Annotated in this window: 57 protein-coding genes, 1 pseudogene and 1 riboswitch (1 of these 59 running past the window's edge); of the genes and pseudogenes, 28 read left to right on the plus strand and 30 right to left on the minus strand. The window is 73.5% G+C overall.

Annotated elements, in window-relative coordinates:
* Positions 1-291: 291 nt before the first annotated feature.
* Both ACFCY7_RS13440 and ACFCY7_RS13445 read left to right on the plus strand, forming a co-directional pair.
* Positions 292-630 carry a MerR family transcriptional regulator gene (locus ACFCY7_RS13440; protein WP_376484152.1) on the plus strand — a complete coding sequence of 113 codons (339 nt, stop codon included), beginning with the start codon at positions 292-294 and terminating at the stop codon, positions 628-630.
* A gap of 248 nt (positions 631-878) precedes the next feature.
* Positions 879-2,078, plus strand: coding sequence for a PP2C family protein-serine/threonine phosphatase (locus ACFCY7_RS13445; protein WP_376484155.1), 1,200 nt, complete (start codon positions 879-881; stop codon positions 2,076-2,078).
* Between the two features lie 66 nt (positions 2,079-2,144).
* Here ACFCY7_RS13445 and ACFCY7_RS13450 read toward each other — a convergent pair whose 3' ends face one another.
* Complete coding sequence (locus tag ACFCY7_RS13450; protein ID WP_376484157.1) at positions 2,145-2,639, minus strand: DUF5994 family protein; 495 nt, start codon at positions 2,637-2,639, stop codon at positions 2,145-2,147.
* Positions 2,640-2,922: 283 nt separating this feature from the next.
* On the opposite strand from ACFCY7_RS13450, the gene ACFCY7_RS13455 reads away from it, so the two are divergent.
* The 4 genes from ACFCY7_RS13455 to ACFCY7_RS13470 all read left to right on the plus strand — a co-directional run bounded on the left by ACFCY7_RS13455 (position 2,923) and on the right by ACFCY7_RS13470 (position 4,793).
* On the plus strand, positions 2,923-3,477 hold the full coding sequence (locus ACFCY7_RS13455) for a DUF5994 family protein (RefSeq protein WP_376484159.1): 555 nt from the start codon (positions 2,923-2,925) through the stop codon (positions 3,475-3,477).
* 4 nt (positions 3,478-3,481) lie between these two features.
* Positions 3,482-3,691 (plus strand): hypothetical protein, encoded by a 210-nt coding sequence (locus ACFCY7_RS13460; protein WP_376484162.1) that lies wholly within the window; start codon positions 3,482-3,484, stop codon positions 3,689-3,691.
* Positions 3,692-3,789: 98 nt separating this feature from the next.
* The gene (locus tag ACFCY7_RS13465; protein WP_376484164.1) at positions 3,790-4,062 is read left to right on the plus strand and encodes a hypothetical protein; all 273 of its coding nucleotides are present in this window, start codon (positions 3,790-3,792) and stop codon (positions 4,060-4,062) included.
* A 218-nt stretch (positions 4,063-4,280) separates the two neighbouring features.
* Positions 4,281-4,793 carry a hypothetical protein gene (locus ACFCY7_RS13470; protein WP_376484166.1) on the plus strand — a complete coding sequence of 171 codons (513 nt, stop codon included), beginning with the start codon at positions 4,281-4,283 and terminating at the stop codon, positions 4,791-4,793.
* A 9-nt stretch (positions 4,794-4,802) separates the two neighbouring features.
* Here the strand turns inward: ACFCY7_RS13470 and ACFCY7_RS13475 are convergent, their stop codons facing one another.
* The 10 genes from ACFCY7_RS13475 to ACFCY7_RS13520 form a co-directional block, all read right to left on the minus strand.
* Positions 4,803-6,173 (minus strand): FAD-binding oxidoreductase, encoded by a 1,371-nt coding sequence (locus tag ACFCY7_RS13475; RefSeq protein WP_376484169.1) that lies wholly within the window; start codon positions 6,171-6,173, stop codon positions 4,803-4,805.
* A gap of 158 nt (positions 6,174-6,331) precedes the next feature.
* Positions 6,332-7,156 (minus strand): DMT family transporter, encoded by an 825-nt coding sequence (locus tag ACFCY7_RS13480; RefSeq protein WP_376484308.1) that lies wholly within the window; start codon positions 7,154-7,156, stop codon positions 6,332-6,334.
* 194 nt (positions 7,157-7,350) lie between these two features.
* Complete coding sequence (locus tag ACFCY7_RS13485; RefSeq protein ID WP_376484171.1) at positions 7,351-8,295, minus strand: RimK family alpha-L-glutamate ligase; 945 nt, start codon at positions 8,293-8,295, stop codon at positions 7,351-7,353.
* 59 nt (positions 8,296-8,354) lie between these two features.
* On the minus strand, positions 8,355-9,101 hold the full coding sequence (locus ACFCY7_RS13490) for an SDR family oxidoreductase (RefSeq protein WP_376484174.1): 747 nt from the start codon (positions 9,099-9,101) through the stop codon (positions 8,355-8,357).
* Between the two features lie 64 nt (positions 9,102-9,165).
* Entirely contained in the window at positions 9,166-10,281 is a 1,116-nt protein-coding gene (locus ACFCY7_RS13495; protein WP_376484176.1) for a homoserine O-acetyltransferase, read from the minus strand.
* Positions 10,278-11,321, minus strand: coding sequence for a cysteine synthase A (gene cysK, locus ACFCY7_RS13500; RefSeq protein WP_376484179.1), 1,044 nt, complete (start codon positions 11,319-11,321; stop codon positions 10,278-10,280). The genes ACFCY7_RS13495 and cysK overlap by 4 nt, the downstream gene beginning before the upstream one ends.
* Positions 11,322-11,348: 27 nt before the next feature.
* The gene (locus ACFCY7_RS13505) at positions 11,349-12,221 is read right to left on the minus strand and encodes an arginase family protein (protein WP_376484181.1); all 873 of its coding nucleotides are present in this window, start codon (positions 12,219-12,221) and stop codon (positions 11,349-11,351) included.
* 40 nt (positions 12,222-12,261) lie between these two features.
* Positions 12,262-12,975 (minus strand): YqcI/YcgG family protein, encoded by a 714-nt coding sequence (locus ACFCY7_RS13510; protein ID WP_376484183.1) that lies wholly within the window; start codon positions 12,973-12,975, stop codon positions 12,262-12,264.
* Between the two features lie 241 nt (positions 12,976-13,216).
* Positions 13,217-14,203: a LuxR C-terminal-related transcriptional regulator gene (locus tag ACFCY7_RS13515; protein ID WP_376484186.1), complete on the minus strand. Its 987-nt coding sequence runs from the start codon at positions 14,201-14,203 to the stop codon at positions 13,217-13,219.
* A 132-nt stretch (positions 14,204-14,335) separates the two neighbouring features.
* Entirely contained in the window at positions 14,336-14,644 is a 309-nt protein-coding gene (locus ACFCY7_RS13520) for a hypothetical protein (RefSeq protein WP_376484188.1), read from the minus strand.
* 368 nt (positions 14,645-15,012) lie between these two features.
* Here ACFCY7_RS13520 and ACFCY7_RS13525 point away from each other — a divergent pair, with 368 nt between their 5' ends.
* Positions 15,013-15,195: a hypothetical protein gene (locus ACFCY7_RS13525; protein ID WP_376484190.1), complete on the plus strand. Its 183-nt coding sequence runs from the start codon at positions 15,013-15,015 to the stop codon at positions 15,193-15,195.
* A 70-nt stretch (positions 15,196-15,265) separates the two neighbouring features.
* On the opposite strand, the gene ACFCY7_RS13530 is transcribed toward ACFCY7_RS13525, so the two are convergent.
* Both ACFCY7_RS13530 and ACFCY7_RS13535 read right to left on the minus strand, forming a co-directional pair.
* Positions 15,266-15,625, minus strand: a complete 360-nt coding sequence (locus ACFCY7_RS13530; RefSeq protein WP_376484192.1) for a hypothetical protein — start codon at positions 15,623-15,625, stop codon at positions 15,266-15,268.
* Between the two features lie 85 nt (positions 15,626-15,710).
* The gene (locus ACFCY7_RS13535; protein WP_376484195.1) at positions 15,711-16,322 is read right to left on the minus strand and encodes an MBL fold metallo-hydrolase; all 612 of its coding nucleotides are present in this window, start codon (positions 16,320-16,322) and stop codon (positions 15,711-15,713) included.
* Between the two features lie 116 nt (positions 16,323-16,438).
* Here ACFCY7_RS13535 and ACFCY7_RS13540 point away from each other — a divergent pair, with 116 nt between their 5' ends.
* From ACFCY7_RS13540 to ACFCY7_RS13555, 4 genes are all read left to right on the plus strand, one after another.
* Complete coding sequence (locus ACFCY7_RS13540) at positions 16,439-17,395, plus strand: GlxA family transcriptional regulator (RefSeq protein ID WP_376484197.1); 957 nt, start codon at positions 16,439-16,441, stop codon at positions 17,393-17,395.
* A 171-nt stretch (positions 17,396-17,566) separates the two neighbouring features.
* Positions 17,567-19,027, plus strand: coding sequence for an APC family permease (locus tag ACFCY7_RS13545; RefSeq protein ID WP_376484200.1), 1,461 nt, complete (start codon positions 17,567-17,569; stop codon positions 19,025-19,027).
* A complete protein-coding gene (locus ACFCY7_RS13550) occupies positions 19,024-19,461 on the plus strand; it encodes a hypothetical protein (RefSeq protein WP_376484203.1) in 438 nt (145 codons plus the stop codon). The genes ACFCY7_RS13545 and ACFCY7_RS13550 overlap by 4 nt, the downstream gene beginning before the upstream one ends.
* 10 nt (positions 19,462-19,471) lie before the next feature.
* Positions 19,472-20,089, plus strand: coding sequence for a threonine/serine exporter family protein (locus ACFCY7_RS13555; RefSeq protein ID WP_376484206.1), 618 nt, complete (start codon positions 19,472-19,474; stop codon positions 20,087-20,089).
* 175 nt (positions 20,090-20,264) lie between these two features.
* Here the strand turns inward: ACFCY7_RS13555 and ACFCY7_RS13560 are convergent, their stop codons facing one another.
* The gene (locus ACFCY7_RS13560) at positions 20,265-21,617 is read right to left on the minus strand and encodes a hypothetical protein (protein ID WP_376484209.1); all 1,353 of its coding nucleotides are present in this window, start codon (positions 21,615-21,617) and stop codon (positions 20,265-20,267) included.
* A gap of 101 nt (positions 21,618-21,718) precedes the next feature.
* Here ACFCY7_RS13560 and ACFCY7_RS13565 point away from each other — a divergent pair, with 101 nt between their 5' ends.
* A complete protein-coding gene (locus tag ACFCY7_RS13565; protein ID WP_376484212.1) occupies positions 21,719-22,678 on the plus strand; it encodes a D-2-hydroxyacid dehydrogenase family protein in 960 nt (319 codons plus the stop codon).
* A 16-nt stretch (positions 22,679-22,694) separates the two neighbouring features.
* Here the strand turns inward: ACFCY7_RS13565 and ACFCY7_RS13570 are convergent, their stop codons facing one another.
* Entirely contained in the window at positions 22,695-23,051 is a 357-nt protein-coding gene (locus ACFCY7_RS13570) for a GntR family transcriptional regulator (protein WP_376484214.1), read from the minus strand.
* Positions 23,052-23,053: 2 nt separating this feature from the next.
* Entirely contained in the window at positions 23,054-24,007 is a 954-nt protein-coding gene (locus tag ACFCY7_RS13575; RefSeq protein WP_376484218.1) for a hypothetical protein, read from the minus strand.
* A 153-nt stretch (positions 24,008-24,160) separates the two neighbouring features.
* Between ACFCY7_RS13575 and ACFCY7_RS13580 the strand changes: the two genes are divergently transcribed.
* Positions 24,161-25,099: a PhzF family phenazine biosynthesis protein gene (locus ACFCY7_RS13580; protein ID WP_376484221.1), complete on the plus strand. Its 939-nt coding sequence runs from the start codon at positions 24,161-24,163 to the stop codon at positions 25,097-25,099.
* Positions 25,100-25,132: 33 nt separating this feature from the next.
* Here the strand turns inward: ACFCY7_RS13580 and ACFCY7_RS13585 are convergent, their stop codons facing one another.
* Positions 25,133-25,576 (minus strand): MarR family winged helix-turn-helix transcriptional regulator, encoded by a 444-nt coding sequence (locus tag ACFCY7_RS13585; protein WP_376484224.1) that lies wholly within the window; start codon positions 25,574-25,576, stop codon positions 25,133-25,135.
* A gap of 92 nt (positions 25,577-25,668) precedes the next feature.
* Here ACFCY7_RS13585 and ACFCY7_RS13590 point away from each other — a divergent pair, with 92 nt between their 5' ends.
* Together ACFCY7_RS13590 and ACFCY7_RS13595 are read left to right on the plus strand one after the other, a co-directional pair.
* Complete coding sequence (locus ACFCY7_RS13590) at positions 25,669-26,016, plus strand: DoxX family protein (RefSeq protein WP_376484227.1); 348 nt, start codon at positions 25,669-25,671, stop codon at positions 26,014-26,016.
* 109 nt (positions 26,017-26,125) lie between these two features.
* On the plus strand, positions 26,126-27,787 hold the full coding sequence (locus tag ACFCY7_RS13595; RefSeq protein ID WP_376484229.1) for an ABC-F family ATP-binding cassette domain-containing protein: 1,662 nt from the start codon (positions 26,126-26,128) through the stop codon (positions 27,785-27,787).
* On the opposite strand, the gene cobN is transcribed toward ACFCY7_RS13595, so the two are convergent.
* Complete coding sequence (gene cobN, locus ACFCY7_RS13600; protein WP_376484231.1) at positions 27,784-31,407, minus strand: cobaltochelatase subunit CobN; 3,624 nt, start codon at positions 31,405-31,407, stop codon at positions 27,784-27,786. The genes ACFCY7_RS13595 and cobN overlap by 4 nt on opposite strands.
* A 77-nt stretch (positions 31,408-31,484) precedes the next feature.
* A riboswitch (cobalamin riboswitch) is annotated at positions 31,485-31,618 on the minus strand.
* Between the two features lie 78 nt (positions 31,619-31,696).
* Here cobN and ACFCY7_RS13605 point away from each other — a divergent pair.
* From ACFCY7_RS13605 to ACFCY7_RS13615, 3 genes are read left to right on the plus strand one after another with little or no spacing between them, the layout of a single operon-like run.
* Positions 31,697-32,947 (plus strand): cobalamin biosynthesis protein CobG, encoded by a 1,251-nt coding sequence (locus ACFCY7_RS13605; RefSeq protein WP_376484311.1) that lies wholly within the window; start codon positions 31,697-31,699, stop codon positions 32,945-32,947.
* Positions 32,948-32,961: 14 nt separating this feature from the next.
* A complete protein-coding gene (locus tag ACFCY7_RS13610) occupies positions 32,962-33,603 on the plus strand; it encodes a precorrin-8X methylmutase (RefSeq protein ID WP_367823702.1) in 642 nt (213 codons plus the stop codon).
* Positions 33,600-35,108 (plus strand): precorrin-2 C(20)-methyltransferase, encoded by a 1,509-nt coding sequence (locus tag ACFCY7_RS13615; protein ID WP_376484235.1) that lies wholly within the window; start codon positions 33,600-33,602, stop codon positions 35,106-35,108. The genes ACFCY7_RS13610 and ACFCY7_RS13615 overlap by 4 nt, the downstream gene beginning before the upstream one ends.
* 11 nt (positions 35,109-35,119) lie before the next feature.
* Here ACFCY7_RS13615 and ACFCY7_RS13620 read toward each other — a convergent pair whose 3' ends face one another.
* The gene (locus ACFCY7_RS13620; RefSeq protein WP_376484314.1) at positions 35,120-36,634 is read right to left on the minus strand and encodes a serine hydrolase; all 1,515 of its coding nucleotides are present in this window, start codon (positions 36,632-36,634) and stop codon (positions 35,120-35,122) included.
* Between the two features lie 197 nt (positions 36,635-36,831).
* Here ACFCY7_RS13620 and ACFCY7_RS13625 point away from each other — a divergent pair, with 197 nt between their 5' ends.
* On the plus strand, positions 36,832-38,523 hold the full coding sequence (locus ACFCY7_RS13625) for a fibronectin type III domain-containing protein (RefSeq protein ID WP_376484238.1): 1,692 nt from the start codon (positions 36,832-36,834) through the stop codon (positions 38,521-38,523).
* Here ACFCY7_RS13625 and ACFCY7_RS13630 read toward each other — a convergent pair.
* Positions 38,513-39,244 (minus strand): cobalt-precorrin-6A reductase, encoded by a 732-nt coding sequence (locus ACFCY7_RS13630; protein ID WP_376484241.1) that lies wholly within the window; start codon positions 39,242-39,244, stop codon positions 38,513-38,515. The two genes, ACFCY7_RS13625 and ACFCY7_RS13630, sit on opposite strands and share 11 nt — an antisense overlap.
* A gap of 12 nt (positions 39,245-39,256) precedes the next feature.
* Between ACFCY7_RS13630 and ACFCY7_RS13635 the strand changes: the two genes are divergently transcribed.
* Together ACFCY7_RS13635 and ACFCY7_RS13640 are read left to right on the plus strand one after the other, a co-directional pair.
* Positions 39,257-40,375, plus strand: coding sequence for a cobalt-precorrin-5B (C(1))-methyltransferase (locus tag ACFCY7_RS13635; protein ID WP_376484244.1), 1,119 nt, complete (start codon positions 39,257-39,259; stop codon positions 40,373-40,375).
* Between the two features lie 41 nt (positions 40,376-40,416).
* Positions 40,417-40,974, plus strand: a complete 558-nt coding sequence (locus ACFCY7_RS13640; RefSeq protein WP_376484247.1) for a GNAT family N-acetyltransferase — start codon at positions 40,417-40,419, stop codon at positions 40,972-40,974.
* 25 nt (positions 40,975-40,999) lie between these two features.
* On the opposite strand, the gene ACFCY7_RS13645 is transcribed toward ACFCY7_RS13640, so the two are convergent.
* On the minus strand, positions 41,000-41,680 hold the full coding sequence (locus ACFCY7_RS13645) for a hypothetical protein (RefSeq protein ID WP_376484249.1): 681 nt from the start codon (positions 41,678-41,680) through the stop codon (positions 41,000-41,002).
* Between the two features lie 95 nt (positions 41,681-41,775).
* On the opposite strand from ACFCY7_RS13645, the gene ACFCY7_RS13650 reads away from it, so the two are divergent.
* Positions 41,776-41,850, plus strand: a complete 75-nt coding sequence (locus tag ACFCY7_RS13650) for a 50S ribosomal protein bL37 (RefSeq protein ID WP_099895366.1) — start codon at positions 41,776-41,778, stop codon at positions 41,848-41,850.
* 62 nt (positions 41,851-41,912) lie between these two features.
* On the opposite strand, the gene cobM is transcribed toward ACFCY7_RS13650, so the two are convergent.
* From cobM to ACFCY7_RS13665, 3 genes are read right to left on the minus strand one after another with little or no spacing between them, the layout of a single operon-like run.
* Positions 41,913-42,662 (minus strand): precorrin-4 C(11)-methyltransferase, encoded by a 750-nt coding sequence (cobM, locus tag ACFCY7_RS13655; protein WP_376484252.1) that lies wholly within the window; start codon positions 42,660-42,662, stop codon positions 41,913-41,915.
* Complete coding sequence (gene cbiE, locus ACFCY7_RS13660) at positions 42,659-43,936, minus strand: precorrin-6y C5,15-methyltransferase (decarboxylating) subunit CbiE (protein ID WP_376484255.1); 1,278 nt, start codon at positions 43,934-43,936, stop codon at positions 42,659-42,661. Before cbiE ends, cobM begins: the two co-directional genes overlap by 4 nt.
* Before the next feature lie 54 nt (positions 43,937-43,990).
* The gene (locus tag ACFCY7_RS13665) at positions 43,991-44,131 is read right to left on the minus strand and encodes a DUF6126 family protein (protein WP_367823530.1); all 141 of its coding nucleotides are present in this window, start codon (positions 44,129-44,131) and stop codon (positions 43,991-43,993) included.
* A 109-nt stretch (positions 44,132-44,240) separates the two neighbouring features.
* Here ACFCY7_RS13665 and ACFCY7_RS13670 point away from each other — a divergent pair, with 109 nt between their 5' ends.
* The 4 genes from ACFCY7_RS13670 to ACFCY7_RS13685 all read left to right on the plus strand — a co-directional run bounded on the left by ACFCY7_RS13670 (position 44,241) and on the right by ACFCY7_RS13685 (position 46,909).
* Positions 44,241-45,323: an LLM class flavin-dependent oxidoreductase gene (locus tag ACFCY7_RS13670; RefSeq protein WP_367823532.1), complete on the plus strand. Its 1,083-nt coding sequence runs from the start codon at positions 44,241-44,243 to the stop codon at positions 45,321-45,323.
* Between the two features lie 4 nt (positions 45,324-45,327).
* Positions 45,328-45,951 carry an FMN reductase gene (locus tag ACFCY7_RS13675; RefSeq protein WP_376484260.1) on the plus strand — a complete coding sequence of 208 codons (624 nt, stop codon included), beginning with the start codon at positions 45,328-45,330 and terminating at the stop codon, positions 45,949-45,951.
* A gap of 62 nt (positions 45,952-46,013) precedes the next feature.
* Positions 46,014-46,463 (plus strand): universal stress protein, encoded by a 450-nt coding sequence (locus ACFCY7_RS13680; RefSeq protein WP_376484263.1) that lies wholly within the window; start codon positions 46,014-46,016, stop codon positions 46,461-46,463.
* Positions 46,464-46,537: 74 nt separating this feature from the next.
* Positions 46,538-46,909: a VOC family protein gene (locus ACFCY7_RS13685; protein ID WP_376484266.1), complete on the plus strand. Its 372-nt coding sequence runs from the start codon at positions 46,538-46,540 to the stop codon at positions 46,907-46,909.
* Between the two features lie 33 nt (positions 46,910-46,942).
* Here the strand turns inward: ACFCY7_RS13685 and ACFCY7_RS13690 are convergent, their stop codons facing one another.
* The 5 genes and pseudogenes from ACFCY7_RS13690 to ACFCY7_RS13710 all read right to left on the minus strand — a co-directional run bounded on the left by ACFCY7_RS13690 (position 46,943) and on the right by ACFCY7_RS13710 (position 50,088).
* Entirely contained in the window at positions 46,943-47,809 is an 867-nt protein-coding gene (locus tag ACFCY7_RS13690) for an ABC transporter permease (RefSeq protein WP_376484269.1), read from the minus strand.
* Positions 47,806-48,774 (minus strand): ATP-binding cassette domain-containing protein, encoded by a 969-nt coding sequence (locus ACFCY7_RS13695; RefSeq protein ID WP_376484272.1) that lies wholly within the window; start codon positions 48,772-48,774, stop codon positions 47,806-47,808. Before ACFCY7_RS13695 ends, ACFCY7_RS13690 begins: the two co-directional genes overlap by 4 nt.
* A gap of 133 nt (positions 48,775-48,907) precedes the next feature.
* Entirely contained in the window at positions 48,908-49,312 is a 405-nt protein-coding gene (locus ACFCY7_RS13700) for a hypothetical protein (RefSeq protein ID WP_376484275.1), read from the minus strand.
* A gap of 80 nt (positions 49,313-49,392) precedes the next feature.
* Positions 49,393-49,515 (minus strand): annotated as a pseudogene (locus tag ACFCY7_RS13705) (RidA family protein); the annotation flags it as partial.
* A gap of 99 nt (positions 49,516-49,614) precedes the next feature.
* Positions 49,615-50,088: an RrF2 family transcriptional regulator gene (locus ACFCY7_RS13710; protein WP_376484317.1), complete on the minus strand. Its 474-nt coding sequence runs from the start codon at positions 50,086-50,088 to the stop codon at positions 49,615-49,617.
* A gap of 209 nt (positions 50,089-50,297) precedes the next feature.
* On the opposite strand from ACFCY7_RS13710, the gene ACFCY7_RS13715 reads away from it, so the two are divergent.
* A complete protein-coding gene (locus ACFCY7_RS13715; protein ID WP_376484277.1) occupies positions 50,298-51,425 on the plus strand; it encodes a hypothetical protein in 1,128 nt (375 codons plus the stop codon).
* 67 nt (positions 51,426-51,492) lie between these two features.
* On the opposite strand, the gene ACFCY7_RS13720 is transcribed toward ACFCY7_RS13715, so the two are convergent.
* A complete protein-coding gene (locus tag ACFCY7_RS13720) occupies positions 51,493-52,824 on the minus strand; it encodes a PLP-dependent aminotransferase family protein (RefSeq protein WP_376484279.1) in 1,332 nt (443 codons plus the stop codon).
* Between the two features lie 105 nt (positions 52,825-52,929).
* Here ACFCY7_RS13720 and ACFCY7_RS13725 point away from each other — a divergent pair, with 105 nt between their 5' ends.
* On the plus strand, positions 52,930-53,258 hold the 5' portion of the coding sequence (locus ACFCY7_RS13725) for an alpha/beta fold hydrolase (protein WP_376484282.1). It continues 469 nt past the right edge of the window; 329 of the gene's 798 nt are visible here — the first part of the coding sequence; it begins with the start codon at positions 52,930-52,932; its stop codon lies off the right edge, out of view.

Raw genomic sequence — 53,258 nt, forward strand, 5'->3', positions numbered from 1 at the left:
GGTGCGCACCGGTCGGGCCCTCGTCACGTCCCGTACGGATGCACGGCACGGCCGCGTGGTTCCGGCGGTGCGGATGGGAGCATTAACCTCGGTGAAGGCGTCGGATCCCCGGCGCACACCGGAAGGTGGGGCGGAGGGTGTCCGTGCCCGCGCGGACACGGCGCCGCGAGGAGCACGCCGGTGTGCGGCTCCGCGTGCGGACCGCCACCGGATCACGGCCCCTTCGGACCTCCGGCGTCCGAAGGCGCCGGAGCACAGGTCTCCTCGGCCCCTCCCCCCAGAGAGGCGAGAATGACAGCGGACGATGCGCTCGGCCGTCTCGACGATGACGACTACCCCGCCTACACCATGGGCCGGGCCGCCGAAATGATCGGCACGACCCCCGGGTTCCTCCGCGCCCTCGGGGAAGCCCGCCTGATCACGCCGCTGCGTTCCGAGGGCGGCCACCGGCGCTACTCCCGCTACCAGCTGCGCATCGCTGCCCGCGCCCGGGAACTCGTCGACCAGGGCACTCCCATCGAGGCCGCCTGCCGCATCATCATCCTCGAGGACCAGCTCGAAGAGGCCCAGCGCATCAACGCCGAGTACCGCCGCGCGGCGGCCGAGGGCCGGCCTCCCGCCGCGGACTGAGCGGGAACGGGGCCACGCGCGTCGGCCGGGACGCCGAGCATTCCCGTCATCCGCTCGTGAACGAAGGCCCAGGTCAGCGACCTGGGCCTGCTTCGTTGCCCCGACCTTTCGGGGCCTGCGTTGGCGCGTCCTGGCACCGAAGCGCATCCTGGTGGCGAGACCGCCGGTAACGGGCCCGGCCCCCGTGTCCGCAGGACAGCGGCGCAGGCGCCGCGCAGCCCGTCCGTCGCCCTGCCGAAGGGAGCGGGATGACCGTCGGATCGCCCGGGGATCCGGATCGCTCGGAGAGCTTCGGAGAGGGGCTGCTCGGCGGGCTCCTGGACCGGGCCCACGAGCTGCCGCCGCATCTGGTCGGGCCGGCCCTGGCCGATACGGTGGCGCGGCTGGGGGGCCGGGATCCGCAGATCCTGCTCCAGGACTACGGGCAGCAGAGACTGGTCCCCCTGCCGGGCGAAGGGCTGGCGGGTGGGGAACCGCAGTCCATCGACGGCTCCGAGGCCGGCCGGTGCTTCCTCACCTCGCGCCCGGTCGAACTCGTGCTGGCCGACGGCGTACGGGTCCTGCTGCCGCTGGTGGACGGGGGCGACCAGGCGGGCGTCCTGGCTGTCACTCTGGACACCGTCGATGACGACGACCGCCGCCTGCTGCGCAGGATCGCCGGTCTGATCGCCGACATGATGCAGACCAAGAACGGCCACACCGACCTCTTCTTCCGCACCCGCCGCCGCGAACCGATGAGCGTCGCCGCCGAGATCCAGTGGTCGCTGCTGCCGCCGGTGTCGATGGTGACGCCGCGCGTCACCGTCGCCGGAGTTCTGGAGCCCGCCTACGACGTGGCGGGCGACAGCTTCGACTACGCCCTGAACGGGGACACCTTCCACCTCGCCATGATCGACGCCATGGGCCACGGCCTGGACGCGGCCACGATGGCCACCGTGGCCATCGGCGCGTACCGGCACGCCCGCCGGATCAGCATCGAACTGTCCGAGATCTACCTGTTCATGGACCGGGCCATTGCCGAGCAGTTCGCCCCCGACCACTTCGTGACCGCGCAGATGATGCGGCTGGACACCCACACCGGCCGCCTCCAGTGGGTCAACGCCGGGCATCCCGCCCCCCTGCTGATCCGCGGGCACCGCGTCGTAGGCCGCCTGGACAGCCCCACGACCCTGCCTGTCGGCTTCGGAGGAGCACAGCCTCAGGTCAGCGCCGTGACGCTCGAACCGGGGGATCGCGTCCTCTGCTTCACCGACGGGCTGATCGAGGAACACGAGAGCGGACAGGAGGAGTTCGGCGAGGAGCAGCTGATCGACTGGGTGAACCGACTGGATCGCGCGGACCGTGAGGTCCGCGCGGTGGTACGGGACCTCTCCCACACCCTCAAGCGGGCACGCGGCGAGGCCACTTCGGACGACGCCACGCTGGTCCTGGTCGAGTGGCGCGGATGACGGAGGGCCGTGCCGTGAGGTGCCGTCGAGGCGGCGTGCAGGGCGGCAGGAGCTTCGCCGCACGGATCACGCCGACTCCGGGCGGTGTGGCGTCCGTTCGGGATGCGTGGCGACGAGGATCTCGGCGGCCCGGGTGACGTTGCCGGCGTCGACCGCACGGGCCATGGCGTCACGCGCCGCGTCGGACGTCGTGTCCGGGGGCACCACCAGGAGGGCGAAGTGGTCGGTGTCGCCACGGGTGATGAGGACGGTGCCGTCGCCGACGGGGAAGGAGTCGAGGCGCACGACCCGGTCGTCGACGACCACACGGGTCGGGACCTCCTCCCAGGCGTCGGTGTCCAGGCCGACGCGCGTGATGGGGCCGAGGTGCGTGGTGAGCGCCCGGATCAGGTCGGGCAGCTCGGTCGCGATGTCACGGGAGCGGGGCCACCAGGCGCCGTCGAGGATGCCTTCGCGGGAGTGGGTCGTCTGCAGCCGGAGCAGGGCCGTGCCGGGCTTCACCGCTCGGTGGATCTCGTCCGGAAGGAGCTTGGGAGGGGTGGGAGCATCGGATTCGGCCATGGTGGTCCGCCTGCCCTGCGCGGGGCCGCCGACACCTCTCGGCCGGCGAGATACCGCCGTGGTCTCACGGTACTCCGCGCGCCTGCGGCCATGCCCGCGACCATCGCCCGGACGGCGTGCCCGGTAGGAAACCACCTGGTCAGAACGGCTCGTCCGACCACTGGGCGGAGTACGCTGATAAGTACCGGGAGTAAGTCGAGCACCCGCTCCCACGCGGACGTCGTTTCCGGCGATCAAGACACTGGGCCGCCCTGCAGGGCGGCCCGGAGACGGGTCCGCGGCCATGACCACCACCCTGGCACCCCCGTTTTCGGCGCGCCTGTCGCTGACGCCGAAGACCACCCTCGCCGGCCTTCTGGACGGCGCCTGGTGGCCTCGCTCGCGTGACCTCACCGCCGAACTTCCGCCCCTGGTCGACGCACTTGAGGAGCACTTCGGACGCATCACCCGCGTCACGGTGAACCCCACCCGCTGGCCCGTCGTCCCGCACAAGGTCGCCACCAGCGGGCACACCGTGCACGTCGGCTGGTTCACCGAACAGGATCCCGACAAGATGATCCTGCTCTCGTACGCCGTCGGCCGCTGCGACCTCCTGGTGATCCCGCCGGAGACCGAACCCGCCGCAGCCGCCCGACTGATGACCGCCGCCGCCCTCCCCGGCAGCGTCCTGGCCGCCGGTGTCCTGATGTCCGACGAGGCCGCGAACGGCCGCCGCATGCGGGACGCCCGAAGCAGCGAGGACGCCTGGGAGACCGACGGCGGGTCCGACACGCCGCCACTCCGGCACCCGGTCGTCGGCGCGCGGATGATCCCCATGCCGGGAATCCCGCGGAGGTGACCCCATGGAAACCCTGATCACACTCGCCGCGATCGCCCTGCTGATCGCGCTCGGCACGCGCCTGATCCACCGGCTCAACGCCCAGCACGACGCACGCATCGCCGCCCACCACTTCGGCACCCCCTTCCCGGCCATTCGCCGGCCGCCCGGCCACGGCCACCCCACGGCGACGGAGCAAGCCGCCCACCGCAGGCGCACGGGCACCTGGCCGTGAGCACCCCGGACCACTCCTCCGACCGAAGGCCGCGGGTGGGGCACCCGACACCCGGGACAACCCACCCGCCGGCCTCTCGCGCATGAAAGGACCCGGTCATGGCGACACTCCGCGAGCGACAGGGCTACCGCGAACGGGTCCTGACCGCCCTCTACGAAGCCACCGAAGGCAACCGCCTCCTCGGAGTCCCGGGGCGGAAGCTGCGGAACGACCTGCGCATCCCGGAGGAGGACCTGGCCGCCGCCTGCACCTACCTCGCCGGCGAGGGCCTGATCAGCGTCGACTGGGAACCGGGCAACATCCCCGCGATGGTCTCCCTGACCCACCAGGGGATCCGCCGCATGGAGGCCGAAGAAGAGGAACGCGGGTGAACCGCGTCCGGGGACGATGCGGATCCAGCGCCCCACCAGGTGCTTCCCGGGCTTGTGGCGCGGGTTCGATTCCCGTCATCCGCTCGTGAACGAAGGCCCCAGGTCTCCGACCAGGGCCTTCGTTGTTGTCGAGCGGGTTTTCCGGCGGGCCTCCATGCTGGAGGGAGTTCTGTCGATGGCACCGCGGAGTCGGCGGTCGGAACCTGCTGGAGGACGGAATGCGCCGAACCGAGGACGTCGCGGCCCGGAGGAGGGAGCGTCGCGAGCACGCCGACTACACCGGCGCCGTCTACGGGTCCATGCTCGCGGCCTCCGTCGTCGTCGGTGCCGGCAGCCTGGGCCAGTTCCCGCGCCTGGAGCTCGTCGCACTCCTGCTGCTCACCGGCGCGGTGTTCTGGATCGCGCACGTGCACGCGACGCTGTTCGGTGAGCGGCTGGCGCAGCGGTCCCCGAGCCGCCGGATCGTGCTGCGCGCCTGCCGTGACGAGTGGCCGATCCTCAAGGCGGCGATCCCGCCCGCCGTGGCGGTCGCGGTCAGTCCGCTCCTGGGCCTGGACATGCCCGGCACCCTCTGGCTGGCGCTCGGAGTCGCGATCGCCGGTCAGATCGGCTGGTCCGCGGCAGCCGCCCGCCGGGTCGGAGCCTCATGGCGCGAGGTGTCCGTCACCGCCGCGGTCAACTTGCTGCTCGGCCTGCTGATCGTCGGCTTCAAGCTGCTGCTGAAGCACTGAGGGCGGGGGTCAGGGCTTGATGTTCTGGTTGAGGTGGAAGAGGTTGTCGGGGTCGTAGGTGCGCTTGACCGTGACGAGGCGGTCGTAGTTGGCCTTGTAGTTGGCTCGGATGCGGCTCTGGTCGTCGTCCGCCATGAAGTTGATGTAGCCGCCTTCCTCCGAGTGGGGGGCGGTGGCGGCGTAGTAGTCGCGGACCCAGGCGATGGAGGCGTCGTTGGCGGAGGGGTCGGGCCACATGCCGGCGATGACGGTCGCGAACGAGGCGTCGCGGTAGGCGAAGGCGGTGGCGTCGGGGGCGACGCGGTGGCAGGCGCCGTTGATCGGGTAGATGTGGACGGTCGAGTTCACGGCGGGGAGCCGGGGACCGTACTCCAGGTGGGCCGTGATCGCGTCGTCGCTGAGGTCGGTGACGAAGTTGGCCTTCCAGTAGTGCTGGAGGCCGGGCGGGACGAGGGCGTCGAAGGCGCTGTTGAGCGCCGGATACGGCATGGGGCCGACGTGCTCGGCGACCACCGGGGCGAAGTCGTGGAAGGCCTGCAGGGCGCTCGGACCCTCGTCCAGGGGGCCCGCCCAGCAGGCCACGATGAGGACGAACGGGTCGCCGTGCCGGTCCTCGGGGATGAAGGGCAGCGGCGGAGCCAGCTGGAAGGCCGGGAAGCCGCCGAGCTGCTCCGGGGCGTCGGCGATGTAGTCGGCGAAGGAGCGCAGGACGGTGGCGGCGTCCCGCGTCTCGTAGAGGATCGGCCCGCCGTAGACGTGGTCGACGGGGCTGAGCCGGAACTCGAAGGAGGTCACCGCGCCGAAGTTGCCTCCGCCGCCGCGGAGGGCCCAGAAGAGGTCGGCGTGCTCGTCCTCGCTCGCGACGAGGAACCGGCCGTCCGCGGTGACGACGTCGGCGGAGACCAGGTTGTCGCAGCTCAGCCCGAGCCCGCGGGCGAGATAGCCGATGCCGCCGCCGAGGGTGAGGCCGCCGACGCCCGTGGTCGAGATGATGCCCCCGGTCGTCGCCAGGCCGAAGGCGTGCGTCGCCGCGTTGAAGTCGCCCCAGGTCGCGCCGCCTTCGGCGCGGGCCGTCCGGCGCTCGGGGTCGACCCGCACGCCGCGCATGCCGGAGAGGTCGGCCACGACGCCGCCGTCGCAGGTGCCGAAGCCCGGCACGCTGTGGGCGCCGCCGCGCACCGCCAGGTCGAGCCCGTTCTCCCGCGCGTAGCCGACCGCGGCCATGACGTCGCCCGCGTTGACGCAGTGGACGACGGCGGCCGGCCGTCTGTCGATCATGGCGTTGTGGACGGTGCGGGCCACGTCGTAATCGTCGTCGTCGGGGGTGGTGACCGTCCCTCGGACCCCTTCGCGCAACTGCTCGATCGAGAGCTTGCCCATAGCGAATCGCTCCTCGTGCGGTACCCCGCCACGCGGTCGGTGAGCTCGGCTCTCCTTACGCTACGCCGGTGGCGCGAGGCCTCAACTCGATCTCCGACCGTGCGGAAAAGCCCCAGGTCGAGGACCTGGGGCCGGGCCGCGGCGGAACACCGGCCGGGTCAGGCGGAGCGGGCGCGCTGGGTGACGACGATGCAGGCGAGGACGACGGCGGCGGTGAGGGGGACGGTGGGGTCGAGCTGCTCGCCGAGGAGGAGGACGGCCCAGAGGAGGGTGAGGAGGGGCTGGGCGAGCTGGAGTTGGCTGGCGCGGGTGACGCCGATGAGGCCCATGCCCTTGTACCAGACGACGAATCCGCCGAACTGGGAGATGCCCGCGATGTAGGCCATGCCGAGGAGGGCCTTCGCCGTGAGGTGGACCGGCTCGTGCGGGAGGGCCCAGGCGGCGACGGCGAGGTTGACGGGGGCGGCGAGGACCACGCCCCAGGCGATGACCCGCCAGCCCGGCATGCGGGCGGAGAGGCGGCCGCCGTAGGCGTAACCGGCGGCGCAGACGAGCAGGGCGCCGAAGAGGTAGAGGTCGGCGAGGGTCGGGCGGCCGTGGTTGCGGGTGAGCGTGAACGCGATGACGGTCGCCGCGCCGGTGCCGGCCGCCGCCCAGAACACCTTCGAGGGGCGTCGGCGGGTGAGCACCGCGGAGCAGACGGCCGTGGCCATGGGCAGCGCGCCGATGACGATGGCGGAGTGCGCCGTGGACGAGGTCTGCAGGGCGAGCGTGGTCAGCAGCGGGAAGCCGATGGCGCAGCCGCCCGCGACGACGGCGAGGGCGGGCCGGTCCGCCCGCGCCGGCAGCGGTGCCCGCGTCACGAGCAGGGCGACGAGCGCGATGGCGGCGGCCAGCACTCCTCGGACGCCGGTGGCGCTCCACGGGCCGAACCCGTCGAGGGCCCACACCGTTCCGGGGAAGCTGAAGGAGAAGCTCAGCACGCCCAGGGCGGCGAAGAGCGTTCCGCTCGACACTGCCGAGGCCTTGGTGCCGGCCGCGGCCTTGGTGCCGGCCGCGGCCTTGGTGCCGGGCGAGGCCTTCCCACCGGGCGCGGCCTTGCCGTCGGCCGGGGCGGCCGAACCGGGCGCGGCGGCCTGCGGGGTCTGTGCGGTGGCCCGGGGGCTCTGCGTGGCGGTCACGCCATCACGTCCTGTCGCTTGAGGGGGGTCAGGGCCGGGTCCGCCAGCCGTGCGGCGATGGCACGCACGAAGCGGTCGGCGGAGGAGGCCGAGAAGGGCATGCTCAGCGACGGTTCGCAGAGTTCCAGTTCCAGGACGACGGGCGCGCCGTCGGCGCCGCGGACGAGGTCGACGCGGCCGTAGAGCAGCGGCCCGCGCAGGTCGAGGAGGTCCGCGGAGGCGGCCAGCGCGGCCGAGGCGACCGACCGCTCGTCCTCGCGGGCGTGGCGGGCCGAGCGGGCGTCGAGGGTGGGGACGCCGACGGTGCCGTCCGGCCCGAGCAGGGCGCGCTTGCGGATGGCGTGGCTGTAGACGCCGTCGAAGTAGATGAGGTTGGTCTCGCCGTCGTGGTCCACCGAGTCCAGGTAGGGCTGGAGGATGACGTGGTGGCCCTGCCCGTGCAGCTCGGCGATCCAGCCGGCCGCCTCGGCCTCCTGGGTGCGGGGGAAGCGCTGGACGTGGCGGGAGTACGCGCCGACGGTCGGCTTCACCACGATCTCCGCCGCACGGGGGTGCGCGGCGAGGAAGGCCCGCAGGGCCGGCAGCGGGGCGGTGCCGGGCGCGAGGAAGGCGCTGGGCACGACGGGGACGCCGGCGGCGGTCAGATCCGCCAGGTAGCGCTTGTCGAGGTTCCACCGGATCACCCGGAGCGGGTTCAGGAGGCGGGTGACCCCGGCGACGCCGCTGCACCAGGAGAGGAAGCGGGGGAGGTTCTCCACGTAGCTCCACGGGGAGCGCAGGAGGACGGCGTCGAAGCGGCTCCAGTCGACGTCCGGGTCGTCCCAGGAGCAGACCTCGGCCTCCAGTCCGGCCTCGGCGCACGCTTCCAGGAGCAGCGGCATGTCGTAGTCGATGGGGAGGCTGCTCCGGTCGGTGACCAGAGCCAGTGCGGTGCCCAACATTTCTCTCCGTGTTCGAAGGGGGAAGACGTCCGTGTGCGGATGCGTGAGGGGGTGCGGGGCTACCAGGGCACGGGCGCTCCCTGGTGGGTGTACGTGCCCGTCGGGCCGTCGGCGTCGAGGAGGGCCATGAGGACGCTCGACGTGGCGCCGTCCGCGACGTCGAGGTCGCCGGCGCCGTCGTTGAGGTCGGTCCGGGTGTAGCCGGGGTGGACGGCGTTGACCTTGATCGGGGTGTCGCGGAGTTCGTAGGCGAGGTGGACGGTCCAGGAGTTGACCGCGCTCTTGGCGGCGCTGTACGCGGGGAGGGACTTGAACATGGGGGTGGAGGCGTACGAGTCGGGGTCGCTGTGGGTGGTCAGCGAGCCGAGGAGGCTGGAGACGTTGACGATGCGGGCGGCGGGGGACCTGCGGAGGAGCGGCAGGAAGGCCGTGGTGACGTCGACGACGCCGAACAGGTTGGTGTCGAAGGTCTCGCGCCAGCGCTCCGGCGGCTGCTGGGACGGCGACAGGCCGTACTGCTCGGTGCGGATGCCGGCGTTGTTGACGAGGACGTCGAGGCGGCCGTGTGCGCGGTCGACCTGTTCGGCGGCGGCGCGGATGCTCGCCGGGTCGGTGACGTCGAGGACGAGGGGGTCGGCCGCGAGGCCGTCGTTCCGCAGGTCCTGTGCCGCCGCCGTGACCGCGGCGCGGTCGCGGCCCGCGAGCAGGACCCGGGCGCCGGTCGCGGCGAGTCGGCGGGCCGTCTCGCGGCCGATGCCCCGGTTGGCGCCGGTGACGAGGGCCAGGCGGTGCGCGTGGTCGGACACGCGGTCCTCCGTTCGGTGGTGGGGAGAGGGGCGGGGGTGCGGCTGGGGAACGTGACGACAGGCCCTAGAGGGCCGTCAGGAACTTCGCGATCGGCACGCCGAACCGGTCCGTGTCCGTGAGGAAGGCGTCGTGGCCCTGCTGGGAGTCCAGTGCGAGGAACTCGACGTCCGGGCCGCCGGCGGCGAGGCCGTCGGCGATCTGCCGCTGCTGGCGCAGCGGGAAGAGGAGGTCGGTCTCCACGCCGATGACGAGGGCGCGTTCCAGGCGCATCCGGCCGAGCGCGTCCTCGACGGTGCCGCCGCAGGAGTCGCCCAGGTCGAACTGGTCCATGCAACGGGTCAGGTACAGGTAGCTGTTGGGGTCGAAGCGGCGGGAGAAGCGGTGGGCGTGGCAGTCCAGGTAGCCCTCCACCTCGAAGGCCGGCCCGAAGGGGTCGGTGTCCGGGCGGCGGTCGGGGGCGATGCGCGTCCGGCCGAAGCGGCTCTCCCACTCCTGGGGCGAGCGGTAGGTCATCATGCCGAGCTTGCGGGCGGTGAGCATGCCGCGCTGCGGATAGCGTTCGGCGTCGTACCGCCCCCGGTTCCACTGCGGGTCGAAGCGGATCACCTCGCGTTGCAGCGAGCGGACCGCGATCGAGAAGGGCAGCGACCGCGCCGCGCCGCAGATGTTCATGTGGCTGCGGGCCAGTCCGGGGTGGCGGGCGAGCAGGGACAGGGCGCTCATTCCGCCCATGGACGTGCCGATGACGCAGGCCAGCCGTTCGACGCCCAGGGCGCGGACGGTGTGGGCGGCCGCGTCGGCGATGTCCTCCATCGCCAGTTCGGGGAAGTCGAGGCCGTACGGTCGGCCCGAGGCGGGGTCGACCGACGCGGGTCCGGTCGAACCCTTGCAGCTGCCGAGGGAGTTGACGCAGATCACGTACCAGCGGTCGGTGTCGACGGGCTTCCCCGGCCCCACCATCGCCTCCCACCAGCCCGGGGCGGTGTCCGCGGGGTGCGAGGCGGCGTGGGCGTCGGGCGAGAGGCCGGTGAGGATCAGGATCGCGTTGTCGCGTGCCTCGCTGAGCCGCCCGACGGTCTCGTACGCGATGCGGGCGCCGTTCAGCGTGCCGCCGCGGTGCAGCGGGAAGCCGGCCGGGAGGTCGACGAAGCGGGCGGCCGGGGGGATGAACTCCCTCATGTGCCGGCCCCCGCCCCCGCCGGGGCCGCAGCGGCGGCGGCCGGCGGAACCGGCCGGTCGGGGTCGAGGCCCTCGCGGTCGGGGTCGAGGGAGGCCAGCCAGTCGGTGTCCGAGCCCTCGTTGACCCCGTCGAAGAGGAAGGTCGACAGGTAGCGCTCGCCGGTGTCGGGCAGCATGGCGAGCAGTACGGAGCCCTCGGGGGCGGTCTCGGCGACGCGCAGGGCGGTCGCGAGGGTGGCGCCGGCGGAGATGCCCGCGAAGATGCCCTCCTCGGTGGCGAGCCGGCGCGCGGTGTCGCGCCCGACGACCTCGTCGACGGCGAGGAGTTCGTCGATGACGTCCTCGTCGAGCACGCCGGGGACGAAGTTCGGGGACCAGCCCTGGATGCGGTGGACGTTCCAGTCCTGGCCGGCGAGGACGGCCGCGTTGTCGGGTTCGGCGGCGACGATCCGGACGTCGGGACGGGCGAGCTTCAGCATCTGGCCGACGCCGGTGAGGGTGCCGCTGGTGCCGAAGCCGGTGACGAAGTAGTCGAGCCGCTCGCCCGCGAAGTCGCCGAGGATCTCCGCCGCGGTGGTCTCGCGGTGGTACGCGGGGTTGGCCGGGTTGTCGAACTGGTTGGCCCGGAACCAGCCGTGTCGCGCGGCCAGTTCGTCCGCGATGCGGTTGCCTCCCAGGCTGCCCAGGGCGCTCGGGAAGAGGATGACCTTTCCGCCGTAGGCCCGGATCAGCTTGCGCCGCTCCGCCGAGTAGGTGTCGCCCATCACCGCCACGAACTTGTAGCCGCGCGCGGCGGCCACCATGGCGAGGGCGATCCCGACGTTGCCCGAGGTGCACTCCACGATGGTGTCGCCGGGCTTCAACAGGCCTTTGCGTTCGGCGTCCTTGACGACGGAGAGCGCGAGGCGGTCCTTCACGGAGCCGCCGGGGTTGAAGGCTTCGACCTTCACGTACACCGTCGCGTGCGCGGGGCTCATCCTGTGCAGCCTGACGATCGGCGTACGGCCGACCGTGTCGAGGATGCTGTCGTACAGGGGCATGGCGGAAATCCCTTCCGGTCGGTGTCGTCAGTTCTCGGGGACGGGGGACGGCTCGGCGGCGGGTTCGGAGCCGGCGGTGGACACGGGCTCGGCGGCGGCCTCGAAGACGGGGGCGACCACGTCGAGGATCACGGCGAGCGCGGCCTCGCGGAGGTCGGGGTCGAGCGGGGCGTTGAACTCGGCCAGTTCGACGCCGCGGAGCCGGGCCGGCGGGACGGCGGCGAGGATCGCGCGGATCTGCTCGGGGAACAGGCCGTCGGGGACGGTGTAGTCGGCCGGTACGTGGCCGGGTTCGAGGACGTCCCAGTCGATGTGCACCCACACCGGGGAGTCACCGACGGCGGCGAGGACGGCCTCGGCCGTGACGTCGCCCGGGGGGATGATCCGGACTCCGGCCGTCGCGAGGAGTTCGCCCTCGGCCTCGTCGATGTCGCGCGCCCCGACGAGGATCGCCCGCGCGGGGTCGAGGCCGGCGCCGTGGCCGCTGTCCCAGAGCCCGCAGGCGGCGGCGAGGACCATGCCGCCGAGGTAGCCGGTGCCGGTCGTCGCCGGGGTGTTGAAGTCGCCGTGCGCGTCGATGTAGAGGACGACGAGGTCCGGGTGCTCCCGGGCCGCCACGGGGAGCGTGGCGAGGCTGGCGCCGCAGGTGTTGGAGACCAGGACCGTACGGCTGCCGTTGCGCACGCTCTCGGTGACCGCCCGCGCCAGGCCGGTCAGCGTCGCCTCGGCCTGCGGGAGGGCGACGCTCCAGTCGTCGTCGTCGGCCGGCGCGGGTTCCCCGATGGAGCGGCCGGTGACGCCGTGGCGCCGTTCCAGGGCCCGGGCGATGCGGGCCGCTCCCTCGATCAGCCGGGGTTCGCGGTCGGCCACCCGGCCCTGGGAGACGATGAGCTCGATCATCGGTCGGAATTTCCTGTTCTTTTCGAAGCGATTCAAGAATTCAAGGATTCGAGAACGAGAAAGGGCACGCGCCCGTGCGTTCGGCGTTCTCCTCGATGAGCCCGTACTGGAGCCATTCGAGTGCGCCGACACCGTACGAACCGAGCTGCGGGGAATGCGGGACACCGTCGTACCGGTGAATCCGGTCGCGTATGTTCGCCCGCACCTTCCGCCCGCTCGGCGTCTCGCCCGCGAACACGTCGAACCGTTCCCGCGGATTGATGACGAGGGCGAAGTACGCCCCGAGGTTCCGGCTCCGCCGCACCTCGTGCGCGGGGCTGCTCATGTTGCAGAAGAGCGGCATGCCGTCGAAGCACATGGACCACGACGCGGAGTCGGGGTCACGCCCGACGTCCTCCGGCCAGGGCGCCGGATCGCGGTGGTGCAGCTCCTGGAGGACCCGCCAGCCGAACGCCTGGTACTCCTCCACCGAGCTCCCGCCCACCGCTTCCGGCGCGAACAGCACGACCAGCGGGTACGCGGTGTCCAGCCGGCCGTCCCACGCCCGGGAGAGGGCGACGTACTCCGCGAGCGCCCGCGCCAGGTGGTCGAATCCGCCGCCGGCGCCGTCCTCGCGGTCGTCCACGAAGGCGAACTTCAGGAGTCCCTTGCGGAAGGCGTTGCGCGAGAACACGCACGGGAAATCCGGATCGGAAAGCCGCGAGGCGACCTCGGCGAACGCGTCCCGGTGCCATACCTCGACCGCTTCGCTCATGTCCGATTGAGAAATAAGTTTCGTGGCCTGTAGCAGCCTGTCCACTTCGGAATCCGTTCCTACGGGGGCCGGCGGAATTGAAGGGATGCCCTTCGTGAGAAGACTCTGCCAAGCCGTCGAAGTGGTGTCGAGGTTTTCCGGGTTCAGCTAGGTGACAGTGGCCCAGGCCTGCCAATTCACCGGCGGGTGGCCGGATGGGGCCATGTTCGGGAATGCCGAGGGGAATGCAGGGGGTGGCCGCTCAGAGCCAGCCGAGTTCCCCCGCGCGCAGGCCGGCCTGGAAGCGGCTCTTGGCGCCCAGGCGGTCCATCAGCTTGGCGGTGACGCGGCGGGTGGTCCGCAGGGAGACGCCGAGGCGCACCGCCACGGCCTCGTCCGTGAGGCCCTGGGCGAGCAGCCTGAGCACCTCGCGCTCCTGCCGGCCGAGGTCGTCGCCGGCACCGGGCAGCGCCTCGATCAGGGGGGTGCCGGTGATCCAGAGGTGGTCGAAGAGCGCGCACAGGGCGGCGACGGTGCCCGGGCCGCGCATCAGCACGGCGCCCTCGGCGCTGTTCTCCGGGTTGACGGGCACGAGGGCCATCTCCCGGTCCGCGATGATCATGCGGAGCGGCAGCGCGGCCACCGTCCGGGTCTGCCCGCCGCGCGCGTTCAGCCACTTCGCGTACGCGACGCTCGGCGCGTGGTGCCGGACGCTGTCGACGTACAGGGTGCGGATCCGCACGCCCCGTTCGAGCAGGCCCGCGTCCAGGGGCTTGGACGCCTCCAGGTTGTCCTCGGTCTGGGCGCCGCCGGGGCAGAAGGCGAGCAGTTCGTCGCCGACGTTCGCGGTGACCTCGGCCAGCCGGGCGCGGACCGCCTCCAGGTCCCCGAGGTGTTCGAGGTCGGGGTGGGTGCGCGGCACGTGCAGATGGGCGAACTTCGCGATCAGGGCCGTCGCGGCCGCGCGGTTCCGCTCGATCCGGTGCTGGTGCTCCAGCAACTCGGCCTGCTGGCTGGAGAGCAGCGCCTCCAGGCCGTACTCGGGATCGACGACCAGGGTCGGGTCGCCGCCGTCGGCCGGGGCCCTGAGCAGGGAGAGCGCGGCCAGCCGGTCCATCGCCGCCCGGACCTCCGCGGAGCCCGAGCCGGTGCGCGCGGCGACGCCGTCCACCGTGATGTCGGGCTCCGCGAGCATCAGTTGATAGGTGTGCTCCGCGAGCCTGTCCAGGCCGAGTCCCAGCTCTTCCACATCGGCCTCCCCGTTAGGCACCCGGACCGATCATGCTCGATCCGGCGCCGGAGGGGATCTGCCGTGACGTCGAAAGCACCTACGCCGACGCGCCGTTGTGGCTATTTCGCGCCAGGCCTCGAATCAACTCGCTCAGAATTCATCCGACTTGACCAGTTTTTCGTAGTAGGCATCGACCAGACCCGGCCACACGGCCACCACCTGCCAAGGGGGCCTCGCGAGCGCCACGCAGACGGCGGCGGCCCGGGCCTCCGCCTCGGCGACCGTCGCCGCCCGGACGAACACGGTCACGGCCGCGGTACCGGCCCCCCGGCCACGGTGCTCGGTCGCGTGCTCCACCGCCGCGGCGGCGAACGCGTCGGCGCGCTCCGGGAACGGCGGCAGCGGCGGCCCGCACGGCTGGCCGGGAGAGGCGCGGAACAGTACGTGGATCAGGTGCACCGCGGTCACACTCCTGGGGCGCCCGGGAACGCCGGGCCGAACGAAGGCGGATCGTTCCGCCCGGCCGGCGCAACGAGGGGGACCGTGCGGCCCGCCGGGCCGCACGAACAGGGACCGGGCCGCCCGCCGCACGTACGCCGGGGCCCGCTCACCCCACCCTGCCCTCCGCCTTCCGGCCTGTCGACGGCTCACCGGTTCAGCTAGGTGACAGTGGCCACTGCCTGCCACGAGCGGCCCTGTTGGCAGGCTCGGGCCCGTGCAGCAGCCTGCCACCCGGAACCCTGGCCCCCGCGGCTCCGGCGTCGCAACGATGGAGCCGTCCGGTCGCCGCTCGGCGACCTCCCCCCGACTCCCGTCTGGAGCTCCCCATGAGGCGTCTCGCCCTGCTCGCCGGAACCGCCGTCGCCGCCGTCGCCGTCGCCTGCGCCACTCCGCAGACCGGCGAGTCCCTCCCGCGGCACTCCGCGGTGACCGCCGCCGACACCGCGAGCGTCACCACGGCCACCCCCACCCCCACCGCCACTCCCACGGGCTCCGCCGGCTGGCAGTAGGCGGCCGCCCCGTACGGCGGCCCCGTCGCCCGTCGACTCAGCCCCGTACGGCGATCACCAGGTCGGTCGCTCAGTTGTCGATGTAGCTGACGTCTCCCACGGTCCAAGCGCTCACGTCCGCGATGGCGACCCGGTACATGCCGCCGGTCTCCGGGATGCCGACGGTGCCCTGGAGGATGCGGGCGAGGTGGAAGTGGAGGTGGGTGGGCGGTTCGCCCTTGGGTTCGGTGGGGCGGAAGACCCCGGAGAACTCGCCCAGGCGGGCGGAGTCCGTGAGGACTTCCGACACCCGCTGTCTCCACAGGGCTTCCGGGGCCAGTCGCCCGGTGAGGACCGCGCCCCCCGTGACCACGGTGAGGGACATCTGATTGCTCCGCCCGGACTCCACCGTGGCGGCGATGTCTACGAGCAGCTCGTCAGGCTTCGACATGAAAGCCGATTCTAGAGCGCGCGGTGGGCCCGTGCGCGGGTGCCGGGGACGGGACCACGCCCCGGCCGTGATCCGCCGGACACCCCTAGCGCGGTGCGGTGTCGTCGGCCGGGAAGGCCGGGCCGTGGCCGGGGACGATGACGTCGGCGGTGTCGAGGACGCGGAGGCGGGAGTCGCGCAGGATGCCGTGGTCCGGGGCGACCGGGTCCTCCACGGGGCCGTTGGGGCGCCACCAGAGGTCGCCGACGAAGGCGACGACGCCGGACTCGGTGCCGGCGAGCAGCGTGATGTCCTCGGCGCTGTGGCCGGGGGTGCGGATGAGGCGCAGCGACGGGGTGAGTTCGTGGCCCTCGGCGTCGCGGTCGGTCCACTGGTCGTTCTCGTAGATCGCCTTGTGGTCGTGGACGCGGGCGTGGCCGAAGAGGCCGACGTTCATGGTGTTGTCGGGGTGGTGGTGGCTGAGGACCACGTCGGTGATGTCGTCCGGGCCGAGTCCGAGTGCGGCCAGCGGGCCGAGGATGCGGTCGCGGCCGGCCACCATGCCGGGGTCGACGATCACGTGCCGGTCGCCGTCGTGGACGTACGACACGGTGGCGGCGACGCCGGGGCCGGTGGAGAGGGTGTAGCCGGTGGTCAGGATCGTGTAGGCGGCGGTACGGCCGCGGGGGGCGTCGGTGCTGTTCTTCGTCGTCGTCATGCCCCCAAGTCTTCTGCGGGGAAGGTTCCTTCACGAGTGGCCGTGCTGCCACTGATCGCGGGAATCGTGCCACCCGCCGGGGCCGGTGCCGCCGCCCCGCGTGCCAGACTCCCCGCATGCCGCCGTTCACGACCGTCGCCGCGTACGCCCCGACCGGTGTCGGCATGCTCGGTGCCGGCATCGTCTCCGAGGTGTTCGACGCGCGCGGCGAGGGTCTGCCCCGTTTCGACTTCGCGCTGTGCACGGACCGGCCGGGGCGGGTCCGTACGGACGTCGGGCTGCCGCTGGTCGTCGAGCAGGGTCTCGACCGGCTGGCGGCCGCGGATCTGGTGATCGCGCTGCCCTGGGCGGGTTTCCGCACGCCCCCGGCGCCCGCCGTCCTCGACACGCTGGCCGCCGCGCACGCGCGGGGCGCGCTGGTCGCGGCCCACTGCGTCGGCGCGTTCGCACTCGCCGCGGCCGGGCTGCTCGACGGGCGGCGCGCCACGACGCACTGGCGGTTCGCGGGGCTGCTCGCCGAGCGCCACCCGGCCGTCACCGTGGAACCCGACGCGCTCTACGTCGACCAGGGCCCGATCGTCACCGGCGCGGGCGCCGCCGCCGGCTTCGACCTGTGCCTGCACCTGCTGCGGCGGGAGTACGGGGCGACCACGGCCAACGCCATCGCCCGGGACCTGGTGCTCCCGTCCCACCGCGACGGCGGGCAGGCCCAGTACCTGGCCACCCCCGTCCCCGAGGACAGCCGGGACGAGCGGCTCACCGAGGTGCTCGCGTGGGCCCGGGAGCACCTCGACGAGCCCTTGCCCGTGGCGGAGTTGGCCCGCAGGGCGCTGATGAGCCGCCGGTCCTTCGCCCGCCGGTTCGCCGCCTCGACCGGCACCACCCCGCACGCCTGGCTGCTCGGGCTGCGCCTCAGCCGCGCCGAGGAGCTCCTGGAGACGACGGACCTCCCCGTCGAGGAGATAGCCCGCGCGGTCGGCTTCGGCAGCGCCGCGGTGCTCCGCGCCCAGTTCGTACGCCGCCGGGGCGTGCCCCCGCGCGCGTACCGACGCTCCTTCACACGGACGCCCTGACGAGGGGCGGAGCCGCCCCGCCTTCACCCGTACGACCTCGGGGACCCGCCAGGCCCTCACCCCTAGGCCCCTCGGGGACCGCCGTGCCTTCACCCGTACGGGCGACCCCGGTTGCCCGCCGTACGGGGGCCTCCGAGCGTGGGAGGGATCGCGCGAACCGATGGAGGGCCCATGAGCAGTATCGACACTCCGGCCGAAGTACCCAGGCCACGGGCGGCCGCGACGCCGGCTCCCACCACCCTCACCTGGGTGACGCTGGCCCTGATGACGACCGCGTCGGTGGCGAGCCTGCGGGCCGCGCCCACGATGGCCGTCTACGGCCTGGCCTGCGTGTTCCTCTATCTGGTCCCGGCGATCGTGTTCCTGCTGCCGACGGCCCTGGTCTCCGCGGAGCTCGCCTCGGGGTGGAACGGCGGCGTGTACCGCTGGGTCTCGGAGGGGCTGTCGAAGCCGCTCGGATTCCTGGCCGTGTGGTGCCAGTTCGCGATGACGATCTTCTACTATCCGAGCCTCCTCGGGTTCGTCGCGTCCACCATCGCGTACATCATCGATCCGGCCCTCGCCTCCAACGGCCCGTACACCGCGATCGTCATCGTGGTCCTCTACTGGACGGGCGTGTGGATCTCCTCGCGGGGGACGAAGGCACTGGCCGGACTGGCCAGTTGGGGCCTGATCATCGGCACCCTGATCCCCGGCACGGTGCTGGTGGTCCTCGGCATGGTCTTCCTCGCCCAGGGCAACCCCTCGGCGGCCCCGATGAACGCCTCGCACCTGCTCCCGCAGTGGACGGGCCTGGCGAGCCTCGTCCTGATCGTCAACAACTTCCTGTCGTACTCGGGCATGGAGATGAACGCCGTCCACGTCTCCTCGCTGAAGGACCCGCCGAAGGAGTACCCGAAGTCGATGTTCCTGGCCGTGGGCCTGGTGCTGCTGATCTTCATCCTCCCGGCGCTCGCGATCAGCTGGGTCGTCCCCGCGGACCAGCTCAGCCTCACGGCCGGCGTGATGCAGGCGTTCGACGCCTTCTTCTCGTACTTCGGCATCGGCTGGCTCACCCCGATCGCCGCCGTCGCACTGATCTCGGCGTCCCTCGGCGGCATGCTGACCTGGCTGGCCGGACCGTCCAAGGGCCTGCTGGAGATCTCCCGCCAGGAGGGCTACCTGCCGCCGTTCCTGCAGAAGCTGAACAAGTTCGGCGTCCAGCAGAACATCCTGGTCACCCAGGGCGTCGTGACCACGGTCATCGCCCTCGGGTACGCGCTGATCCCGAACGTCTCCAGCGTCTACTGGATCTTCTCGGTCATCACCACGCAGGTGTACCTGATCGTCTACCTGCTGATGTTCGCCGCGGCGATCCGGCTGCGGAAGACCCAGCCCGACCACCCCCGCGGCTACCGGGCACCCGCGCTGGGCGTCCTGTGCGTCGTCGGCCTGCTCGCCTCGCTCGCCGCGCTGTGCATCGGCTTCGTCCCCAGCTCCCAGTTCGGCAGCGGCAGCGTCTGGTCGTACGTCGCCATCGTCGGCGGCGGCCTGCTCATCCTGGGCTTCGTGATCCCGTGGGCCTTCCTGCACTTCCGCAAGCCGAGCTGGCGCACCGCCGCCGCCGTCCCCAGCGAGGGAGAGCAGGCATGAGTCCCACCCGCTTCGCCTCCGAGCACAAGGTGATCTACTGGGGCACGATCGTCATCCTCGTCGGCCTCGTCGTCACCGGCCTCATCCGCTACCACAACGTGAAGACGAGCAGCCAGACGCTCTCCAAGGCCAATCAGCTCCAGGAGGAGCTGGTCAAGGCCGGCTACCCCTCCCCCGACACCGACACCATCGAGCGGCTGCTCGGCACCGACGGCGGCCAGGTCTGCGAGGAGCCGGGCAACGCCCTGAAGACGGCGCTGTGGAAGATCCAGCAGTCGAACGGCGCCGCCGGCCCCGGGATGCGGCCCGTCATCTCCGACTCCAAGGCCGTCGAGGTCGAGCGGATCGTCCTCCAGGTCTACTGCCCGGACGAGCTCGACGACTTCAACGACGCCCTGGACGACCTCAAGACCGACGACACCGTCCGCCGGTGAGGGGCGGGGCGTGACTCCCTGGACCACCGACAGCGATACCGGCTCCGATCCCGAACCTGATTCCGCTCGTGGGCCCGATCCGGCCCACGAGCGCGATCCGGCCCACGAGCACGAGCAGCCCGGCGTCCTCCTCCACGACTTCCTGCGTGAACTCACCCGGTTCATGCTGAAGTTCAGCGGGGAGGGCGCCGAAGGCGTCGACCGGGTCGTCCGCGGCCTCGCCCGGACCTACGGCGGGCGGGCCGAGACGGTGCTCGTCGCGGACGGCGCCGTGCTCTCCGTGACCGTGGGGGGCCGCACCCTCACCTCGACCGTCACGGCCTTCCCCGACGTCGCCCGGCTCGACCGGGCCGTCGCCCTCAAGGAGTTCGTCGAGCGCGTACGGGACACCCGGCCGCCGCTGTCCGAGGCGGCGGCCGGCCTGCGCCGGGTCGAGAACCTGCCTTCCACGGTGCCGCGCTGGGCGCGCGGCGCCGGCATCGTGCTGTTCTCCGTCGGCTTCGCGCCCGCCGTCCAGCCGACCTGGTACGAGATCGGCACGACCGCGCTCCTCTCCGCCCTGGTCGCGACGCTCACGGTCCTCGCGGACCGGCGGGCGGGCACGTCCTCCACGGCTTCCGCGACCTGATGGACTTCGTCACGATCGTCACGACCATCGCGGTCGGCCTCCTCGCGGGCGCGGCGCTCGTACCGTCCCGCGGCGAGAAGGAGTTCCCGGCCGGCGGCTAGCACGCCGAAGGGGGCGGCCGACCCCGGCGGGCCGGCCGCCCCCCTCGTATCCGGCCTGATCCGAAAGGAACGGCCTAGACCTGCGGGGTGGGGGCGCTTCCCCCGGCGGGCGGCGGCTGCTTGGGGGGCTGGTCGCCGGGGGCCGGTTCGGCGGGGGGTCGCTCGGCGGGCTCCTCCGCCAGGAAGGCCACCACCGCCAGGACGAAGAGCAGGGTGAGGGCGATGCCCACGACGACGGCGCCGGTGGGGTAGGACCAGAAGACGAGGGCCGCGGCCGCGCCGGCGACGAGGATCCAGGTGATCCAGGTGCGGTAGCGGCGGACGAACGGGCCCACCGGGCCGAGCTTCATGCCCGCGTGGTCGGCGGTGGCCCGGGTCGCGGTGATGCCGGAGTGCCAGAGGCCGCGGACGAGGACGGCGGGGCGGCTCGGTCCGGAGAGCCAGGCGGCGAGGGCGATCAGGATGCCGAGGGTCGCGAACACCCGGACCGAGGTGCGCAGGAAGCGGATCAGCGTGTCGTAGACGGAGCCCGCGGCGGCCGGGGAGACGGTGGACGGCAGGGCGTTCAGGTAGACCGTGCGGAAGACGGTGAGGGCGACGCCGAGGACGATCGCCGCGAAGGCGACGCCGAGGGCGGCGGCGACCAGCGTGCGGCGGCGCTTCACGGCGAGCAGCACACCGCCGACGACGAGCAGGACGGCGATCACGGGCAGCCACACGCCCATGGTCTGGAGCAGCGAGAACACCGTCTTCACCTTGCCGATGTCGTCGGACTTGACCACGGTGAAGTCGGTGTGGATCTCGGGGATCTTGGCCGCGACGTCGAGGCCGGACGCGACGAGCCGCTCCTTCACCCGCTCGATCACCGGCGCCAGGTCGATGGTGACCGTGTCCGTCTCGATCTTCACCGCGCCTTCGTCGCTGCCGGTCAGGGCCCGGTCGAGGGAGGTGTGGATGGCCCGGTTGGCGTCGGTCCAGATGGTCTCGAAGGCGGGTGAGGCGACGATGTCCTGCGCCCGGTCGTGGACGAAGCTGCTGACCGCGCTTTCCAGGGAGCCGCCCAGCTTGCCGAGGGCCTTCTCCGCCAGGGGCCGGTCCGTGGGCGCGACGCCCTCCAGGAGCGCGGGGAGGTCGATGTGCTCCATGAGGGCGTTCGTCACGCGGTTCGCGACGGCGGCCTGGATGTCCGGGTCGGAGGCGAGCGGCTTGACCGTCTGCACGTAGCGGTCGGTGTCGCCGACGATGTCCGCGGTCCAGGAGGCGACGATGCCCAGCGGGATCAGGATGCAGCCGATGACGATCAGGACGGCGGAGAAGAAGGAGCGGACGCGGTGGTGGGGCGGACGGGCGACCGCCTTCTCGGCTTCGAGCGCGGCCACCCTGGCCCGGAGGGCGGCGAGTTCGTCGGCACTGTCACCGGAAGCCATGGCATCCACTCCTCACAACGGGACAAGACAGGGCAATTCTCCGGAAGGGGGATCGCTCTGTCGCCCTGGGCGGAGCATCCGAGGTAAGCGATCATGGAGCCATGAAGCTGCGCTGCGCCGTACTCGACGACTACCAGGGCGTCGCCCTCGCCTCCGCCGACTGGAGCCCGCTCGCCGGCCGCGTCGACGTCCGGGTGTTCCGCGAGCACCTCGCCGACCGGGACGCGGTCGTCGCCGCCGTCGAGGACTGCGAGATCGTCGTGATCATGCGGGAGCGGACCCCGTTCGACGCAGAGCTCCTCGCCCGCCTCCCCCGGCTCCGGCTCCTCGTCACGTCCGGGCCGCGCAACGCCTCCATCGACATCGCCGCCGCCCGCGCCCGCGGGGTCGTCGTCTGCGGCACCGCCAGCAGCCCCGAGCCGCCCACCGAACTGACCTGGGCGCTCCTGCTCGGTCTCGCGCGCCACGTGCGGACCGAGGCGCAGGCGCTGCGCGAGGGCGGCCCCTGGCAGTCCACCGTCGGCAGCGACCTGGCCGGCCGCACCCTCGGGCTCGTCGGCCTCGGCAAGATCGGCGCCCGGGTCGCGGCGGTCGGCCGCGCCTTCGGCATGGACGTCGTCGCCTGGAGCGAGAACCTGACGGAGGAGCGGGCCGCCGAGCACGGCGCGCGGCTCGCCGAGGACAAGCGGGACCTCTTCGCGAGCAGCGACTTCGTCTCGCTCCACCTGGTCCTCTCCGACCGCACCCGGGGCCTGGTCGGGGAGGACGAGCTGCGGGCGATGCGCCCCTCCGCGTACCTGGTCAACACCTCGCGGGCCGGCCTGGTCGACGGCGAGGCGCTCCTCCGGGCCCTGCGCGAGGGCTGGATCGCGGGCGCCGGCCTCGACGTGTACGCCACCGAACCCCTGCCGGCCGACGACCCGCTGCGCACCCTGCCGAACGTGCTGGCCCTCCCCCACCTCGGCTATGTGACGGAGGCCAACTACGCCCAGTACTTCGGCGAGGCCGTCGAGGACGTCGAGGCCTTCCTGGCGGGCACGCCGGTACGCGAGCTGCCCTGACGCGCACCGCCGGGGACTACCCCAGGCTGGTGCGGGCGAGCTCCACGAACTCGTCTTCGCTCAGGCCGAGTTCGCGGGCCTCCGCCGCCGCCTCGCGCAGCCGGGAGACCAGCCGGGCGCGGTCGGGGGCGGTGGCGCCGGGGACGATGAGGGCGCCCCGGCCGCGGCGGAGCTCGATGAGGCCCTCCTCGCGCAGGCGCTGGTAGCCGCGGAGCACGGTGTGGACGTTGACGCCGAGGGAGTCGGCGAGCTCCCGGGCGGCCGGGAGGCGTTCGCCGGGGGCGGCGGAGCCGTCGGAGAGGGCGCCCCTGACGCAGGCGGCGATCTGGTCGCCGAGGGGGACGGGAGAGGCCGGGTCGACACGGAAGAGCACGGTCAGACCTTCCCATGCCGTTCGGCGAGCGTGTTGAGCAGCGCGGCCGCCGTCGCCGCGTCGGGCACGGTGACCGCGAACTCCCGGCCGCCGTCCCGCCGTACGACGAGCGCCTCGCCGGAGCGCAGCACCACGCCCGTGCGGTGCGCCCGGACGCGGTAGCCCCAGCCGCCGAAGTCGGCGACGGCGCGGACGTCGCGGGTGTCCGCGCCCGCGATCTCGTCGAGCGGGATCCGGACGCGGGGCTTGGGGAAGACGCCGGAGCGGACGGTGAGGCCGTGGCGGTCGACGGTGACCCGGACCCGGGCGAGTGCGAGCCCGGGCACGCCGATGACGAGGCCGAGCAGGCCGAACAGCGCGTCCGGCCAGTCGAGGACGAGGAGGGCGACCGGGGCGGCGGCGAGGGCGAGGACCGCGAGGGCGGTCAGCGTCCGGGAGCCGGTGGAGCGGGACCAGCCGGCGACCTCGCTCGCGCCGAGCGCGAGTCGCGGGCCGTCGGGCGCCCCCGACCGGTCGGCCGGCTCGTCCGCCGGGACGAGCGAGGTGAGCGCCCAGCCGGCGAGGCCGGCGGCGACCGCCGCCGTTCCGGCCACGGCGAGGTCGACGGCGGGCACGGAGACCTGCACCTCGAACGCGTCGACGAGGTTGTTGCGAAGGATCCGGACCAGCAGTCCGCCGGTGAAGCCCGCGGTGGCCCAGGCGCCCCACAGGGCCCGGCGCCGGATGCTCGCGGTCCAGGCGGCGGCGAGGCCCGCGATCAGGGCCGTGCTGATGAGGACGTAGCCGGCCCGGCTCGTCCAGCCGTCGGCCTCGCCACCGTCCCCGAGGGAGTAGTGGGTGGCGAGTTCGGCGGGCAGCGCGTCCCGCCAGTGGGCGAAGAGCAGCAGGTGGACGGCGAGGGCGAGGACGAAGGGGAGCGCGGCGAGCGCGCGGAGACGAGGTGTGGCACGGTTCATGAAAACCTCCCTTGTTCGCACTCTACTAGAACAATGAGGATTCGTCTCCGCCGCAGCGGCGGTGAAGTCCGCGAAGGGCCGGTGGCGGCAGGCCCGTTCCCGGCATAGTGCTTTCCGCGACCCCGTCGTGGAACACGAAGCAGAGGAGAGCGCATGCCGCACGGCGACGTCACGATCGTGCGCGCGTGCGTGCGCGACGGAGCGGGCGGTGCGAGCGGGAGCCCGACCGCGGTGCTCGGCGAGGTGCCGCTGAGCGACGAGCGACGGCGGCGCGTGGCGGTGGCGGCGGGCACCTCGCACGCGGTGTTCGTGTCGGTGGCGGCGGGCCGGGCCGGGATTCCCGTGGTGTCCCTGCGCTTCTTCACCGCCGAGGGCGAGCTGCCGGCGTGCGGCCACGGCACCCTCGCCGCGCTGGCGTTCGCGACCCGGGGCGCCGGGAGCGGCACCCACCGGGTCGAACTGCGCACGGCGGGGCGGGTCTTCGAGGGCCGGTCCGTGCGGGAGGGCGGGCGGGTCCGGGCCTCTTTCGAGGCCGGTGCCGTGGAGTTGCGGGAGCCGACCGCCGCGGAGCGGGACCTCGTGGTGCCCGCGCTCGGCGTTCCCGCGGGGGCCCTGGGCGCCGGGCTGCGGGTCGCCTCGACGGGGCGCCCGCGGCTGCTGGTCCCGGTGCACTCGACCGCGGCGCTGGCCGGCCTCGCACCGGACACCGGGCGACTGCGCGCCGCGTGCGACCGGCTCGGACTCCTCGGCTGCTACGTCCACTCCGGGCCGACGTCCACGGGCCGACGCACCGCCCGCATGTTCGCCCCGTCGATCGGCGTCCCGGAGGACGTCGCCAACGCCAACAGCACGGCCTGCCTCGCCGCGCACCTGGCGGACGGCGGCGACGGGGGCGGACACGGGCCGGGGCACGAACACAGGCACGGGCAGGGACAGGGGCACGGGTACGGCGTCGAGCTCGCGGTCGACATGGGCGACTCGCTGGGCAGCCCCTCCACGATCACCGCTTCCGCGCGGCCCGGCTCGGCAGGTCCGGTGGTGCGGCTGGGCGGGGCGGTCGAGATCGCGGACGTGGTGCGCCTCCCGCTGTGAACCGGGGAGGCGGGGCGGTGCGGGCGCCGGGTGTTACTCCGCGCCGCAGTCGTGGTCGGCGGGGTCGACGACGACGCGGTCCAACAGGCCGCGCAGGAGCGTCTGTTCGGCTTCGGTGAGGTCGCCGAAGAGTTCGCGTTCGGCGTCGCTCACGGCCTGGTCGATGCGCTCCAGGGCTTCGGTGCCCGCCGAGGTGATCTCGACGATGTGGCGGCGTCGGTCGGCGGGGTCGCGGCGGCGCTCGGCGAGCCCGGCCGTCTCCAACTCGTTGAGGATCGCGACCAGTTGGCTCGGGTCGAGCTCCATCGCGACGGCGAGTTCGCGCTGGCTCGTGGCGCCGGGGGCCAGCTGCATCAGGGTCATCGCGTTGCGCGGGTGCAGCCCGGCGACGCCCAGGGCGGCGCGGATGCGCGCACCGGTGAGCTCGCCACGGAAGGAGAGGAGGAAGCCGAGGCGGTCGGTCGGATGAGCTGCCATGCCGTCCACCGTAACAACAACGCGATTATGGAGCGAAAGAAATCGTTGTTACTCTTCAACGGTTTTCGTCCCCATACCGTTGGAGCTCCTCCATGTTCATCGCCTACGCCGCCGTCGCGGCCCTGCTCGCCCTCGCGGCGACCGGCTCCGCCTTCATGACCTTCACCAAGAACCCGCAGGTCGTGGGCAGCATGACCAAGGTGGGCGTGTCAGAGGGCGCGCTTCCCCTGCTGGCGACCGCGAAGGCCGCGGGCGCGCTCGGCCTGCTCGCGGGCCTCTTCGTCGCGCCGCTCGGCGTGGCCGCGGCCGTCGGCCTGGTGCTCTACTTCGCCGGCGCCGTCGTCGCCCACCTGCGGGTGAAGGACTACGAGCTGGCGCCGGCGGCGGTGCTCACCCTGATCGCGGCGGCCGCACTGGTCCTGCGCGTGGCCTCCGCCTGAGATTCTTCAACGATACGAGACGTCTCGTCTTGCACACTCCCTCCCCCTGTCGTACCGTCGTCGAGGCGAGACGATCCGTCTCGCTTCCCCGGCGGCAGGAGGTACCCCCTTGTTCCGTGCCCTACTCGTCGACGTCAGCAAGCGCTACGACGACCGGTACGCGCAGCGCAGGACCGTGCTCGACCGGGTCTCGTTCACCGTCCGCCCCGGCGAACGACTCGGGATCGTCGGCGACAACGGCTCGGGGAAGTCGACCCTGCTGCGACTCCTCGCCGGCCTGGAGGCGCCCGACGACGGCACCGTCTCCGTCGAGGCCCCCGGCGGGCTCGGCCACCTCGCCCAGACCCTGGACCTCCCCGCGACGGCCACCGTCGGCGACGCCGTCGACCACGCGCTCGCGGACGTACGGGCGCTGGAGCGGGCCATCCGGACCGCCGAGGCCCGCCTCGCCGCCACCGGGGACCTCGCCGGATACGCCGAGCTCCTCGCCGCCCACGAGGCCCGGGGCGGCGCCGACGCCGACCGGCGCGTGGAGACCACCCTGCGGCGGCTCGGCGAGCGCCGACCGCTCGACCGGGACCGGCCGCTCGGCACCCTCTCCGGCGGACAGCGCTCACGGCTCGCCCTCGCGGGCGTCCTCGCCGCCGAGCCCGAACTGCTGCTGCTCGACGAGCCGACGAACGACCTCGACGACGAGGCCGTGGAGTGGCTGGAGGAACGACTGCGCACCCACCGGGGCACGGTCGTCGCCGTCTCCCACGACCGGGTGTTCCTCGACCGGGTGACCACCGCCGTCCTCGAAGTGGACGAGGACCGGCACACCGTGCGCCGGTACGGCGACGGCTACCCCGGCTACCTCGCCGGGCGCGCGGCCGAACGGGCCCGCAGGCAGCGGGAGTACGAGGACTGGAAGGAGGACCTCGCCCGGCACACGGCCCTCGCCGACACGCACATCGACCGGTTCTCCGCGATCCCCCGCAAGGCCCCGGCCGCGTTCAGCGGGGCCGGCGCCTTCCGCGCCCGGTCGCGGGCGCACGGGGCGATGAGCAGGATCCGGGCCGCCCGCGAGCGGCTCGCCCGGCTGTCCGCGCACCCCGTGCCGCCGCCGCCCGAACCGCTGCGCTTCCGCGCGGACCTCACCGGCGTCGAGGGCACCCCCGTCGACCTCGCGGACGTGCGGGTGGACGGCCGGCTCCGCCTGGACGCCCTCCACCTCGACGCGGGCGAACGGCTCCTGGTCACCGGCCCGAACGGCGCCGGGAAGACGACGCTCCTGAAGGTCCTCGCGGGTGAACTCGTCCCGGACGCGGGCACGGTGAGCGCACCGGCCCGCGTCGGGATGCTCCGCCAGGAGACGGCCCCGCCCACCGACCCCCGTACGGTGAGCGAGGCCTTCGGGGAAGGCCGCGAGGACGAACTGCTCGCCCTCGGGCTCTTCGCCGCCCGGGATCTCGCCACCCCGGTGCGTCTCCTGTCGACGGGCCGGCGCCGCAAACTGGAGCTGGCCCGGCTCGTGGCCTCACCCGCCGGTCTGCTGCTCCTCGACGAGCCGACCACCCACCTGGCCCCCGGCCTGGTGGAGGAGATCGACGCCGCGCTCGCGCTGTACCCGGGCACGCTGGTCGTGGTCAGCCACGACCGGCGGCTGAGAGAGGGTTTCCGGGGCCGCCGTCTGGCACTGGAGCCGGCCCCGGCACCCGTGGGGAGTCGGGGGGGTGTCCTGATCGGCGCGGCCCCCCGGTCCCGGCTGGTCCCGGATAGTCCCGGCTAGTCCTCGTCCGACCCCTCCAGGTCGCCTTCCGTCTCCAGGAACACCTGGCGCAGGGCGGCCAGGGTCTCCGGGTCCGGCTTCTCCCACATGCCGCGGGACTCGGCTTCGAGGAGCCGCTCGGCGATGCCGTGCAGGGCCCACGGGTTGGCCTCCTTCAGGAAGGCCTGGTTCGCCGGGTCGAGCACGTACTCCTGCGTCAGCTTGTCGTACATCCAGTCGGCGACGACGCCGGTCGTGGCGTCGTAGCCGAAGAGGTAGTCGACGGTCGCCGCCAGTTCGAACGCGCCCTTGTATCCGTGGCGGCGCATCGCCTCGATCCAGCGCGGGTTGACCACGCGGGCGCGGAACACCCGGGAGGTCTCCTCGACGAGGGTGCGGGTACGGACGGTCTCCGGGCGGGTGGAGTCGCCGATGTACGCCTCGGGCGCGGTGCCCTTGAGCGCGCGCACGGTCGCGACCATGCCGCCGTGGTACTGGAAGTAGTCGTCGGAGTCGGCGATGTCGTGCTCGCGGGTGTCCGTGTTCTTCGCGGCGACCGCGATCCGCTTGTACGCGGTCTCCATCTCGGCGCGCGCCGGGCGGCCTTCGAGCCCGCGGCCGTACGCGTACCCGCCCCACACCGTGTACACCTCGGCGAGGTCGGCGTCGGTGCGCCAGTCGCGCGAGTCGATCAGCTGGAGGATGCCCGCGCCGTACGTGCCGGGGCGCGAGCCGAAGATGCGGGTGGTGGCGCGCCGCTCGTCGCCGTGCTCGGCGAGGTCGGCCTGCGCGTGCGCCCGGACGTAGTTGTCCTCGGCGGACTCGTCCGCAAGGCCCGCGACGAGCCGTACGGCGTCGTCGAGGAGGCCGATGACGTGCGGGAACGCGTCCCGGAAGAAGCCGGAGATGCGCAGCGTGACGTCGACGCGGGGGCGGCCGAGTTCGGCGAGCGGGATCGGCTCCAGGCCGTTGACGCGGCGGGAGGCCTCGTCCCACAGCGGGCGGACGCCGAGGAGGGCGAGCGCCTCGGCGACGTCGTCGCCGGCGGTGCGCATCGCGCTCGTCCCCCACAGGGAGAGGCCCACCGAGGTCGGCCATTCGCCGTTGTCGGTGCGGTAGCGCTCCAGGAGGGAGTCGGCGAGGGCCTGGCCGGTCTCCCAGGCGAGCCGGGACGGCACGGCCTTCGGGTCGACCGAGTAGAAGTTCCGGCCGGTCGGCAGGACGTTGACCAGGCCGCGCAGCGGGGAGCCGGACGGGCCGGCCGGGACGAAGCCGCCGTTCAGGGCGTGCACGGCGTGCGTCAGCTCGTCGGTGGTGGCGGCGAGGCGCGGCACGACCTGCTCGCAGGCGAACCGCAGCACGGCGTGCACCTCGGGGCCGTACGCGGCGGCGACCGTGTCGATCGCGGCCACGGACCAGCCGGCGGCCTCCATGCCCTCGACGAGCGCGCGGGCCTTCTCCTCCGCCTCGTCGGCGGTGGTGCGGGTCGCGGCCGACTCGTCGAGGCCGAGGGCCTCGCGCAGGCCGGGCAGTGCCTGCGTGCCGCCCCAGATCTGGCGGGCGCGCAGGATGGAGAGGACCAGGTTGACGCGGGCCTCGCCCTCCGGGGCGCCGCCGAGGACGTGCAGGCCGTCGCGGATCTGGGCGTCCTTGACCTCGCACAGCCAGCCGTCGACGTGCAGCAGGAAGTCGTCGAAGCCGTCGTCCTCCGGGCGCTCCTGGAGGCCCAGGTCGTGGTCGAGCTTGGCGGCCTGGATCAGCGTCCAGATCTGGGCGCGGATCGCGGGCAGCTTCGCCGGGTCCATGGAGGAGATCTGCGCGTACTCGTCGAGGAGCTGCTCCAGGCGCGCGATGTCGCCGTACGAGTCGGCGCGGGCCATCGGCGGGACCAGGTGGTCGACGAGGGTGGCGTGGACGCGCCGCTTGGCCTGGGTGCCCTCGCCCGGGTCGTTGACGAGGAACGGGTAGACCAGCGGGATGTCGCCGAGCGCCGCGTCCGGGCCGCAGGCGGCGGACAGGCCGGCGTTCTTGCCGGGCAGCCACTCCAGGTTGCCGTGCTTGCCCAGGTGGACCATGGCGTCGGCGCCGAAGCCGCCGTCGTCGGCGCGGGCGGCGATCCAGCGGTAGGCGGCCAGGTAGTGGTGGGACGGCGGGAGGTCGGGGTCGTGGTAGATCGCGATCGGGTTCTCGCCGAAGCCGCGCGGCGGCTGGATGAGGATCAGCAGGTTCCCGCGCCGCAGGGCGGCGAGGACGATGTCGCCCTCCGGGTTGCGGGACCGGTCGAGGAACATCTCGCCGGGCGCCGGGCCCCAGTGCTCCTCGACCTGCTCGCGGAGCTCGGCGGGCAGCGTCGCGTACCAGCGCTTGTAGTCGGCGGCCGGGATGCGGACCGGGTTGCGGGCGAGCTGCTCCTCGGTGAGCCAGTCCTGGTCGTGGCCGCCGGCCTCGATGAGGGCGTAGATCAGCTCGTCGCCGTCGCCGGAGACCAGGCCGGGGAGGTCCTCCTCCGGCCCGAAGTCGTAGCCCTCCGCGATGAGGCGGCGGAGCAGCGCGACGGCGGAGGCGGGGGTGTCGAGGCCGACCGCGTTGCCGATGCGGGAGTGCTTGGTCGGGTACGCGGAGAGGACGAGCGCCAGCTTCTTCTCGGCGTTCGGGATGTGGCGGAGCCGGGCGTGCCGGACGGCGATCCCCGCGACGCGGGCCGCGCGCTCGGCGTCGGCGACGTACGCGGGCAGGCCGTCCTCGTCGATCTCCTTGAAGGAGAAGGGGACGGTGATGAGCCGGCCGTCGAACTCGGGCACGGCGACCTGGCTGGCGGCGTCCAGCGGCGAGAGGCCCTCGTCGTTCTCCTCCCACGCGGACCGCGAGCCGGTCAGGCACAGCGCCTGGAGGATCGGCACGTCGAGCGCGGCGAGCGCGCCCGCGTCCCAGGCCTCCTCGTCGCCGCCGGCCTGCGCCTCGGCCGGCTTGGTGCCGCCGGCGGCGAGGACGGTGGTGACGATGGCGTCGGCTCCGCTCAGGACGGAGATCAGCTCCGCCTCGGGGGCGCGCAGGGAGGCCACGTACAGGGGCAGCGCCCGGGCTCCGGCGTCCTCGATGGCGTCGCAGAGGGTGCCGACGAAGCCGGTGTTCCCGCTCATGTGGTGGGCGCGGTAGTAGAGCACGGCGACGGTCGGGCCGTCGGTGGGCTTCGGGGTGCGCTCCAGCGGGCCCCAGGTGGGGGCGGCGGCCGGGGCCTCGAAGCCGTGGCCGGTGAGCAGGACGGTGTCGGAGAGGAAGCGGGCCAGCTGCTCCAGGTTCTCCGGGCCGCCGTGCGCGAGGTAGGCGTGGGCCTCGGTGGCGACGCCGACGGGGACCGTGGAGGCCTCCATCAGCTGGGCGTCGGGGGCCTGTTCGCCGCTGAGGACGACGACCGGCTTTCCGGTCGCGCGGATGGCGTCGAGGCCCTCCTGCCAGGAGCGGAGGCCGCCGAGGAGGCGGACGACGACGAGCTCGGCGTCGTCGAGGAGGCCGGGCAGGTCGGCGAGGGGGAGGCGGGCGGGGTTGGCGAAGCGGTACTCGACCGGGCCGCCGGCGGAGCCGGCGTTCGCCGCACGGGCGCTGAGCAGGTCGGTGTCGGAGTGCGACAGCAGCAGAAGCATGGCGAGCTCAGGCCTTCCTCGGGGTTGTCCGCGCCCCGGGTGGTCGTGTGGTTTGGGGCCTCCCCTGCTCGAGCGAAGCCGAGAGCTTGGGGAAGGGAGTTCCTGACTCACCCGTGCCATCGCTGGTACGGGCTCACAGTGGCGGGACCGCGCCGGATTCTCACCGGGCTTCCTCCCCGGGGTCCTGGGACCCCATGCCGTGTGCATAGTAGATCGTGCCGTCGGCGGGGCGGGGCGTGCCGGGGAGTCGGCCGGATCACACCCGGTGGTCGGCCGGTGGCCCGTGGGTATGCTCGCCGCCATGCCGCCCACCCCACCCCCGGCTCCCGAACCGGGCGAACCTCGCATTCGGGACCGCGGAGACGCCTGCCCAGGGGCGTTGCGCCTGCACGCGGCCGACGACGGCCGCCTGGCCCGACTCCGCCTGCCCGCAGGCCGCCTGACGGCACGCCAGGTCGAGGTTCTGGCGCACGCCGCGGAGACCCTCGGCGACGGACGGATCAGCATCACCTCGCGCGGCAACGCGGAACTCCGCGGCCTCGCGGACGACTGCGGCGCGGCCCTCGCGGACCTGCTCGCCGACGCGGGCCTGCTCCCCTCCCCCACCCACGAACGCGTCCGCAACATCGTCGCCTCGCCGATCGGCGGACTCGACGGACTCGGCCGCCCCGACGTCCAGTTGTGGGCCCGCGAGCTCGACTCCCTGCTCTGCGCGGAGCCCTGGACGGCGGCGCTCTCGGGCCGCTTCCTCTTCGTCCTCGACGACGGGCGCGGCGACGTGGCGGGACTCGGCGGCGATGTGACCTTGGTCGCAGCGGAGCCGGGGACAGTCGTCATGTACGTCGGTGGACGGGCCTTCCGGATCGCCGGAACCGACGCGCCCCGGGCCGCCCTCGCCGCCGCCGGAGCCTTCCTCGACGCCGCCCGGGAGGCCGGGACCGGCGCCTGGCGGGTGAAGGAACTGCCGGCGGGCGCCGTCCCCGACCTGCCGGGCGCCCTCGACCGGGCCGGGATCGCGGCCGAGCCCGTACCGCCGGCGCGGTCGCTCCTCGTCCTCGGCGCGCCGCCCGCCCCCGGGCCGCTCGGCACCGGCGCCCTGTACGTCCTCGCGCCCCTCGGCCGCCTCACCGCCGCCCAGCTGCGCGCGCTGCTGCCCGCCGACGAGGTGCGGCTGACGCCGTGGCGCGGTGCCGTCGTGGTCGGGGCGGCGGCCGACCGGCTCGCCGACCTCGCCGCGCACGGGCTGATCACCCGCCCCCACGCCCCCGGGGCGGGCGTCACCGCCTGCACGGGCCGGCCCGGCTGCGCCAAGTCCCTCGCGGACGTCCGCGCCGACGCGGCCGCCGAGCGGCCCGGTCCCGCCGCGGCCGCCGGCCTCCCGGCCCACTACTCCGGGTGCGAGCGCCGCTGCGGTCACCCGCACGGCACCTGGATCGACGTCGTCGCCACCGCCGACGGCGCCTACCTGGTGGACGGCGCCCCCACCCCCCGTACCGCCCTGACCGAAGCTGTCACCACGGCCCGCACGACGACGAGATGAGCGAGAGCGACACGATGTTCGACTACGAGAAGGACGGGGCGGAGATCTACCGCCAGTCCTTTGCCACGATCCGCGCCGAGGCGGATCTGGCGGGCCTGCCCGCCGACGTCGCCCAGGTGGCGGTCCGGATGATCCACGCCTGCGGCATGACCGACCTCGTACGCGATATCGCCTACTCGCCGCAGGTCGTCTCCCGGGGCCGCGCGGCCCTCCGCGCCGGCGCCCCGATCCTCTGCGACGCGCAGATGGTCGCCAGCGGCGTCACCCGCAAGCGGCTGCCCGCCGACAACGAGGTGGTCTGCGCGCTGTCCGACCCGGCCGTGCCCGCCCTCGCCGCCGAACTCGGCACCACCCGCTCCGCCGCCGCCCTCGAACTCTGGCGGGACCGCCTCGAAGGCTCCGTCGTCGCCATCGGCAACGCCCCCACCGCCCTCTTCCACCTCCTGGAGATGGTCGCCAAGGGCGCCGGCAGGCCCGCCGCCGTCCTCGGCATACCGGTCGGCTTCATCGGCGCCGCCGAATCCAAGGACGCGCTCGCCGACCGGGCCCACGAGCTCGGCCTCGACTACCTCGTCGTACGCGGCCGGCGCGGCGGCAGCGCCATGACCGCCGCCGCGATCAACGCCATCGCCCACGAAGCGGAGATCCAGGCATGAGCGGCACCGAGGACGCACCCGTGAAGGGCAAGCTGTACGGCGTCGGCCTCGGGCCCGGCGACCCGAACCTGATGACGGTCGCCGCGGTCAAGGCCATCGCCGCCGCCGACGTCGTCGCCTACCACTCGGCCCGCCACGGCCGCTCCATCGCCCGCTCCATCGCCGCCGAGCACCTCCGCGACGACCACGTCGAGGAGCGGCTGATGTACCCGCTCACCGTGGAGACCACGGACCACCCCGGCGGCTACCGGGGCGCCCTGGACGACTTCTACGAGGAGGCCGCGGCCCGCCTCGCCGCCCACCTCGACGCCGGCCGCACCGTCGCCGTCCTCGCCGAGGGCGACCCGCTGTTCTACGGCTCGTACCAGCACATGCACAAGCGGCTCGCCGACCGCTACGACACCACCGTCATCCCCGGCGTCACCTCCGTCAGCGCCGCCGCCGCCCGCCTCGGCGAGCCGCTGTGCGAGGCGGAGGAAGTCCTCACGATCATCCCGGGCACGCTGCCCGAGGACGAGCTGGCGGCCCGGCTCGCCGGCACCGACTCGGCGGTCGTGATGAAGCTCGGCCGCACCTTCCCCACCGTGAAGCGGGCCCTGGAGCGGGCCGGGCGCCTCGACGACGCCCGGTACGTGGAGCGGGCGTTCATGGCCGGCGAGCGGACCGGGCACCTGGCGGACGTGGACCCGTCCACCGTCCCCTACTTCTCCGTCGCCGTCCTGCCCTCCCGCATCGACCAGCAGCCCCACGTGCGGGACCGCGGCGAGGTCGTCGTCGTCGGCACCGGCCCGGCCGGCGCGCCCTGGCTGACCCCCGAGTCGCGCGGCGCGCTCGTCAACGCCGACGTCCTCGTCGGCTACACCACCTACCTCGACCGGGTGCCGGTGCTCCGCCCCGGCCAGATCCGCCACGGATCCGACAACAAGGTCGAGTCCGAGCGCGCCGAGTTCGCCCTCGACCTGGCCCGGCGCGGCCGCAAGGTCGCGGTCGTCTCCGGCGGCGACCCCGGCGTCTTCGCCATGGCCACCGCCGTCCTGGAGGTCGCCTGCGAACCGGAGTACGCCGACGTGCCCGTACGGGTCCTCCCCGGGGTGACCGCCGCCAACGCGGCCGCCGCCGCCGCGGGCGCCCCCCTCGGCCACGACTACGCCACGATCTCCCTCTCCGACCGGCTCAAGCCCTGGGACGTCATCGAGGCCCGGCTGCGCGCCGCCGCCTCCGCCGACCTGGTCATCGCCCTCTACAACCCGGGCTCCAGGTCCCGCACCCACCAGGTGGCCGCCGCCCGCGACCTCCTCCTCGAACTGCGCTCCCCCGAGACGCCCGTCGTCGTCGCCCGTGACGTCGGCGGCCCCGAGCAGTCCGTCCGCGTCGTCACCCTCAAGACCCTGGAACCGTCCGAGGTCGACATGCGCACCCTGCTCCTCGTCGGCTCCTCGCAGACCCGCGCCGTCGAACGCGCCGACGGCCGCACCATCGCCTGGACCCCGCGCCGGTACGGCTGAGCCGACCGCCGTCAGGAGGAGGTGCGGGTGAAGGTGCCCAGCCCCTCCTGGTCCAGGTACTCGACGCGGACGGTCCTCCCGTCCGGGGAGAACGTCACGCCGGTCAGGCCGACGGCGTTCTCCCCGCGCGTCGGGAAGCTGAACGTGTCGCCGGAGTAGTGCGTCAGCCGGTACGTCTGGGGCTCCGGCCCCAGCCGCAGCACCAGGCCGCCGTCGGCCTCGGCCACCGTCATCCGGCCGTAGTAGTCGTTGGTGTACGTGCCGGCATACGCGTCGGCGGACTTCGCGGCGGAGGCGTCGGCCGGCGGATGCGCGTAGTCCGTCGGCGACCGGCCGGCGTCCGCCTCCTGCTCGTAGAGCGCGTTGACGAGCGGCATCCAGTCCCGGCTGGGCTTCCCCTCCTGCGCGGTGTCGAAGAAGTCCAGGGCGACCGCGTCCGCGACGCCGACCGGCGCCCCGTTCGTGAGGACGACGATCCCCAGCTCCTCGCCCGGCAGCATCGTCACGTTGGTGTGCGCGCCGTCCGCGAACGCGCCGGTGTGCGACAGCCGCAGCCGGCCCTCGTCGTCGTACGACACGTTCCAGCCCAGCCCGTAGAACCCGGTCCTGCCCGCCGGCGCCCGCGCCGGAGAGGCCACGGACTCGGGGTGGTGGGTCAGTTCGAGCGCCTCGGCGTCGACGATCTCCCGCCCGTCGAGCGTCCCGTTCCCCAACTGCAGCCGCAGCCACACCGCCATGTCCCGCGCCGACGAACTCACCCCGCCGGCCGGCGACTGGGCGTCCGGGTCCCGCACGTACCGCGCCTTCCACGTCCCGTCGGGCTCCTTCACGTGCCCCACGGACCGGTCGGGGTTCTCCTCGAAGTCCCGGAAGCTGCTGCTGGTGTCGTTCATCCCGGCCGGCCCGTACAGCGTGTCCTCGGCCAGCTTCTCCCACGCCACGCCCTTCTCCACCGCCACCGCCTCGGCCGCACCCGTCAGGCCGAAGTTCGTGTACGCGTAACTCGCCCGGAACGGCGCCAGCGGCTCGTACCGCAGGTGCGCCAGGATGTAGTCCCGGTCGTAGCCCAGGTCCTCCAGCAGGTCCCCCGCGTGGTCCGGCAGCCCGCTGCGGTGCGAGAACAGGTCCGCCACCGTCATGTGCGAGGTCACCCACGGGTCCTTCAGCCGGAACTCCGGCAACTCCGGCGCCACCGGCTTCTGCCAGCCCTCCACCCCGACCGCCCCCGACACGACCGTCGACGCGATCGGCTTCGACACGGACGCCAGCTGGAACACCGTGTCCGCGTCCACCCGCGCCGCCTTCCCCACCTCCCGCACCCCGTACCCCTCCAGGTGCACCACCTTGCCCTGGTACACCACGGCCACGGATACCCCCGGCACCCCGGTCCGCTTCATCATCGCCGCGACGTCCGCGTCCAGCCGCCCGACGGCCCGGTCCACGTCCACCCGGTCGAGGACCGGCGGCGGCTGCGCCGGGGGCGGCTCGGGCGACGGCGAGGGGGAGGGGCTCGGAGCAGCGCCCATCAGCGCCACGAGCCCCGCCGTGGCCAGCCACCGGACGGTACCCACCCCTCCATTGAACGCCGGGAGGAATCCCCTGTCGCGCGGAAGGAACCGGCAGGTAGAGTCCCCTCCCGGCGGTGGACCGGCTCCCACCCGCACCGCCCTCCCCACACACATCGCCTGTGTCCCGTAGGTCCGGAAAGGGCCCTCCCTCTGTGATGACTCGTATCCGGCTGAGCGCGCTGGCCACCACGGCCGCCCTCGCCGCATCCGGCGGCCTCCTCACCGCCACCCCGGCCTCCGCGGCCGTCAGTTGCGCCTCCCCCGTGTGGAAGGCGGAGTACTTCGCCAACACCACCCTCACCGGCACCCCGAAACTGACCGCCTGCGACAGCGCCGTCGCCGAGAACTACGGCCTCGGCGACCCGGCCGGCGTCACCCTCCCCAAGGACAACTTCTCCGTCCGCTGGTCCCTCACCCGCGACTTCGGCTCCGGCGGCCCCTTCACCTTCACCGCCGAAGCCCAGGACGGCATCCGCGTCCACCTCGACGGCGTCCGCCGGATCGACCTCTGGAAGAACACCACCACCACCCAGAAGAAGACCGTCGCCCTCACCGTCCCCGCCGGCCGCCACACCCTCCGCGTCGACTACGCCACCTGGACCGGCGCCGCCAACGTCAAGTTCACCTACGCCCCCAACACTTCGGCCACCGCGGACAAGGTCCGACCGCTCGCGCCGACCGGGGCGTCCGTGGCGTACGACCGCGCCCTGAACAAGGTCACGCTGAAGTGGGCGGCCAACAAGGAGATGGACCTCGCCGGCTACCGCCTCTACCGGCGCCTGCCCACCACCGCCTGGGCCAAGGTCAGCAGCGCCACCGCCCTGATCCCCGGCACCTCGTACGTCAACTACCCGCCCGCCACCGGCGAATCGTTCCTCTACGAGCTCCGCGCCGTCGACAGGGCCGGCAACGAGTCCTGGGGCGGCGCCGACCTCACCGTCGCGACCGTGGACCGGACCCCGACCGCCGCCCCGGCCGGCGTCACCGCGACCGACGGCGCCGGCGGCGTCGCCCTGGCCTGGCAGCCCGTCACCGGCGCCGTGAAGTACACCGTGCACCGGCAGCGCACCGGCACCACCGACCCCGCCGTCCAGGTCGCGACCGGCATCACCGGCACCGCCTGGAAGGACACCGCGGCCGCCGAGCGGACCGGCTACACGTACGGCGTCTCCGCCGTCGACGCCGCCGGGAACGTCTCCGCGCGGACCGGCGTCTCCGGCTCCCACGGCGACTACGCGCCCGCGGCGCCGACCGGCCTGACCGTGGTGGACGCCTCGAACGCCGTACGGCAGCACGTGCTGAGCTGGACCGCCCCGGCGGACACCGACGTCGTCTCCTACCGCGTCTACCGCAACGGCAGCCTCCTCGACACGTCCTCCTTCACCTCGCTCAAGGACATGCAGGCCGTCCGGCACGGCACCACCTACCGGTACGCGGTCTCGGCGATGGACGCCGCCGGCAACGAGTCGCCGCTCTCCGCCGAGGCCTCGATCACGACCGAGGGCGACCTGGACGCCCCGGCAGCCGTCACCGGCGTCAAGGCGACCCCGCGCGAGGACGGCGTGCTGGTCGAGTGGGACGCGAGCACGGAGCCCGACCTCAAGCGGTACGAGGTCTTCAAGGCCGAGCGGTACGACGACGGCGACGGCGGCTACGTCTGGCTCGCCCACCCCGTCGAGTACCTCGCCGAGGACGCCACCTCGTTCCTCCACCCCAGCCCCGCCGACGGCGAGACCGTCATGTACACCGTGATCGCCGTGGACGACTGGGAGAACACGCTCCGGGTGGAGGACCCGACCCTGAACTGGGTCGAGGTCACCGAACTCGGCACGCCCGTCACCGAGTAGCGACCCAGGCGGCGGCCTCCTCCGGGGTCGCCGCCGTCGGGACGCCCTCCGGGACCGGGGGGCGGCGGACGACGACGACCGGGAGGCCGGCCTCTCGGGCGGCCGTCAGCTTGGGTGCGGTCGCGGCGCCGCCGCTGTCCTTCGTGACGAGGACGTCGATGCGGTGGTGGCGTATCAGTTGCCGCTCGTCGTCGAGGGTGAACGGGCCCCGGTCGAGGAGGATCTCGGTGCGCGCCGGCATCGGCGCGTCCGGGGCGTCGACCGAGCGGACGAGGAACCACTCCGGGCGGTCGGCGAAGGCCGCCAGGCCCATGCGGCCGGTCGTGAGGAACACCCGGTCGCCGAGGCCGTCCAGGGCGCGGGCCGCCTCGTCGAGGGACGCGACGGAACGCCAGTCGTCGCCGTCGCCGGGGACCCAGCCGGGGCGGCGGAGGGCGAGCAGGGGAACATGGGCGGTGGTGGCCGCCAGGGCCGCGTTGAAGCTGATGCGTTCGGCGAAGGGATGGGTGGCGTCGATGACCGCGTCCACGGCGTGCGCCCGTATCCAGTCGACGAGCCCGTCGACGCCGCCGAAGCCGCCGATGCGGACCTCGCCGGCCGGCAGCCGGGGGCTGGCCACCCGTCCCGCGAGGGAACTGGTGACCCGGACGTCTCCGGAGCCGTGCAGCAGTCCGGCCAGGGCGCGGGCCTCGGTGGTCCCGCCGAGAATGAGTACGTGCACAGGAGCCCCTTCGTGACTTCAGGCGGCGGGCGTGAGGCCCAACTCAAGCACACCGGTCTGCGCCCGGGCTGGACGACCGGTGCCTGTGCGACGGCGGCGACGACCGCCGCGTACACGGCCCTGCTGACCGGCGACTTCCCCGACCCGGTGACGATCACGCTGCCGAAGGGGCAGACGCCGGCGTTCGCGCTGGCCGCCGAGTCCCTGACGGCCGGTTCCGCCATGGCCGCCGTCGTGAAGGACGCCGGCGACGACCCGGACGTCACGCACGGGGCGGTGATCCGCTCGACGGTACGGCTCCTGCCGCCGGGCTCCGGCGTGGTCTTCCGGGCCGGCGAGGGCGTCGGCACCGTCACCCTGCCCGGCCTCCCCCTGGAGGTCGGCGAACCCGCGATCAACCCGGTGCCCCGGCAGCTGATGCGCGAGCACGTCGCCGAGGTCGCGGCCCGGCACGGCGGCACCGGCGACGTGGAGATCACCGTGTCCGTCGACAACGGCGCCGAGATCGCCCGCTCGACCTGGAACCCCCGGATCGGCATCCTCGGCGGCCTGTCGATCCTCGGCACGACCGGCGTCGTCGTCCCGTACTCCTGCTCGGCCTGGATCGACTCCATCCGCCGGGGCGTGGACGTGGCCCGCGCCGGAGGCCTCACGCACGTCGCCGGCTGCACCGGCTCCACCTCCGAGCGCACGGTGACGACGCTCTACGACCTGCCGGAGATCGCCCTCCTCGACATGGGCGACTTCGCGGGCGCCGTCCTCAAGTACATCCGCCGCCATCCCGTCGACCGGCTCACCCTCTGCGGCGGCTTCGCCAAGCTCTCCAAGCTGGCCGCCGGCCACCTCGACCTGCACTCGGCCCGCTCCCAGGTCGACAAGGGCTTCCTGGCCGACCTCGCCCGTACGGGAGGCGCCTCCGAGGCCCTCGCCGCCGACATCGCCGCCGCCAACACCGGCCTCGCCGCCCTCCGCCTCTGCGAGGCCGCCGCGGTCCCCCTCGGCGACCTGGTGGCCGCCCGCGCCCGCGACGAGGCCCTCGCGGTCCTGCGGGGCGCCCCGGTCGCCGTCGACGTGGTCTGCATCGACCGCGCGGGAACGGTCGTCGGCCGGTCGTCGGTGGCGGGGCCGTAATCCGGACGACAGCGGGCGCGGCGACCGCCGAGAATCCGGGGATGACCGACTTCTCGTACAAGCCCACCCTGACCGGCGACCTGGTCGTCCTCCGCCCCCTCACCGAGGAGGACGTGCCCGCGCTGCTGCCCCTCTTCGAGGACGCGGAGGTGAGCCGGCTGACCGGCGGGCACGCGAGCTTCGACGAGCCGACGCTGCGGAAGTGGTACGGCTCGCGGTCCGACCAGGACGACCGGCTCGACCTGGCCGTCGTGGAGCGGGCGACGGGGCGGGTCGTCGGGGAGGCGGTGCTCAACGAGTGGGACGCCGACAACGAGAGCTGCTCGTTCCGGATCGTGTTCGTGCCGGGGGCGACGGGGAGGGGCCTCGGGACGGAGGCGACCCGGCTGATCGTCGGCTACGGCTTCGAGTCCCTCGGCCTCTACCGGATCTCCCTGGAGGTGTACGCGTTCAACCCGCGCGCCCGGCGGGTGTACGAGAAGGCCGGCTTCACGGCCGAGGGCGTCCTGCGCGGGGCGCTGCTCTGGGAGGGCGAGCGGGTGGACGCGACGGTGATGTCGGTGCTGGCGCCGGAGTGGCGGGCCACTCCGGCGCCGTGAGGGCGGTGCGGTCGTCCGTGGCCGGTCAGTCCGCGACCGGGTAGCCGATCTCCGCGATGTCGTCCGCGAGGGCGGCGAGGTCGACGTCCGGGTTGAGGGCCGCCACGACCTCGGCCGTCAGCGGGCGCAGCGCCAGGACGTGGCGGACGGCCTCCGGGTCGACCGAGGTCTCGTAGTAGTCGGACGCCCAGGTGGCGTAGGCCTCGGCCGAGCGGTCCACGAGCAGGTGGAGGAGGCCGTCGGAGCCGTCCGGGTCCTCGTGGCCGTCCAGGTCGGTGAACTCGACCGGGCCGGTGTGCCAGGCGGTGTCGGCGGGCTCGCGCCAGAGGCAGGCGGTGGTCACGTGGACGCCGTCCTCGTCGGTGAAGGCGGGCTCCGTCAGGTACTCGCGGAACGCCTCCGGGACGCCGTCGAGCACGCCGGGCCAGGTCTGCCCGTCCGCGAGCTCCCCGAACGGGCTCATCGGGGACTCGTGGGCGAAGACGCGGGCGAACGCCCCGGCGGGGGAGAGGACGATCGTGTACTCGTCGCCCGATCCGTCCTTCATGGACGCCAGCTGCTCGGTCTCCGACCAATGCGCGTCGAAGGAGTAGTAGCGGCTCTCCCACTCCGGGCAGAGCACGGCCTCCAGCATGGCGAGCCCTCGGCTGTGGTCGCGCAGTTCCTCGATGCCCGGCAGCGCCCGGGCGACGTCGTAGACGGTCACGGGTCCATTCAAGACCCTGGCACCGACATGCGGGCACCCGGTCCCGAACCTAGGCTCGGCAGCGCAGGAACCCCTACGGAAAGGGAGGAATCACCATGGCCAAGCGCGGCAACAAGAAGCGGGCCCGCAAGAAGAAGAAGGCGAACCACGGCAAGCGGCCCAATGCCTGAGTCGTGGCGATGACGGAGGCCGGACCCGTGTGGGGGTCCGGCCGTCGTCGTCTACGGGCCCGTCAGCAGACGTGCCGCTCGCGGGCCGGGTCGTACAGGTGGCTGTCGCGGAACTCGGAGGCGGCGAGGGTGCGGCCGACGATGATGACGGCCGTCTTGGTGATGCCGGAGGCCTTCACCTGGTCGGCGATGTCCTCCAGGGTGCCGCGCAGGACGAGCTCGTCGGGGCGGCTGGCCATGGCGACGACGGCGGCGGGGCAGTCGACGCCGTAGTGGGGGACCAGCTCGGAGACGATGCGGTCGACGTAGCGGGCGCCCAGGTGGAGGACGAGCAGGGCGCCGCTGCGGCCGAGGGTGGCGAGGTCCTCGCCCTCGGGCATCGGGGTGGCCTGCTGGGCGATGCGGGTGAGGATGACGGTCTGGCCGACGGTCGGCACGGTCAGTTCCCGCTTGAGCGCGGCGGCGGCCGCCGCGAACGCCGGGACGCCGGGCACGACCTCGTACGGGATGTCGAGCGCGTCCAGGCGGCGCATCTGCTCGGCGACCGCGCTGAAGACGGACGGGTCGCCGGAGTGCAGCCGGGCCACGTCGTGGCCGGCCTCGTGGGCGCGGGCGATCTCGGCGACGATCCGGTCCAGGTCGAGCTGGGCGGTGTCGATCAGGGTGGCGTCCGGCGGGCACTCGGCGAGGAGCTCGGTGGGGACGAGCGAGCCGGCGTAGAGGCACGTGCCGCACTTCGCCAGGGTCCGCGCACCGCGCACGGTGATGAGGTCGGCCGCGCCGGGGCCCGCTCCGATGAAGTAGACGGTCATGCTTCCTCTTCCTTGGTTACGGAGCCTTCGGTCACGGAGCCCTCGGTCACGGAGCCCTTGGTCACGGACCACTGGGTGACGGGCATCGCCTGGCGCCAGCCGGTGAAGCCGCCGACGGGGACGGCGGCCGAGACGGCGAGCCGGATCAGTTCGCCGCCGTGGCGGCGGTAGCGGTCGGCGAGCAGCGCCTCGGATTCGAGGGTCACGGTGTTGGCGACGAGCCGCCCGCCGGCCGGGAGCGCGTCCCAGCAGGCGTCGAGGAGGCCGGGCGCGGTGAGGCCGCCGCCGATGAAGACGGCGTCGGGGGTGGGGAGCCCGGCGAGGGCGGCGGGGGCGGGGCCCGTGACGACCCGCAGGGCGGGGACGCCGAGCGCGTCGGCGTTGCGGGTGATGCGCGCGGCGCGCTCCGGGGACTTCTCGACGGCGACCGCCCGGCAGGAGCGGTGGGTCCGCATCCATTCGATGCCGATCGAACCCGACCCGCCGCCGATGTCCCAGAGGAGTTCGCCGGGTGCGGGCGCGAGGGCGGCGAGCGTGGCGGCCCGCACGTACCGCTTGGTGAGCTGCCCGTCGTGTTCGTACGCCTCGTCGGGGAGGCCGGGCGTCGCGCCGAGCCGCAGCGTGCCCGGGTCGCGTACGCAGTCCAGCGCGAGCACGTGGAGGGCGTCGGTCCGCTCGTACGGCCAGTCGGCGGCGGTGGCGTCGAGGACCCGCTCGGCGGGCCCGCCGAGCTGTTCGAGGACCCGGATCCGGGTGCCGCCCCAGCCGGTCGCGCGGAGGTACGCGGCGACGTCGGCGGGTGTCCCGGGGCCTTCGCCGAGGACGAGGACCCGGCGGCCGGGGTGGAGGGCGGCGGCGAGCGCCCCGAGCGGCCTGGCCACCAGCGACACGGTCTCGACGGCCTCCAGGGCCCAGCCGAGGCGGGCGCAGGCGTACGAGACGGAGGACGGGTGCGGGTGGACGCGCAGGCGGTCGGCGCCGGCGGTCTCCGCGAGGGTGCGGGCGATGCCGTAGAACGACGGGTCGCCGCTGGCGAGGACGGCGATGGCGCGGCCCTCGTGGGCGGCGAGCAGTCCGGGGACGGCGGGGCGGAGCGGGGTCGGCCAGGCGATCCGCTCGCCGCCGCACTCGGCGGGGTCGAGCAGGTCGAGCTGGCGGGGGCCTCCGATGAGGACCTCGGCGTCGCGCAGGACCCGGCGGGAGCTCTCGGGGAGCCCGTCCCAGCCGTTCGCGCCGATCCCGACGACCGACACCACCGATATCGCAGCGTTCACGTCCGGGACTCTACGTGAGCCCGCGCGGGGCCTCGCCGGACCCTTACCGGAGGGTCACTTCTGGGCGTTCTGTCCCACGTAGAAGAGGAGCCAGACGAAGCCGGCGAAGGCGTGGGTCGCGAAGACGTAGACGAAGACGCGGAGCATGACGCCCCGCTCCTTCCAGCGTTCGTTGTCGTAGGTCTTCTCGGTCATGACGTCCAGGGTACGGCCGGGAATAGGCCGGGGGGTCGCGCCGTTGGACGTGACAGTTTAAGATTCAACCAACAAGCCGCGAGGCACCATCCCGCGAGAGGTGAGCACGATGCAGTTCGGGATCTTCACCGTCGGCGACGTGACGACCGACCCCACCACCGGCCGTACCCCCACGGAGCACGAGCGGATCAAGAACACCGTCGCCATCGCGCTCAAGGCCGAGGAGGTCGGGCTCGACGTCTTCGCGACCGGCGAGCACCACAACCCGCCGTTCGTGCCGTCCTCCCCCACCACCCTCCTCGGGCACATCGCGGCCCGCACCGAGAACCTGATCCTGTCCACGTCCACGACGCTGATCACCACCAACGACCCGGTGAAGATCGCCGAGGACTACGCGACCCTCCAGCACCTCGCCGACGGCCGCGTCGACCTGATGATGGGCCGCGGCAACACCGGCCCGGTCTACCCGTGGTTCGGCCAGGACATCCGCCAGGGCATCCCGCTCGCCATCGAGAACTACGCGCTCCTCCACAAGCTGTGGAGGGAGGACGTGGTCGACTGGGAGGGCAAGTTCCGCACCGCCCTCCAGGGCTTCACGTCCACCCCGCGCCCGCTCGACGGCGTCCCGCCGTTCGTCTGGCACGGCTCCATCCGCTCCCCCGAGATAGCCGAGCAGGCCGCGTACTACGGCGACGGCTTCTTCGCGAACCACATCTTCTGGCCCAAGCAGCACACCGAGAAGATGGTCCGCCTCTACCGGCAGCGGTACGCGCACTACGGCCACGGCACCCCCGAGCAGGCGATCGTCGGCCTCGGCGGCCAGGTCTTCCTGCGCAAGAACTCGCAGGACGCGGTACGGGAGTTCCGCCCGTACTTCGACAACGCGCCGGTCTACGGCCACGGCCCGTCCCTGGAGGAGTTCTCCCGGGAGACCCCGCTGACCGTCGGCTCGCCGCAGGAGGTCATCGAGCGCACCCTTTCCTTCCGCGACTACGTGGGCGACTACCAGCGCCAGCTGTTCCTGGTCGACCACGCCGGGCTGCCCCTCAAGACCGTCCTGGAGCAGCTCGACCTCCTCGGCGAGGAGGTCGTCCCGGTGCTGCGCAAGGAGTTCGCGAACCTGCGCCCGGCCGGAGTGCCGGAGACCGCCCCGCTCCACCCCGCCGTCACCCGCACCACCGAGGAGGTCTGACACCGTGCAGACGTTGAAGCTGGTCGCCGTGTCCGCCGGACTCAGCGCACCGTCCTCCACCCGACTGCTCGCCGACCGGCTGCTCCAGGCCGCCCGCTACCGGCTCGCCGAGCAGGAGTACGCCGTCGACGTCCAGGTCGTCGAACTGCGCGACCTGGCCGTCGACATCGCGAAGAACTTCGTCACCGGCTTCCCCTCGGAGAAGCTCCAGGAGGCGATCGACACGGTGACCGGCGCGGACGGCGTCATCGCGGTGACGCCGGTCTTCACGGCCTCGTACAGCGGTCTGTTCAAGTCGTTCTTCGACCTGATCGACCCGACCGCGCTGACCGGCACCCCGGTGCTCGTCGGAGCGACCGGCGGCACCGCCCGCCACTCGCTGGTCCTGGACCACGCGCTGCGGCCGCTCTTCGCCTACCTGCGCGCCGCCACGATCCCGACCGCCGTCTACGCGGCCTCGGAGGACTGGGGCTCGGGCGGTGACGAGTACACCGAAGGGCTGCCGTCCCGGATCGTCCGGGCGGGCCACGAGCTCGCCGACGCGGTCGCGGCGCGGCCGGCCCGGGAGGCCGACGAAGAGGAGGTCGTCCCCTTCGAGCGGCAGCTGGCCGACCTTCGCCTGGATTGATCCCGTTTGTTACGTTGGGGGCGGATCATTCTGATGTGCCGTACAACGAACGGAGGTCGGCGATGGCCGGCAGGATCGTGGTGGGCGTCGACGGATCGGAGCCCTCCCTCAAGGCGCTGAGGTGGGCGGCCGCCCAGGCCGCCCTCACCGGGGACTCCCTCCAGGCGGTGATCAGCTGGGAGTACCCGGCGTCCTGGGCGACGCTGATGCCGGGCGTACCGGCCGAGTTCGACCCCGAGCGGCTCGCCAAGCAGATCCTCGACGAGTCCCTGTCCCAGGCCCTCGACCCGCGGGTCGCCGCCGCCACGACCCGCACGGTCGTCGGCGGCAACGCCCCCCAGGCCCTGCTCGACGCCGCGAAGGGCGCGAGCCTGCTCGTCGTCGGCGACCGCGGCTACAGCGGCTTCAAGGCGGCCGTCCTCGGCTCCGTCTCCTCCCACGTCACCCAGCACGCGACGTGCCCGGTGGTGGTCGTGCGGGGCGAGGCCGCCGACGCGGCCGAGTCCGCCTGAACCGCGGGCCGGACACCGCGCCCGGCCGCTCCGCACGCCGTGCGCCGGTCCGCCGCCGGACGCATGATGCCCTCATGGACATCAAGCTGGAACTGATCGGCGTGCCCGTCACCGACATCGACCGGGCCAAGGCGTTCTACGAGCGGGTCGGGTTCCACACCGACCACGACATCCCGGTGAGCGAGGACATCCGCTTCGTGCAGATGACCCCGCCGGGCTCGGCCTGCTCGATCGCCTTCGGCAAGGGCATCACGGAGATGGCCCCGGGCTCCCTCGACAACATGCAGGTCGTCGTCGCGGACATCGAGGAGGCGCACGCCGACCTCACCGCCCGGGGCGTCGAGGTCGGTGCCATCGATGACCGGCCCTGGGGCTCGTTCGTCTACTTCGCCGACCCGGACGGCAACCGCTGGGCGGTCCAGCAGACCACCCCGCGGGGCAAGTGACCCGGGGGAGACCCGCCGCGAACGGCCCGTCTCCTACTTGCGGTTGTAGAGCCGCATCGTCACCGCGCCGAAGACGACCACGAACAGCGCCGACCAGCCCAGCGTCCAGGCGATGTCGGCGCCCGGCCACTCGCCCGCCATCAGTTCCCGCACCGACGTGGCCAGATGGGTCACCGGGCTGTTGTTCACGAACGCCTGCAGCCAGCCCGGCATCGTGCTCGGGTCGACGAAGACGTTGGACAGGAACGTCAGCGGGAAGATCACCATCATCGAGACGCCCATGACGGACTTCTCGCTGCGCAGCAGCAGCCCGAACATGGTCCAGATCCACGAGAACGCGAACGAGAACACCAGCAGCAGCACGACCCCGAGCACCACGCCGACGACCCCGCCGTCCGGCCGGTAGCCGATGAGCATGCCGACCGTCAGCATCACGGCCGAGGCGATCAGATAGCGGACGACGTCGCCGAGGAGATAGCCGACCATCGGCGCGGGCCGCCAGATCGGCAGCGTGCGGAAGCGGTCGAAGACGCCCTTCTCGATGTCGGTGTTGACGGACACCCCGGTGTACATCGTGATCATCACGACGCTCATCACGAGGATGCCCGGCAGCAGGAACTGGATGTACGAGGAGACCGAACCGGCCAGCGCACCCCCGAAGAGGTACGTGTACATCACCACCATCATGATCGGGAACGCCGTCACGTCGAACAGCTGCTCCGGCACGTGCTTGATCTTCAGCAGGGCCCGCCAGCCGAAGGTCATCGAGGCGGAGAGGGCGCTCGGGCGCGGCGGGCGGGAGCGCCCCGTGAGCAGCGCCGCGAGCTCGTCGGCCCGGGGGGCGACGAAGTCCGCGGTGTCGGCGGCCCGTTTGTCCTTGCCGGTGGTGACGGTGGTCATGCCGCCGTTCCCTTCCTGTCCGTCAGCGCCAGGAACACCTCGTCGAGGCTGGGCTGTCCGAGCGCGAAGTCGTCGACGGTGATCCCGGCCCGCGCCAGCTCCGCGAGCGCCCGCGCGGCCTGCTCCGCGGCGCCGAGGTCCGTGCCGTGGCCGTCGACCGTGGCGGTGAGCGCGACCGGGTCGGGGTCGAGCTGGACGCCGGCCCCCAGGGCCTCCCCGAGGACCCGCTCGGCCGCCGGCCGCTGCCCGGGGTCCCGCAGCCGCACGTGCACCGATCCGGAGCCGACGGACGCCTTCAGCTCGCCCTTGGTGCCCTCCGCGATCACCTTCCCGTGGTCGATGACGGCGATGCGGGAGGCCAGCCGGTCCGCCTCGTCGAGGTACTGGGTGGTGAGCATGACGGTGGTGCCCTGGGCGACCACCGCACGGACGATGTCCCAGACCTGGTTGCGGCTGCGCGGGTCGAGTCCGGTCGTCGGCTCGTCGAGGAAGAGCAGGTCGGGGGTGTTGAGGATGGACGCGGCGATGTCGATGCGCCGCCGCATGCCGCCCGAGTAGTTCTTGACCTGCCGGTCGGCGGCCTCCTCCAGGCCGAAGGCGGTGAGCAGCTGCGCGGAGCGCTCGCGGGCTGCGGGGCGGGTGTGGCCGAGGAGCCGGCCGAGGAGGACGAGGTTCTCGGTGCCGGTCAGGTCCTCGTCGACGGAGGCGTACTGCCCGGTGAGGCTGACGCGGCCGCGCACGGCGTCGGCGTCCTCGACGACGTCCTTGCCGAAGACCCTGGCCCGGCCCTCGTCGGGGCGGAGCAGGGTGGCGAGCATCTTCACCGCGGTGGTCTTGCCGGCGCCGTTGGGGCCGAGGACCCCGTAGACGGTTCCGGCGGGGACCCGCAGGTCGACGCCGTCGACGGCGCGGTTGGTGCCGAAGACCTTGACCAGGCCCTCGGTCTCGATGGCGAGGTCGGTCATCCCGTCTCCTCCCTCAGGCCGCTCTTCCCAGTCTCCGTCGGCCCCTGCGGTCCCGCCAGGCGGGCCGCGGCGGGGCGGGCGCGGCGGGGCGCCGGGCCCGTGGGTCCGGCGCCCCGGGAGGCGGGAGCGGGGGTCAGTACGGCGCGGGGCGGCCCTGCGCGTCCTCGTGCGTGTAGTACATGTAGAAGGCACCGGCCCCGTTGAGCACGCCGAAGGCGAGGCCGAGGCCGCTGGAGGACAGGATGCTGGCGCCCGAGAGGCTGAAGAGGAACCCGACCGCGATGCCGGCCAGGGAGCCCCACGCGGCGGCGTGCAGTTCGCGGGGGAGGGAGCGGCCGTGTCGATGGAGCGTGCGGATCGCCACCGCGAGGACGATCGCGGAGATCAGGCCGAGCCACAGCTGTCCGAGCGTGGTCGGGCCTCCCTGGCGTGCGACGGTGGCCGCGTAGAGGCCGTACAGGATGCCGACGGCGGCCGGGCCTGCCCAGCCGTGGGTGCTGATCCGGCGCCCGGCGGGCGCCGCTGCGTGTGCGGCCATGGCAGGAGCTCCTTCGTCTCTCGCCCCCCTGGTTCCCGCACCCTCCAGGGCACACCCGCGCCCGGCGGCCCGCAAGTGGATCAGCCGGCGGGCCGTACGGCGACGGCGTCGATCTCGAAGAGCATGCCCGGCAGGGCCAGCGCCGCGACCCCGCTGAGGGTCTGCGCGGGGAGCCGGTCGCCGAAGTGGGCGTGCAGCGCCTTGTGATCGTTCCTTCCGGGGAGGGCGGCCGCCTCACGGGCGGCCGGAGAGGCGTCCGCGAACTGGATGTACGGAGTCCGGAATGGGGCGCGCCGGTCGGGTCAGGCGTCCGCGAACCACTGCCGGATCCGTTCGGGCGCCGCCGGCGCCTGGAGCTCGGCCCGTTCCCGCACGTCGTCCAGGGTCTGGGAGACGAGCTCGCGTCGCCAGGCCAGTTCGGCCCGCCCCATGGCGCCCGCGATGGCGCACTCGGCGGCGTACGAGCCGGACGGTCCCGCACCGGGGCCCTGCTGCCGGATCTCGGTGCAGCGGAAGGCCTCGTCAGGGCCTTCGACGGCGGTGACGACGTCCATGAGCGTGATCCGGTCCAGGCCGCGCGCCAGCCGGAAACCGCCCTTGGGGCCGGAGACGGAGGTGACGATGCCGACCCGGGCGAGCGCCTGGAGCTGCTTGTTGAGGTAGGCGGCGGGCAGTTCGTGGTAAGCCGCGAGGCGCGCGGCCGGGACCGCGCGTTCGGGCCCGATCCAGGCCAGGTTCAGGCAGCTGTGCAGGGCCCATTCCACGCCCTCACTCATCTTCATAACCTGGACTCTACATATCCAGAATAGGGAGGGCAAGGAGGGGACTGAGACGCCTGTCACACGCTCGTGACACGACGACGAAGGCTCCGTCGCACAAGATCCGTAACTTTGTTCACGCAGCCCGCCGAACCTCCAACGGCCCCACCCGAACGAGCAGACGGCATGCGGCTCTCCTCTTCCACACCTGTCGTCCAGGAGTCGTCATGCGCACCGCCCTCCGCACCGCCATCACCACCGCCGCCCTCGCCGGTGCCGTCCTCGCCCCGGCCGCAGGCGCCTTCGCCGCGACGCCCGCCCCGACCGGGACCCCGACCACCGGCCCGGCGGCCACCTCGACCCTGACGCCGGTGGCGCCTCCCGCCACCACGGCCCCCGCCACCGGAACCCCGAAGGCCGACGGCCCGGCCACCGGCACGGACAAGGGCACCCGCCCGACCACCGGGACGGGGACCGGCACCGGCACCGGCTCGGCGGAAGGCTCCACCGGCGGTACGCAGGACGGGCAGCTCGGCGAGCAGGGTCCGGAGGGGACGGCGGGCACCAGCCTCGGCCGCCGCCCGCTCGCCGACGGCGGCTACGCCGAGCTCTACCGCAAGAGCACCGGCGCCTACCTCGCCGACCTCCACTCCCCCCAGGGCAAGCCCACCGGCCGCCTGAAGGCGGACGGCAGCGGCGCGGGCGACCAGTTCGGCTCCGTCTTCGTCGTCCTGGAGGCCGACGGCACCGTCAAGTCCTGGAACAACCCGCTGGCGGGCGGCGACTACAGCGACGTCCGCAAGGGCTGCACGGTGACCCGGTACGCCGCCGCGCCCTTCCAGGAGGTCGAGTTGGCCCTGTCGAACAGCCCCAAGGGCCCGGTCGCCAAGCTCATCCAGGACGGCAAGGTCATCGCGGTCCTCGACCGCGGCCACGACACGGCCCTCTACGGCGGCGCCCGCATCAAGGGCCTGCTCGACCCGGCCCCGGCGGTGCCGATGCTCCAGATGCGCGTGCACGGCGGCCCGATCCCGTGGGACGGCGTGACCTTCCCGGCGGTCCCGAAGGACTGCGCCACCCCCTCGGACACGACCCCGAGCACCGGCACCGGCACCGGCACCGGCACCCACCAGGGCGCCACCGCAGCGCCCGCCGCGCAGCACGCGACCCAGACCGGCACCGGAGCCGCCGCCGTCGCGCAGACCTCCGTCGTCCCCAAGGGCGCGGTCGCCGCCGGCCCGGAGCCGGTCGCCGCCGACCGCTCCCTCGCCTTCGCGGGCGGCGCGGCCCTGGCGGGAGCAGGCGCGGCCGGTGTCGCCCTGGCCCTGTTCCGCCGTCGCGGAACCGCCGCCTGACCCCCGTACGGCCCACGCCTCACAGGTGCCCGGTGCCCTGCCCCTCCCCGGGCAGGGCACCGGTCGTTCAGCCGTGCTCGGCCGCCAGGGCCGCCAGTCGCGCCAGCGCCCCGTCGAGGACCGCGCGGGGCGGCGAGGCGAGGCCGACGCGGACGGCGTCCGGAGCCGTGCCGGGGCCGACCGCGAAGGCGCTGCCCGGGGTGACGGCCACGCCCGCGCGGTCCGCCGCGGCGGCCGTGAAGGTCTCGGCCCGCCAGGACGGGGGCAGTTCCCACCAGCAGTAGTACGCGTGCGGGGAGGTGCGGAGGGCGAACCCGTCGAGCCGGCGGAGGACCAGGGCGTGCCGGGCCTCCGTCTCGGCCCGCTTCGCCGCGACCGCCTCGGCGACCGTGCCGTCCCCGGCCCAGCGGGTGGCGGCCGCGAGCGCCAGGCCGCCCGCCGTCCAGGCCCCGGAGCGCAGGGCGTCGGCGGCGGCGGCCCGCAGCGGCCCGGGCACCACGAGGTAGCCGACGGTCAGGCCCGGGGCGAGCCGCTTGGAGAGGCTGTCCACGAGCAGCACCCGCTCGGGCGCGTGGGCCGCGAGCGGCGCGGGCGCGTCCGGCACGAGGAAGGCCCAGGTGGTGTCCTCGACGGCCGTCAGGTCCAGGCTCCGCAGCAGCTCGGCCAGTTCGGCCCGCCGCCCCTCGCCCGCGGTCGCGGACAGCGGGTTCTGCAGGGTCGGCTGGAGGTAGACGGCGGCGAGCGGTGCCGCCCGGTGGGCCGCCGCGAGCGCCTCGGGCCGCACGCCCTCCTCGTCCAGGGCGAGCGGCACGAGCCGGATGCCGAGCCGCTCGGCGACCGCCTTGACCAGGGGATACGTGAGCGCCTCCACGCCCAGCCGGCCGCCGGGCGGGACGAGCGCGGAGAGCGCGGCGGCGATGGCCTGCCGACCGTTCCCGGCGAAGAGGACCCGCTCGGGGTCCGGCGCCCAGCCGGGCCGGGCGAGCACGGCGGCCGCCGCCTCCCTGGCCTCAGGGGTGCCGGTCGCCGCGGCCGGACCCGAGACGGCCTCCGCGAGCACGTCGGGCCGGGCGAGCGCGGCGAGCGCGCGGGCCATCAGCTCCGACTGGCCGTCCGCGACGGGGTAGTTGAGCTGGAGGTCGACGGGTGCCGCCCCGGTCGCCTCGGCGAGTGCGGGACCGGGCAGCGGCGGCGCGGACCGGACGAAGGTGCCGCGCCCGACCTCCCCGACGACCAGGCCCCGGCGCGCGAGCTCCCCGTACACGCGGATCGCCGTCGAGTTCGCGATGCCGTGGCGGCGGGCGAACACCCGCTGCGGCGGCAGCCGGTCGCCGGGCCGCAGCCGGCCCTCCCGTACGGCCGCCTCGACCCGGTCCGCGATCCGCCGGTACTCCTCCACCCGGAACCCCCTCCCCGGACGCCGGGAGCCCCCGCGCCCCGACCCATTGCACCGAGAGCAAAGATCTTATTGCACCGAGTCCGCGGGGCTGCCTAGCCTGCGGACATGCCCGTCGCCGAAACCTCCGCCACCCGCGTCTTCTACGAGGACCGGGGCACCGGCCCCGCCCTCCTCCTCGTCCACGGCCACCCCTTCGACCACACCATGTGGCAGCCCCAGATCGACCGCTTCTCCCGCACCCACCGCGTGATCGCCCCCGACCTGCGCGGCTACGGCGACACCCCGCTCGGCGCCATGACCGCATCCACCGACCTCGGCGAGTTCGCCGAGGACCTCGTCGGACTCCTCGACGAGCTGGGCATCGGGCAGTGCGTCCTCGCCGGCCTGTCCATGGGCGGCCAGATCGCCATGGAGCTCTACCGCCGCCACCCCGA

It is taken from the genome of Streptomyces sp. NPDC056361 (assembly GCF_042262805.1).
Taxonomy (GTDB): domain Bacteria; phylum Actinomycetota; class Actinomycetes; order Streptomycetales; family Streptomycetaceae; genus Streptomyces.

What these genes read in the sequence shown, in the direction of transcription:
- ACFCY7_RS13440 (WP_376484152.1), top strand. Translation starts at nt 292, where the DNA reads ATGACAGCGGACGATGCGCTCGGCCGTCTCGACGATGACGACTACCCC.
- ACFCY7_RS13445 (WP_376484155.1), top strand. Translation starts at nt 879, where the DNA reads ATGACCGTCGGATCGCCCGGGGATCCGGATCGCTCGGAGAGCTTCGGA.
- ACFCY7_RS13450 (WP_376484157.1), bottom strand. Translation starts at nt 2,639, where the DNA reads ATGGCCGAATCCGATGCTCCCACCCCTCCCAAGCTCCTTCCGGACGAG.
- ACFCY7_RS13455 (WP_376484159.1), top strand. Translation starts at nt 2,923, where the DNA reads ATGACCACCACCCTGGCACCCCCGTTTTCGGCGCGCCTGTCGCTGACG.
- ACFCY7_RS13460 (WP_376484162.1), top strand. Translation starts at nt 3,482, where the DNA reads ATGGAAACCCTGATCACACTCGCCGCGATCGCCCTGCTGATCGCGCTC.
- ACFCY7_RS13465 (WP_376484164.1), top strand. Translation starts at nt 3,790, where the DNA reads ATGGCGACACTCCGCGAGCGACAGGGCTACCGCGAACGGGTCCTGACC.
- ACFCY7_RS13470 (WP_376484166.1), top strand. Translation starts at nt 4,281, where the DNA reads ATGCGCCGAACCGAGGACGTCGCGGCCCGGAGGAGGGAGCGTCGCGAG.
- ACFCY7_RS13475 (WP_376484169.1), bottom strand. Translation starts at nt 6,173, where the DNA reads ATGGGCAAGCTCTCGATCGAGCAGTTGCGCGAAGGGGTCCGAGGGACG.
- ACFCY7_RS13485 (WP_376484171.1), bottom strand. Translation starts at nt 8,295, where the DNA reads ATGTTGGGCACCGCACTGGCTCTGGTCACCGACCGGAGCAGCCTCCCC.
- ACFCY7_RS13495 (WP_376484176.1), bottom strand. Translation starts at nt 10,281, where the DNA reads ATGAGGGAGTTCATCCCCCCGGCCGCCCGCTTCGTCGACCTCCCGGCC.
- cysK (WP_376484179.1), bottom strand. Translation starts at nt 11,321, where the DNA reads ATGCCCCTGTACGACAGCATCCTCGACACGGTCGGCCGTACGCCGATC.
- ACFCY7_RS13505 (WP_376484181.1), bottom strand. Translation starts at nt 12,221, where the DNA reads ATGATCGAGCTCATCGTCTCCCAGGGCCGGGTGGCCGACCGCGAACCC.
- ACFCY7_RS13510 (WP_376484183.1), bottom strand. Translation starts at nt 12,975, where the DNA reads ATGAGCGAAGCGGTCGAGGTATGGCACCGGGACGCGTTCGCCGAGGTC.
- ACFCY7_RS13525 (WP_376484190.1), top strand. Translation starts at nt 15,013, where the DNA reads ATGAGGCGTCTCGCCCTGCTCGCCGGAACCGCCGTCGCCGCCGTCGCC.
- ACFCY7_RS13530 (WP_376484192.1), bottom strand. Translation starts at nt 15,625, where the DNA reads ATGTCGAAGCCTGACGAGCTGCTCGTAGACATCGCCGCCACGGTGGAG.
- ACFCY7_RS13535 (WP_376484195.1), bottom strand. Translation starts at nt 16,322, where the DNA reads ATGACGACGACGAAGAACAGCACCGACGCCCCCCGCGGCCGTACCGCC.
- ACFCY7_RS13540 (WP_376484197.1), top strand. Translation starts at nt 16,439, where the DNA reads ATGCCGCCGTTCACGACCGTCGCCGCGTACGCCCCGACCGGTGTCGGC.
- ACFCY7_RS13545 (WP_376484200.1), top strand. Translation starts at nt 17,567, where the DNA reads ATGAGCAGTATCGACACTCCGGCCGAAGTACCCAGGCCACGGGCGGCC.
- ACFCY7_RS13550 (WP_376484203.1), top strand. Translation starts at nt 19,024, where the DNA reads ATGAGTCCCACCCGCTTCGCCTCCGAGCACAAGGTGATCTACTGGGGC.
- ACFCY7_RS13560 (WP_376484209.1), bottom strand. Translation starts at nt 21,617, where the DNA reads ATGGCTTCCGGTGACAGTGCCGACGAACTCGCCGCCCTCCGGGCCAGG.
- ACFCY7_RS13565 (WP_376484212.1), top strand. Translation starts at nt 21,719, where the DNA reads ATGAAGCTGCGCTGCGCCGTACTCGACGACTACCAGGGCGTCGCCCTC.
- ACFCY7_RS13575 (WP_376484218.1), bottom strand. Translation starts at nt 24,007, where the DNA reads ATGAACCGTGCCACACCTCGTCTCCGCGCGCTCGCCGCGCTCCCCTTC.
- ACFCY7_RS13580 (WP_376484221.1), top strand. Translation starts at nt 24,161, where the DNA reads ATGCCGCACGGCGACGTCACGATCGTGCGCGCGTGCGTGCGCGACGGA.
- ACFCY7_RS13585 (WP_376484224.1), bottom strand. Translation starts at nt 25,576, where the DNA reads ATGGCAGCTCATCCGACCGACCGCCTCGGCTTCCTCCTCTCCTTCCGT.
- ACFCY7_RS13590 (WP_376484227.1), top strand. Translation starts at nt 25,669, where the DNA reads ATGTTCATCGCCTACGCCGCCGTCGCGGCCCTGCTCGCCCTCGCGGCG.
- cobN (WP_376484231.1), bottom strand. Translation starts at nt 31,407, where the DNA reads ATGCTTCTGCTGCTGTCGCACTCCGACACCGACCTGCTCAGCGCCCGT.
- ACFCY7_RS13605 (WP_376484311.1), top strand. Translation starts at nt 31,697, where the DNA reads ATGCTCGCCGCCATGCCGCCCACCCCACCCCCGGCTCCCGAACCGGGC.
- ACFCY7_RS13610 (WP_367823702.1), top strand. Translation starts at nt 32,962, where the DNA reads ATGTTCGACTACGAGAAGGACGGGGCGGAGATCTACCGCCAGTCCTTT.
- ACFCY7_RS13615 (WP_376484235.1), top strand. Translation starts at nt 33,600, where the DNA reads ATGAGCGGCACCGAGGACGCACCCGTGAAGGGCAAGCTGTACGGCGTC.
- ACFCY7_RS13620 (WP_376484314.1), bottom strand. Translation starts at nt 36,634, where the DNA reads ATGGGCGCTGCTCCGAGCCCCTCCCCCTCGCCGTCGCCCGAGCCGCCC.
- ACFCY7_RS13625 (WP_376484238.1), top strand. Translation starts at nt 36,832, where the DNA reads ATGACTCGTATCCGGCTGAGCGCGCTGGCCACCACGGCCGCCCTCGCC.
- ACFCY7_RS13640 (WP_376484247.1), top strand. Translation starts at nt 40,417, where the DNA reads ATGACCGACTTCTCGTACAAGCCCACCCTGACCGGCGACCTGGTCGTC.
- cobM (WP_376484252.1), bottom strand. Translation starts at nt 42,662, where the DNA reads ATGACCGTCTACTTCATCGGAGCGGGCCCCGGCGCGGCCGACCTCATC.
- ACFCY7_RS13665 (WP_367823530.1), bottom strand. Translation starts at nt 44,131, where the DNA reads ATGACCGAGAAGACCTACGACAACGAACGCTGGAAGGAGCGGGGCGTC.
- ACFCY7_RS13670 (WP_367823532.1), top strand. Translation starts at nt 44,241, where the DNA reads ATGCAGTTCGGGATCTTCACCGTCGGCGACGTGACGACCGACCCCACC.
- ACFCY7_RS13680 (WP_376484263.1), top strand. Translation starts at nt 46,014, where the DNA reads ATGGCCGGCAGGATCGTGGTGGGCGTCGACGGATCGGAGCCCTCCCTC.
- ACFCY7_RS13685 (WP_376484266.1), top strand. Translation starts at nt 46,538, where the DNA reads ATGGACATCAAGCTGGAACTGATCGGCGTGCCCGTCACCGACATCGAC.
- ACFCY7_RS13690 (WP_376484269.1), bottom strand. Translation starts at nt 47,809, where the DNA reads ATGACCACCGTCACCACCGGCAAGGACAAACGGGCCGCCGACACCGCG.
- ACFCY7_RS13695 (WP_376484272.1), bottom strand. Translation starts at nt 48,774, where the DNA reads ATGACCGACCTCGCCATCGAGACCGAGGGCCTGGTCAAGGTCTTCGGC.
- ACFCY7_RS13700 (WP_376484275.1), bottom strand. Translation starts at nt 49,312, where the DNA reads ATGGCCGCACACGCAGCGGCGCCCGCCGGGCGCCGGATCAGCACCCAC.
- ACFCY7_RS13710 (WP_376484317.1), bottom strand. Translation starts at nt 50,088, where the DNA reads ATGAGTGAGGGCGTGGAATGGGCCCTGCACAGCTGCCTGAACCTGGCC.
- ACFCY7_RS13715 (WP_376484277.1), top strand. Translation starts at nt 50,298, where the DNA reads ATGCGCACCGCCCTCCGCACCGCCATCACCACCGCCGCCCTCGCCGGT.